Origin of the sequence: Streptomyces sp. BV286 (assembly GCF_019090165.1) — a bacterium.
Taxonomy (GTDB): Bacteria; Actinomycetota; Actinomycetes; order Streptomycetales; family Streptomycetaceae; genus Streptomyces.
Genome location: NZ_JAHRIB010000143.1, coordinates 114,666 through 171,543 on the forward strand (window position 1 = coordinate 114,666; position 56,878 = coordinate 171,543).

Annotated in this window: 52 protein-coding genes, 1 tRNA gene and 2 pseudogenes (2 of these 55 only partly in view); 20 read left to right on the plus strand and 35 right to left on the minus strand. The window is 71.0% G+C overall.

Features of this window, described 5'->3' with window-relative positions:
• From KUF83_RS22940 to KUF83_RS22995, 12 genes and pseudogenes are all read right to left on the minus strand, one after another.
• A protein-coding gene (locus KUF83_RS22940) for a sensor histidine kinase (RefSeq protein WP_217456663.1) crosses the window boundary here: on the minus strand, positions 1-466 show its 5' portion. The gene continues 461 nt to the left of window position 1, outside the view; only the first 466 of its 927 coding nucleotides appear in the window; it begins with the start codon at positions 464-466; its stop codon lies off the left edge, out of view.
• A complete protein-coding gene (locus tag KUF83_RS22945) occupies positions 463-825 on the minus strand; it encodes an STAS domain-containing protein (protein WP_308403101.1) in 363 nt (120 codons plus the stop codon). Before KUF83_RS22945 ends, KUF83_RS22940 begins: the two co-directional genes overlap by 4 nt.
• A gap of 349 nt (positions 826-1,174) precedes the next feature.
• Positions 1,175-1,546 carry a hypothetical protein gene (locus KUF83_RS22950; protein ID WP_217456664.1) on the minus strand — a complete coding sequence of 124 codons (372 nt, stop codon included), beginning with the start codon at positions 1,544-1,546 and terminating at the stop codon, positions 1,175-1,177.
• 11 nt (positions 1,547-1,557) lie between these two features.
• Positions 1,558-1,782: pseudogene (locus tag KUF83_RS22955) on the minus strand (hypothetical protein); the annotation flags it as partial.
• Between the two features lie 178 nt (positions 1,783-1,960).
• Positions 1,961-3,034 carry a glycoside hydrolase family 5 protein gene (locus KUF83_RS22960; RefSeq protein WP_217456665.1) on the minus strand — a complete coding sequence of 358 codons (1,074 nt, stop codon included), beginning with the start codon at positions 3,032-3,034 and terminating at the stop codon, positions 1,961-1,963.
• Positions 3,035-3,482: 448 nt separating this feature from the next.
• Entirely contained in the window at positions 3,483-3,953 is a 471-nt protein-coding gene (locus KUF83_RS22965) for a hypothetical protein (protein ID WP_217456666.1), read from the minus strand.
• An 84-nt stretch (positions 3,954-4,037) separates the two neighbouring features.
• Complete coding sequence (locus KUF83_RS22970) at positions 4,038-4,319, minus strand: zinc-ribbon domain-containing protein (RefSeq protein ID WP_217456667.1); 282 nt, start codon at positions 4,317-4,319, stop codon at positions 4,038-4,040.
• A gap of 225 nt (positions 4,320-4,544) precedes the next feature.
• Entirely contained in the window at positions 4,545-5,444 is a 900-nt protein-coding gene (locus tag KUF83_RS22975) for an STM4011 family radical SAM protein (protein WP_217456668.1), read from the minus strand.
• Positions 5,445-5,451: 7 nt separating this feature from the next.
• Positions 5,452-6,807 carry an STM4012 family radical SAM protein gene (locus tag KUF83_RS22980; RefSeq protein ID WP_217456670.1) on the minus strand — a complete coding sequence of 452 codons (1,356 nt, stop codon included), beginning with the start codon at positions 6,805-6,807 and terminating at the stop codon, positions 5,452-5,454.
• Positions 6,804-7,610, minus strand: a complete 807-nt coding sequence (locus KUF83_RS22985; protein WP_217456750.1) for an STM4013/SEN3800 family hydrolase — start codon at positions 7,608-7,610, stop codon at positions 6,804-6,806. Before KUF83_RS22985 ends, KUF83_RS22980 begins: the two co-directional genes overlap by 4 nt.
• An 85-nt stretch (positions 7,611-7,695) precedes the next feature.
• Positions 7,696-8,883 (minus strand): STM4014 family protein, encoded by a 1,188-nt coding sequence (locus tag KUF83_RS22990; protein WP_217456671.1) that lies wholly within the window; start codon positions 8,881-8,883, stop codon positions 7,696-7,698.
• Positions 8,884-8,916: 33 nt separating this feature from the next.
• Positions 8,917-9,885: an STM4015 family protein gene (locus KUF83_RS22995; RefSeq protein ID WP_217456672.1), complete on the minus strand. Its 969-nt coding sequence runs from the start codon at positions 9,883-9,885 to the stop codon at positions 8,917-8,919.
• A 279-nt stretch (positions 9,886-10,164) separates the two neighbouring features.
• On the opposite strand from KUF83_RS22995, the gene KUF83_RS23000 reads away from it, so the two are divergent.
• Together KUF83_RS23000 and KUF83_RS23005 are read left to right on the plus strand one after the other, a co-directional pair.
• Positions 10,165-10,491, plus strand: a complete 327-nt coding sequence (locus tag KUF83_RS23000) for a hypothetical protein (protein WP_217456673.1) — start codon at positions 10,165-10,167, stop codon at positions 10,489-10,491.
• 158 nt (positions 10,492-10,649) lie between these two features.
• Complete coding sequence (locus KUF83_RS23005; RefSeq protein WP_217456674.1) at positions 10,650-11,675, plus strand: DUF6745 domain-containing protein; 1,026 nt, start codon at positions 10,650-10,652, stop codon at positions 11,673-11,675.
• A gap of 73 nt (positions 11,676-11,748) precedes the next feature.
• On the opposite strand, the gene KUF83_RS23010 is transcribed toward KUF83_RS23005, so the two are convergent.
• Positions 11,749-12,753 (minus strand): endonuclease/exonuclease/phosphatase family protein, encoded by a 1,005-nt coding sequence (locus KUF83_RS23010; protein ID WP_374106138.1) that lies wholly within the window; start codon positions 12,751-12,753, stop codon positions 11,749-11,751.
• 354 nt (positions 12,754-13,107) lie between these two features.
• Entirely contained in the window at positions 13,108-13,548 is a 441-nt protein-coding gene (locus tag KUF83_RS23015) for a hypothetical protein (RefSeq protein WP_217456676.1), read from the minus strand.
• Between the two features lie 349 nt (positions 13,549-13,897).
• Here KUF83_RS23015 and KUF83_RS23020 point away from each other — a divergent pair, with 349 nt between their 5' ends.
• Positions 13,898-14,533, plus strand: a complete 636-nt coding sequence (locus KUF83_RS23020; RefSeq protein ID WP_217456677.1) for a maleylpyruvate isomerase family mycothiol-dependent enzyme — start codon at positions 13,898-13,900, stop codon at positions 14,531-14,533.
• A 315-nt stretch (positions 14,534-14,848) separates the two neighbouring features.
• Here the strand turns inward: KUF83_RS23020 and KUF83_RS23025 are convergent, their stop codons facing one another.
• The 6 genes from KUF83_RS23025 to KUF83_RS23050 all read right to left on the minus strand — a co-directional run bounded on the left by KUF83_RS23025 (position 14,849) and on the right by KUF83_RS23050 (position 20,485).
• Positions 14,849-14,995, minus strand: coding sequence for a hypothetical protein (locus tag KUF83_RS23025; protein WP_217456678.1), 147 nt, complete (start codon positions 14,993-14,995; stop codon positions 14,849-14,851).
• Positions 14,996-15,128: 133 nt separating this feature from the next.
• Positions 15,129-15,701, minus strand: coding sequence for a hypothetical protein (locus KUF83_RS23030; protein WP_217456679.1), 573 nt, complete (start codon positions 15,699-15,701; stop codon positions 15,129-15,131).
• Positions 15,702-16,216: 515 nt separating this feature from the next.
• Positions 16,217-16,789, minus strand: coding sequence for a dihydrofolate reductase family protein (locus tag KUF83_RS23035; protein ID WP_217456680.1), 573 nt, complete (start codon positions 16,787-16,789; stop codon positions 16,217-16,219).
• 179 nt (positions 16,790-16,968) lie between these two features.
• The gene (gene ligA, locus KUF83_RS23040; protein WP_217456681.1) at positions 16,969-19,077 is read right to left on the minus strand and encodes an NAD-dependent DNA ligase LigA; all 2,109 of its coding nucleotides are present in this window, start codon (positions 19,075-19,077) and stop codon (positions 16,969-16,971) included.
• Positions 19,078-19,241: 164 nt separating this feature from the next.
• On the minus strand, positions 19,242-20,276 hold the full coding sequence (locus KUF83_RS23045; RefSeq protein WP_217456682.1) for a zinc-binding dehydrogenase: 1,035 nt from the start codon (positions 20,274-20,276) through the stop codon (positions 19,242-19,244).
• A gap of 11 nt (positions 20,277-20,287) precedes the next feature.
• Entirely contained in the window at positions 20,288-20,485 is a 198-nt protein-coding gene (locus KUF83_RS23050; protein ID WP_217456683.1) for a hypothetical protein, read from the minus strand.
• A gap of 49 nt (positions 20,486-20,534) precedes the next feature.
• Between KUF83_RS23050 and KUF83_RS23055 the strand changes: the two genes are divergently transcribed.
• A complete protein-coding gene (locus KUF83_RS23055) occupies positions 20,535-22,247 on the plus strand; it encodes an IlvD/Edd family dehydratase (RefSeq protein WP_217456685.1) in 1,713 nt (570 codons plus the stop codon).
• Positions 22,248-22,337: 90 nt separating this feature from the next.
• Here the strand turns inward: KUF83_RS23055 and KUF83_RS23060 are convergent, their stop codons facing one another.
• Entirely contained in the window at positions 22,338-22,940 is a 603-nt protein-coding gene (locus KUF83_RS23060) for a helix-turn-helix domain-containing protein (protein ID WP_217456686.1), read from the minus strand.
• Positions 22,941-23,018: 78 nt separating this feature from the next.
• Between KUF83_RS23060 and KUF83_RS23065 the strand changes: the two genes are divergently transcribed.
• Positions 23,019-23,843 (plus strand): alpha/beta fold hydrolase, encoded by an 825-nt coding sequence (locus KUF83_RS23065; RefSeq protein WP_217456751.1) that lies wholly within the window; start codon positions 23,019-23,021, stop codon positions 23,841-23,843.
• Between the two features lie 129 nt (positions 23,844-23,972).
• Here the strand turns inward: KUF83_RS23065 and KUF83_RS23070 are convergent, their stop codons facing one another.
• On the minus strand, positions 23,973-24,872 hold the full coding sequence (locus KUF83_RS23070) for a virginiamycin B lyase (protein ID WP_217456687.1): 900 nt from the start codon (positions 24,870-24,872) through the stop codon (positions 23,973-23,975).
• 149 nt (positions 24,873-25,021) lie between these two features.
• On the opposite strand from KUF83_RS23070, the gene KUF83_RS23075 reads away from it, so the two are divergent.
• On the plus strand, positions 25,022-25,579 hold the full coding sequence (locus KUF83_RS23075) for a GNAT family N-acetyltransferase (protein WP_217456688.1): 558 nt from the start codon (positions 25,022-25,024) through the stop codon (positions 25,577-25,579).
• 224 nt (positions 25,580-25,803) lie between these two features.
• Here the strand turns inward: KUF83_RS23075 and KUF83_RS23080 are convergent, their stop codons facing one another.
• From KUF83_RS23080 to KUF83_RS23090, 3 genes are all read right to left on the minus strand, one after another.
• On the minus strand, positions 25,804-26,424 hold the full coding sequence (locus tag KUF83_RS23080) for a hypothetical protein (RefSeq protein ID WP_217456689.1): 621 nt from the start codon (positions 26,422-26,424) through the stop codon (positions 25,804-25,806).
• Between the two features lie 268 nt (positions 26,425-26,692).
• Positions 26,693-27,811, minus strand: a complete 1,119-nt coding sequence (locus KUF83_RS23085; protein WP_217456690.1) for a hypothetical protein — start codon at positions 27,809-27,811, stop codon at positions 26,693-26,695.
• 256 nt (positions 27,812-28,067) lie between these two features.
• A complete protein-coding gene (locus tag KUF83_RS23090; protein WP_217456691.1) occupies positions 28,068-29,420 on the minus strand; it encodes an MFS transporter in 1,353 nt (450 codons plus the stop codon).
• Between the two features lie 550 nt (positions 29,421-29,970).
• Here KUF83_RS23090 and KUF83_RS23095 point away from each other — a divergent pair.
• From KUF83_RS23095 to KUF83_RS23150, 12 genes are all read left to right on the plus strand, one after another.
• The gene (locus KUF83_RS23095; protein ID WP_217456692.1) at positions 29,971-30,807 is read left to right on the plus strand and encodes a 2-amino-3,7-dideoxy-D-threo-hept-6-ulosonate synthase; all 837 of its coding nucleotides are present in this window, start codon (positions 29,971-29,973) and stop codon (positions 30,805-30,807) included.
• The gene (locus KUF83_RS23100) at positions 30,804-32,054 is read left to right on the plus strand and encodes a 3-dehydroquinate synthase II family protein (RefSeq protein WP_217456693.1); all 1,251 of its coding nucleotides are present in this window, start codon (positions 30,804-30,806) and stop codon (positions 32,052-32,054) included. Before KUF83_RS23095 ends, KUF83_RS23100 begins: the two co-directional genes overlap by 4 nt.
• 77 nt (positions 32,055-32,131) lie before the next feature.
• Entirely contained in the window at positions 32,132-33,514 is a 1,383-nt protein-coding gene (locus KUF83_RS23105; RefSeq protein ID WP_374106139.1) for a class I adenylate-forming enzyme family protein, read from the plus strand.
• 109 nt (positions 33,515-33,623) lie between these two features.
• Entirely contained in the window at positions 33,624-33,899 is a 276-nt protein-coding gene (locus KUF83_RS23110; protein WP_217456695.1) for an acyl carrier protein, read from the plus strand.
• Complete coding sequence (locus KUF83_RS23115) at positions 33,896-34,210, plus strand: acyl carrier protein (protein ID WP_217456696.1); 315 nt, start codon at positions 33,896-33,898, stop codon at positions 34,208-34,210. Before KUF83_RS23110 ends, KUF83_RS23115 begins: the two co-directional genes overlap by 4 nt.
• Positions 34,200-35,522, plus strand: coding sequence for a beta-ketoacyl synthase (locus tag KUF83_RS23120; RefSeq protein WP_217456697.1), 1,323 nt, complete (start codon positions 34,200-34,202; stop codon positions 35,520-35,522). The genes KUF83_RS23115 and KUF83_RS23120 overlap by 11 nt, the downstream gene beginning before the upstream one ends.
• Positions 35,519-36,421: a hypothetical protein gene (locus KUF83_RS23125; RefSeq protein WP_254644240.1), complete on the plus strand. Its 903-nt coding sequence runs from the start codon at positions 35,519-35,521 to the stop codon at positions 36,419-36,421. The genes KUF83_RS23120 and KUF83_RS23125 overlap by 4 nt, the downstream gene beginning before the upstream one ends.
• The gene (locus KUF83_RS23130; protein WP_217456698.1) at positions 36,408-38,078 is read left to right on the plus strand and encodes a class I adenylate-forming enzyme family protein; all 1,671 of its coding nucleotides are present in this window, start codon (positions 36,408-36,410) and stop codon (positions 38,076-38,078) included. Before KUF83_RS23125 ends, KUF83_RS23130 begins: the two co-directional genes overlap by 14 nt.
• Complete coding sequence (locus KUF83_RS23135) at positions 38,075-38,656, plus strand: hypothetical protein (protein ID WP_217456699.1); 582 nt, start codon at positions 38,075-38,077, stop codon at positions 38,654-38,656. The genes KUF83_RS23130 and KUF83_RS23135 overlap by 4 nt, the downstream gene beginning before the upstream one ends.
• Before the next feature lie 3 nt (positions 38,657-38,659).
• The gene (locus KUF83_RS23140; RefSeq protein WP_217456700.1) at positions 38,660-39,583 is read left to right on the plus strand and encodes an NAD(P)-dependent oxidoreductase; all 924 of its coding nucleotides are present in this window, start codon (positions 38,660-38,662) and stop codon (positions 39,581-39,583) included.
• Between the two features lie 187 nt (positions 39,584-39,770).
• Complete coding sequence (locus KUF83_RS23145) at positions 39,771-41,393, plus strand: MFS transporter (protein WP_217456701.1); 1,623 nt, start codon at positions 39,771-39,773, stop codon at positions 41,391-41,393.
• Positions 41,394-41,424: 31 nt separating this feature from the next.
• The gene (locus KUF83_RS23150) at positions 41,425-42,141 is read left to right on the plus strand and encodes an SDR family oxidoreductase (RefSeq protein WP_217456702.1); all 717 of its coding nucleotides are present in this window, start codon (positions 41,425-41,427) and stop codon (positions 42,139-42,141) included.
• A 70-nt stretch (positions 42,142-42,211) separates the two neighbouring features.
• On the opposite strand, the pseudogene KUF83_RS23155 reads toward KUF83_RS23150, so the two are convergent.
• Positions 42,212-43,420 (minus strand): annotated as a pseudogene (locus KUF83_RS23155) (FAD-dependent oxidoreductase); the annotation flags it as partial.
• 260 nt (positions 43,421-43,680) lie between these two features.
• On the opposite strand from KUF83_RS23155, the gene KUF83_RS23160 reads away from it, so the two are divergent.
• Positions 43,681-45,495, plus strand: a complete 1,815-nt coding sequence (locus KUF83_RS23160) for an ABC transporter ATP-binding protein (protein ID WP_217456704.1) — start codon at positions 43,681-43,683, stop codon at positions 45,493-45,495.
• Between the two features lie 34 nt (positions 45,496-45,529).
• Here the strand turns inward: KUF83_RS23160 and KUF83_RS23165 are convergent.
• The 9 genes from KUF83_RS23165 to KUF83_RS23205 all read right to left on the minus strand — a co-directional run bounded on the left by KUF83_RS23165 (position 45,530) and on the right by KUF83_RS23205 (position 55,592).
• Positions 45,530-45,604, minus strand: a tRNA-Ser gene (locus tag KUF83_RS23165).
• Between the two features lie 110 nt (positions 45,605-45,714).
• Positions 45,715-46,803 (minus strand): glutamate--cysteine ligase, encoded by a 1,089-nt coding sequence (locus KUF83_RS23170; protein WP_217456705.1) that lies wholly within the window; start codon positions 46,801-46,803, stop codon positions 45,715-45,717.
• Between the two features lie 344 nt (positions 46,804-47,147).
• Positions 47,148-47,852, minus strand: coding sequence for a hypothetical protein (locus KUF83_RS23175; protein ID WP_217456706.1), 705 nt, complete (start codon positions 47,850-47,852; stop codon positions 47,148-47,150).
• Positions 47,849-49,495, minus strand: a complete 1,647-nt coding sequence (locus KUF83_RS23180) for a serine/threonine-protein kinase (protein ID WP_217456707.1) — start codon at positions 49,493-49,495, stop codon at positions 47,849-47,851. Before KUF83_RS23180 ends, KUF83_RS23175 begins: the two co-directional genes overlap by 4 nt.
• 325 nt (positions 49,496-49,820) lie before the next feature.
• Entirely contained in the window at positions 49,821-50,852 is a 1,032-nt protein-coding gene (locus KUF83_RS23185; protein WP_217456708.1) for an ABC transporter permease, read from the minus strand.
• Complete coding sequence (locus KUF83_RS23190; RefSeq protein WP_217456709.1) at positions 50,849-51,811, minus strand: ABC transporter permease; 963 nt, start codon at positions 51,809-51,811, stop codon at positions 50,849-50,851. The genes KUF83_RS23185 and KUF83_RS23190 overlap by 4 nt, the downstream gene beginning before the upstream one ends.
• Positions 51,804-53,321: a sugar ABC transporter ATP-binding protein gene (locus tag KUF83_RS23195; protein WP_217456710.1), complete on the minus strand. Its 1,518-nt coding sequence runs from the start codon at positions 53,319-53,321 to the stop codon at positions 51,804-51,806. Before KUF83_RS23195 ends, KUF83_RS23190 begins: the two co-directional genes overlap by 8 nt.
• Position 53,322: 1 nt before the next feature.
• A complete protein-coding gene (locus tag KUF83_RS23200) occupies positions 53,323-54,414 on the minus strand; it encodes an ABC transporter substrate-binding protein (protein WP_217456711.1) in 1,092 nt (363 codons plus the stop codon).
• A 164-nt stretch (positions 54,415-54,578) separates the two neighbouring features.
• Positions 54,579-55,592, minus strand: a complete 1,014-nt coding sequence (locus tag KUF83_RS23205) for a LacI family DNA-binding transcriptional regulator (protein WP_217456712.1) — start codon at positions 55,590-55,592, stop codon at positions 54,579-54,581.
• Between the two features lie 156 nt (positions 55,593-55,748).
• Here KUF83_RS23205 and KUF83_RS23210 point away from each other — a divergent pair, with 156 nt between their 5' ends.
• Positions 55,749-56,878, plus strand: partial view of a PA14 domain-containing protein gene (locus tag KUF83_RS23210; RefSeq protein WP_217456713.1) — the start only. 1,474 nt of this gene lie beyond the right edge of the window; 1,130 of the gene's 2,604 nt are visible here — the first part of the coding sequence; its start codon is at positions 55,749-55,751; its stop codon lies off the right edge, out of view.

Genomic DNA, 56,878 nt, shown 5'->3' on the forward strand with positions numbered 1-56,878 from the left:
CGACGGGATGGGTCGCGTACGCGTCGGTCAGCACCTGCTCGCTGAGCCCCTCGGCGTCGTACGGGCAGAGGATCGTCGCGTCCCTGCCCTGGAACGCGGAGTTGATCAGCGCCTCGTGCTGAGCGCAGGCCGGGTACTCCAGGCCGGAGCGGTCGGGCCAGATCGGCTCGCCGATGATCCGCACCCGCGTCCGCGGATGGGCGTCGGCGAAGACGCGCAGCACCCGGGGGATGATCCGCCCCGGATTGCGGCCCGCCTGGGTCATGTCGATGAACTGCACGTCCGTCGCGGCCTCGCCCAGGGCCGTTCGGAGGACTGTGAGGTTCGGGCCGGGCACGGCGACCGCCACCGGTTCGCCGGCCTCAAGGCCGTCCCGGATGAACGACACGGTGCCGTCCACGTACTCCTCTTCGCCGCGGTAGAACAGCGCGGGATGTACGAAGGGCTCGGTGACCGGGGCCGTCATCGCGACACCACCTCGACGCCAGGCAGGTCGGGCCAGAACATGTCGAGCACTCGCCCGACGGCGGCGGGCGGCTGTTCGAGCATGATGCGACGTCCCTCGGGAAGCCCTTGTGCGGCGACCGCGAGTGCGGAAACCCCGGCGACGTCGACGAAGGTGACCGCGGAGAGCTCCAAGTGGCACACCTCCACGTCCTCCAGGGCCAACCGGTCCAGTGCCTGTTCCCAGGCCGGGCGCGTGGCCAGACTGATCTCGCCGGCCGCCTGCCAGCCCGTACGATCCGCCAGCGGGCGCACCTGCAGGGTGCCCGCGGACTGTGCCGGGAACTCGTCCGGCGGATCCGCCTCCCACGCTCTGTCCACACTGACCACCCCTGGAATGCCGCCGGTTCCCGGTCAGTATCCCCCGTCCGGAGCCCGGCGAGGGCCACAGGAGCATTTCGATGATCTGATCGATCGCAAACCTTCGGCAACGGCCGACGACGGTCACGGAGCGACCGGGCGGGCCCGTGGACCGGAGGGCCTGGTGGTCGCCCGGGCCCGCGTCTTCGGGCCCGTGTCCTCGACCCCCGCGCGCCGGAGGGCACCACACCAGCAGGGCCGCGGAGAGACCGGGCGTCTCTCCGCGGCCCTGGACGGAGCCGGCGGGCGCCCGGCCGCGTCGGGCGAAGCATGCCGCGGCCGGGCTGTCGGAGGTCCTGGTCCCTCCCGGTCATCCGTACTTTCCCGTGGCCTTGCGGATGGCGTCCCTGGTGCGGTCGACCAGGGCGGCGACCGGCCCGAGAGCGAGGTTCTTCGCCGCGGACTCGGTCCCCGGGTGCGGGCGGGTCGGCGCCATGGCCTCGGCGGCTTCGACACCACTGGCCAAGGACGTGAGCCGCGCGGCGTCCGCGGTACGGCGGATGTGGATGAACTCGTACCGTTCCTCCGCCCGTGCGTGCGCCATCACATCGGTGCGCAGAGCGGCGAGCTCGGACAGGAACTTCGGGTCGTCGGTGTCGGAGTCGTCCAGGCGGGCCAGTGTCTCCTTCGCCTCCCTCTCCTCGGCCAGCCGTTCCTCGACCGCGGCTTCACCGCCTGTCACCGACATCCGCGTTCAGGGATGTACGGGTCCGGCTCCATGCGGGCCACCCAGCCGGTGAGGTCGACCGCCACCTGTTCGTACGCGATGGTGGTCTCCAGGACCGAAACGAGGCCCGGGAGCAGCCAGTTGACCACTTTCTGCTGCTGTTGCTCGATGTAGCGGACCTCGGCCAGCTGCCGTTTGACCTCCGGGTCCGGACAGTGCCGGGCGAACTGGTGACTGAACATCACCGCTTCGAGCGGCCGGGTACCGCTGCTTCCTCGTCCCGAACAGCCCGTGCGCGGCACAGTGCGGACGCGTTCGCACGGGGCACCGGAGGCGCCGACATCCCCCGCCGGGAGGGTGCGGCGGGAGGCTCCGCTCCCGATACGAGGGGAGCGGAGCCTTTGGGTCCTGCGGGTGCCGAGGGTCCGGTCAGGGGCGGACGGGCTTGCCGCGTCCCCAGGCCCAGGCCAGGCGGTCGGCGCCGGACTGGTTGGTGGTCACCAGGCGGGGCCGGGCGGGGTCGCCGACCAGGGTCTGCAGCGAATAGGTGTCGTCGGTGCGCAGGCCGGGCCAGTAGACGGAGCCCATCTTGAGCTCACGGAAGGTGTCGGTGACGGCCTGCAGGTAGTTGATGAAGTTGTTGTCCGGGGTCGGCTTGTTGTAGTCGAAGCCGGTGGTCATCGGGGAGCCGAACTCGTCCGCGACGGTCCGGTTGGCGCAGTCACCGATGCGCACCTTGAGGTCGGCCACCCACTGGTCGTAGGTGGCGTACTCCTTCCAGAACCCGTAGTGGTGCAGCGTCAGGTAGGTGCCCTTCAGGCGCGGGTCGGCGCAGACGGACGTGACGTGGTCGTTGTAGCCGGCACCACTGACGAAGACGCGGTTGCGGGGGACGTGCCGGTAGGTGTTCAGCCACTTCGCGGCTATGTCCGCCCACTCGGTGTCGGTGTAGCCGTGCGGTTCGTTCATCGGCTCGAAGTAGACGCGCTTGTCGTTCTTGTAGGCCTTGACGACGGTGTTCCACATGGGCCAGTAGGTGGTGGTGTCGTCGATGAAGCCGTCCTTGCGCGGGCCGGTGCCCTCCCAGTAGGACAGGATGACCTTGAAGCCCTTGTCCGAGGCCGCGTCGATGACCCCGCGGTAGGACTTCCAGTAGGAGCCGTTCACGGTGTACGGGTTGATGGGCAGCCGGACGGTGTTGGCGCCGAGGTTCGCGCGGAAGCCGGAGATCACCCGACTCGCCTTGGCGTAGGTCTTGGCGTAGCTGTCGGTGGTGGAGAGGCCGGAGAGCACGACGGGGTCGTCGGCGAAGTTGTCACGGGGGTCGGCCCAGTTCACGCCCTTGAACTGGGTCGTGTCCTTGGTGAGCCCGGTCGTGTCCTTGCCCGGCACGGCCTGGGCGGGGCCGGCGGCGGCGACGGTCGTGCCGCTCGTCGCGGCGATCGCCAGGGCCACGACTGCGGCGCGCAGCCGGCGGCTGAAGCGGGTGGGGGTTCTGCGCATCGTCTTGCCTTTCAGGAGAGGCGGCTCGGCACAGTGGTGGAGCCTGTGCGCTGCCGAGCAGCCGTCGAAAATGTGCCGGGCGGACGGGCGTCGTCGTCGGCTCGCCGTCGACAGGCCTCGTTGAGCTCCTCCCTGCATCACGATCCCTACGCGATGTTTACGTAAACATTGCCGTCCGCGAAGCTCCGGCTTCGATCATGGCCGGAGTTGGGTCGGCAGGCATGTTTACGTAAACATGGCGGCGCCGGAATCGTGGCACCGACCACAGTGATCGTCAAGGTTTCTCACGCGTAACATTCGTTGCCCCGTGGAACGGCAGTTGCCCGTGAACGAGTTCGAGCACCGCTGCGGACGATGAGGGCTGGCCCCCGTCCGCGGCGGACCGGCGACTGAGACCGTGTGCCGAGAAGGCAGGTCCCGTCGGCGCCCCGTGCCCTCGGTCGGGCGGTCAGCGCAGCGAGCCCCGCTCGTCCACGCGCCGCGTCGGCACGCCCAGGAAGACCCCGGGCGCCGCGGAGCCCCAAAGGATGTTGAACGTGTCCAGGCGGTAGGACCAGGACCCGTCGCAGCAGCCGGCGAACCGGAAGTTGATCTGCCACTGCAGCCACTGGCCGGGAGCCAGACGAACAGCCGGAGGGCGCCGGACTCGCCGGGGCATCCCGAACAGGCTGATCTCCGGCGGGTCCACGCGCAGCAGTCCGTCGACCCGGCGGACGATCACGCCCGCCGCCGACAGCTCCGCGACCTGAGTTCGGGCTGCGAAGGCGTCGGACTCCCGCATGGTGATCTCGTGGACTGCGGAGCCCAGCCCCGGAGGCAGCGGGAAGACCGTCGGCGCGGCATTCCTCCGGGCGGCTTCAGGGCCGCCGCGCGACTTCTTCGTCCACGACGTGCGCACGCGCTGAACGACGGCATCCATGGGCTCGATCATCGGGCACGACAGTCCGTGGGGGCCATCGAGTTATGGCGCCCGGGGAGCGCGCCGTGCCCCGCACGGCCTCTGTCAGCCCTGGTACGGCTGCTGCTGGGGCTGTCCCTGCGCCGGGCCGCTCGAGGCCTGCACCTGAAGCTGCTCCGCCTGTTCCCTGTCGATCTTGTGCTGCGCGCCGCAGAACGTGCACTGCGTCGCGTACTTCGTCGACACCGGGAACAGCGGGATGAAGAACAGGGTGAACTTCGTGACGCGCTTGCTGAGGGTGTGCGCTGCGGGGTTGCCGCACTGACCGCACAGCAGTGTCAGTATCGCGAGCTGGTAGAGGTAACCCTTGGTGCCAAAGATGATCATGTGGCCGGTTCCTTTCGAGGCGGACGGGGTCCGGCGGAGCGGTGTCGGTGAGCGGAGGGCGGGCTCACGGATCACAGTCTCGTGCACGACGGTGCGCTCGGCCGACCCGCCTCCCATTGTCGCGGACACCGGATCCCGCCTGCCGGGGCGCCCGCGCCACCCGGCGACAAGGGCGCGACCCGGCGACGACGGTGCGGCCCGGCGACGACGGCCCGGCCGTGACCGTCAGCCGTGACGTGTGACAGACGTGAGAGGCAGCAGGGGCAGCGCCGGACGGTCGGGGAGCGCGCGCGGGACGCGTTCCAGTACGCCGCCCGCGAAGACGTCGTACAGCGGCAGGGTCTCCAGGTGGACGTATCCGATGTGACAGTCGCACACCTCCCGGGGGCAGGCGCGCGGGCCGAGAGCGGCACGGTAGGAGCCGTCGTACAGGTTGCCCATGTCGGTGCGGACGAAATGGCAGCGGCGCACCGTGCCGTCACCGTCGACGGAGAGGACCGAATCGCCGGTGCGGCACGGCATGCCCGCCGAGCGGTGCGGGTGCCGGCTGAACGGGAAGAGGGGGTCCAGCGCGGTCCACTCGCCGGCCTGCGCGTCCGTGTAGGAGTGTCCCTCGGCGGCGTTCACCCACAGATAGACGTGCTGCGGCAGTTCGGCCCGCAGCCGCCGTGCGTGCTCCAGGTGGTCCGGCACGCCGACGATCCCGACGCTGAAACGGATGCCGAGACCGGCCAGCGCGTGTGTCTTGGCCAGGAAGCGCTCGTAGGGCGTCTGGCCCGGGTGGTACGTGCACCACAGGGCGACGGTGTCGGGATTCGCGTCCCGCAGCCAGTCGGTGCGGCAGCTCAGATTGGTCTGGATGGCGACCCGCCGGACGTGCGGCCGGTGCGAGAGATCCACGAGTGCCTGGCGGTACCAGGAGCGCACCAGCCCTTCGCCCCAGGGCGTGAAGAGCACGGAGAGACGGTCGTCGCCCTGCTCGTGTGCCCACGCGGTGAACCGCCCCAACGCCGCGCGGTCGGCGCGCAGTTGCGTCGTGGTGTCCCGCCGCTTCGCGAACGGGCAGTAGGGGCAGTCGTAGTCGCAGGAGGCGAGAGGGCCTCGGTACAGCAGCGTCAGGTCCACCGGGCGCTCACTTCGTCTCGTAGGCGGCCATGGCGTCGCGCACGGCCGGTGAGAAGAACTCGGGGCCGATGGCGTCCGAGTGGGCGAGCCCCTCGGCGGAGAGCCGCAGCCGCTCCGGCACGGCGTCGTCGAGCCAGCCGCGGTCGGCGAGGGTGTTCAGCTCCACCGGGAAGTCGCCGTACGCATCCGAACCGAACCGGAGGCGGTAGTCGGCCAGGGGCAGACCCTGCGCCTGGAGCAGCGACTGCAGCAGATGCCGACGGCGAGCCTCGTCCTCGTCGACCCACCTCCCGTGCAGGGCGCGTGAGAAGTCCACGGTGGCGGTGTAGGCGTCGATGATTCCGCGGATCTCCCGCATCGACACGGCGTAGTCGAAGGAGTAGTGCAGCCGGGAGGTGTACGAGCGGGCGCCGCAGCCCAGGCCGATCATGCCGTCGGTCTGGCAGGCGTAGTCGTCCGGGCCCTGCGGTGGTGCGTCCGTCCGCCGGAACATGCGCATCGACACCTGCTCGTAGCCGTGCGAGAGGAGATGGTCGCGGCCCTCCCGGTAGCGGCGCAGGCGCTGCTCGTCCCATTGCCGGTCGGCCGCCCGGGGGTCGCAGTGGCGGCCCAGTCCGGTGAGCGGGCGTATGTAGAGGGGGTAGAGGTAGATCTCCTCGGGGCGCCAGGACAGGGCCGCGTCGAGGGAGTACCGCCAACTGGCGGCCGTCTGGCCGTCGATGCCGTAGATGAGGTCGATGTTCAGGACGGGGACGGCGGCTTCGCGTATGCGGGCCAGGGCCGCCTCGACGTCGTCCCTGCGCTGCGGGCGTACTGCGGCGCGTGACTCCTCCTCGACGAAGCTCTGCACGCCGAGGCTCAGGCGCGTGGTGCCCCGCTCGGCCAGCACGGCCAGCCGGTCGGCCGTGGCCGTGGAGGGCGATGCCTCCACGGACAGCGGGACGGCCCGCAGGTCCACGCCCATCTCCTGTTCGGCGATGTCGCAGAGCCGCTCCAGCTCCGCGGCCTCCAGGTAGGTCGGAGTGCCGCCGCCGAAAGCGGCGTTGGCGAACCGCGAGGGCTCCTCGTCGCCCAGGGCCTCGCGTACGGCGGCGGCCTGGCGCCGCACCGCGTCCAGGTACCGGCTCGTCAGATCGTCCGGGGCGCCGATGCGGGTGAAGAGGTTGCAGAAGCCGCAGCGGATCTCGCAGAACGGGATGTGCAGGTACAGCGACAGCGACTGCCGCGACTCTCCGGCCCACAGGTCCGCGAGCCGGGGCTCCGGGTCGAGGGGCCGGTAGGCGGTCTTGTGCGGGTACGCGTACGTATAACTCTGGTACGGGCGGGGCAGCGTGACGGAGGTGCCCGTGAAAGTGACGGTCATGCGGGCGGCTCCAGGAAGAAGTGGCCGTAGGGAACGGTCCATACGGATTCGTGACCGAGGCGGTGGCCGGTGTAACCGTCGTCCCCGTAGGCGGTGCCGTGGTCGGAGCAGACGATCGCGAAGCATCGGCGACGCGAACTCATCGCGCTGAACAGTCGCCCGACGTGGCGGTCGACGTACTCCAGCGCCGCGGCGTGGGTGAGGCGGCTGTCTCCCGCCTCACGGGTCGCTCCCGGGAGGTGGAACCAGTTGGGCTGGTGCAGCGCGGAGGCATTGAGGAAGAGGAACAGCCGCTGTTCCGGAGGGAGTTCCCTGACCGTCTTCTCGGCGCGTGCGACCTGCGCCTCGAAGGAGGTCGGTGAGGCCACGGAGAACTCCGGCTCCCAGTGGCTCTCCTGGAAGAATCCGGGCAGGACGCCGCCCAGGGCGCCCTGTTTGTTGAAGAAGCCGACACCGCCGACGCACACCGTGCGGTAGCCGCGCGCGGCCAGGGCGGACACGAGATCCGGGGTCTCGAAGACGAACGTGCCGTCCGCGGTCGACTCGCTGCCGGCGAACCGGGCCGCGAACAGTCGCGGATGCGGACCGGGCGCATCGGGGGTCGGGAGGAAACCGGCGAACATCGCCTGGTGGGAGGCGTAGGTGAAGCTCCCGGGGGCGTGCCGCTTCTCCCAGGTGCCGCCTGGGAGGTGGGCGGCCAGGTGGGGCAGGCGGCCGGCGGCGGCGAGTTCCACCGCGACGTCGTATCGGAGGGTGTCCAGGGTGAGCAGCAGCAGGTCGTCCCGCCCCACCACCTCGTTCATGTCCGGGGCGTCGGGCGTGCGAGCCGTACCGGTGGAGTCGGTGGTGGCAGGAGGAGCGTCGGTCGGGGACGGTGCGGGGCCTGGGTCAGGCTGGGGCATGGGCTGTCCTTGGCAGGTCGTGCGGTGACGCGGGCGGGCCGGACTGCCTGCCTGTCGAGGGTCGGTCGGGACGGGGGCCGCGGAGGAAGGCTCCGGCCGCGGCGACCTGTGCGGCGTACGTGTCCAGGCCCTCCGCCCCGCTGCCCGGCAGACCGGTCAGGCGGGGGAGCAGGTCACCGAACGCGTTGACCTCGCCGACGGCGAAGCGGCGCCAGCCGATGGCGGGCAGCAGATCGACGCCGACGCACAGGGTGCCCGGGAAGCAGGCAGCGGCCCGCTCACCGGTCTCCAGGGCCGCGGCCCACCGGTCGCCCGCGAGCGCCCGTACGGCCGCCAGATCACCCCGCGTGCCGCCGAGATGGAGGTTGGTCAGGGGAGAGCGACTGGTGCGGACCACGGCGTGCGTGGCACGGCCGTCGACGACCACGACGCGCAGGTCGGCCGACCTGCCGCCGAGTGACGCCTTCGGCAGCCATCGCTCGACATGCAGCCCGTCGGGCGCCAGGGCGTCGACGATCGAGGCGATGTCCCGCTCCGTCGTGTAGCGGCGCACCCGCAGCGAGTTGTGCAGACGGCCGTCCTCGGCGCGCTCGACCGACGTCGTGGCGCGGATCCTGCCCGAGGCGGTGCTCTCGACGGCCAGGACACCGGAGGCGGACGAACCGTGGGTGAGCTTGACGAAGACACGCCTCATGCCCGCCGCCTCCATGACGTCCCGCACGTCCGACCAGCCCCGGATCGGTGTGAGGCCACCCGAAGTGGGGGACGGCGGCACGGGCACCTCGGCGCGCGCGAGCCGTTCGTGGCAGAGCCGCTTGTCGAACATCACGGCCAGGTCCGCCGGGTCGTCGAGGCGCCTGCCGCCACGCAGCGAGGCGACACAGTCGAGGAAGCGGGCGTACCAGTGTGCGGAACCCTCCACCCGCGTCGGATCGTCCATGCCCCGCAGCAGGGCGTCCACCTCGGCCTTCTCACCCGGGGAGTCGAGGCGGACCACCTCGTCGTCGGCGAAGTCGTGTCCGCCCTCGCGCAGTACGTCATGCCACTCGACGACCCGGGGCGTGCCGTGCCCGGCGGCTTCGGCGGCCGCGGTGAACAGGCCCACCCTTCGGTTGTCCCCGTTGGCGACGACCACCCACTTCGGCGGTGCGTCCGCCGTTCCACTGCGGCCCATGCCGTTTCCCTCCCCTCGTCCGGACTTCGCGCGCTACTCGCCCACGGCGACGAAACGCCAGACCTCGCCGTCTGAGTCCTCGTCCGACTCGGCGTCGTCCTGGTCGGCGTCGACCTGCACACCTGCGGGCTCCAGGGTCTCCAGAAGCCGTGTGCGCAGGGCCGCACTGAGGTAGTTGTGGTGCAGGTCGAGCTTCTTGAGGTGGGTCAACGGCTGACCGGTCAGCAGCGCGGTCGCGCCGTCGTCGGTGAGCACTCCCATGGAGACGTCGAGCTCCTCCAGGCGTGCCACCACGGGCGCGGACGCGAGTGCGGTGCAGATGGCGTCCTGGATCTCGCTGTTGCGCAGGGCGAGCCGGGTGAGGCGGGGCAGCCGGGTCCCCGCGAGGACGGGCTCGAGGTCGGCCACGTCGGCGTCGCCCCCGTACTCGGACGTGCCCAGCCACAGATCGAGTTCGACGAGGGCGGGGAGGTCACTGGCGGCGACGCCGCGCACCGCCTCGGCGGGCATCCCGCCGGTCTCGACGGTCAGCTTCCGCAGCCGCTCGTGGCGGACGGCCGGGAACACCAGTTGGTTGCCGCCGCGGACCCCGAACTCCTCGAGGCCGGGGAAGGCTTCGAGGACCGGGCCCATGTCGCCCTGGACGATCCAGGAGATCTCGCACTCCTCCATCACGATGTCGGCGAAGAACAGGCCGCGCAGCGCGGGCAGCCGGTCCCGGGCCGCCACCAGCGCCTTGATCAGTTCGTCGGGGGCCGTTTCGTACGCCTCGCTCCACGCGCCCACGATCAGCGCGCGCACCCGCTCGGTGTCGACGGAGTCCAGAAAGCGCGCGAAGGCCTCCTCCCACTCCTCCTCGGCGTCGTAGGCGTCCACCCCGATGCGCCAGGCCACGGACTCGGGCGAGGGAAGCGAGGGCGCCTCGGGCGACGTGTCACCGACTCCCGGGAAGGTGAAGGCCGGCAGGCCGTGGAACTCCTTGAGGTGGCTACCGATGGTCATGCGCGCCCGCTCCTTCGTGCTGAGGTCGGTGGATCGGCGGTCGAGGCCCTGATCCCGGTGCGCGCCGACCGCATCCAGGTAACGGAGTTCTACCAAGCGCCACTGACAGCGCTGTGGACAGGGGGCCCTCTCGTCGCCCAACTGCCCCGCCGCACAAGGCCGGGTCGACACGTCACGTACGGCGCCGGGCGCGGTGACCCTGCCGGCGAAGGCGATTGTCAGTGCCCGCCTCTACGGTCCTTCTCATGGCACACGGTGTGCCACATCGGGAGGAGACCCATGTACCGGCAAGGAGACGTCCTGATCGTGGCGCTGGCCGAGAGCGCGGTGCCCGAGCACGCGGCCGGAGCGGTGTCCGAACCGCGCGACGGCCGCGGCAGACTCGTCCTGGCACTGGGCGAAGTCACCGGCCACGCCCATGCCGTGGTCGGTCCGGGACGGCTGATCCGGGAGGCCGGCCTGTTCGGGCCGATGCTGCTGCATGTGCCCGACGGAGCCCGTGTCGTACACGAGGAGCACGCGGCGATCTCGCTCCCGAAAGGCTGGTACCGGGTGATCCGGCAACGGGAGTACGTGCCGGGTTCGGTGCGCATCGTCGCCGACTGACGAGGACGCAACCCCGCCGCCCCGGCCGCAGCGCGGACGTGGGCCGACGCGGAGAGGGCACCAGGGCTCAGGGTCCCGGAGCGGACAGGCGAAGCGCAGGACCGGGCGACGGCACGCGGGTGCGGCCCGGCACAGGATTCGGGAGAGGAACGGGATCGATGGACCAGGGCAGTTGGCGGACGGCGGCAGCGGCGACAGGACCGGGTGACCGGGCGGCGGCCGAGGAGGGCGTACGACTCGCCTACCGGCAGGCCGGACTGGCCGCGCCCGGCCTCATCGTGTGGACGAGCTCGCCCCGCGAGGCGGTGCGGACACTCATGACGGCGGAGCGGTCGGCCGGTTCGCAGGCGGACCCGTTCGGTGCGAGCGTCCGCGACGCCGTGCTGAGGGCGCCCTGGGCCGCCGCGCGGGCGCGGCTGCACGAGGAGCTGGGACCGACGGGATGGAGTGGCCACTGGCGCGCCACGGGAGCGGGCCTGTGGGAGTCGACCCGCACCCTGGTCGACCGGGTACGGGCGGGGATCGTGGACGAACTCGCCGACGACCGCCGGGAGGAGACCCAGGTCCGCCTGCTTCTCCTGGACGCGGCCCTGGGCCAGCACGACGCGGCCTGGCTGTGCGCGTTCGACTCCGGGGACGACAGTCCCCTGGGGGGCCTGGCCGCGGTGGCACGCGAGGCGGGCTGGTGGTGGCCCTACGAGAAGGCGGCGGTCGTCAGCGAACGCCCCCTGACCCTGCACCGTGACGAAGCCGGAAGGCTGGACCGAGGCGACGGCCCGGCGCTCGCCTACGGGGACGGATTCGAGCTGTACGCCTGGCGGGGCATGCCCGTTCCGCGGGACTTCCTCGACGAACTGACCCATCTGACCCCCGAGCGCATCCGCGGCGAGGAGAACGCCGAACTGCGCCGGGTGATGCTGGAGCACTACGGCTACGACCGGTATCTGGACGAGTCCGGCGCGGTTCCAGTCCACCGCGACGAGACGGGGGTGCTGTGGCGGGTCGAACTCGTCGGCGACGAGGATGTCGTGATGGTCGAGGTCGTCAACTCCACGCCGGAACCGGACGGTACGAGCCGCACCTACTGGCTGAGGGTGCCGCCGACGACCCGCACGGCCCGTGAGGGCGTGGCCTGGACGTTCGGCGTCGGTGCGGAGGCGTACGAGCCGTTGCGGCAGACCTGAGGGCCTGGCGGCCCGGCGCACGACCGTCGTTGCCACCCTGGGCGTCACCGCCTTGGGCGTCAGCGCCCTGGGCTCATCGTCCGCGGTCCCTGCCGGAGGCGCGGTCGAGGCCGATGTCCACGGCGACCGGCAGATGGTCACTGCCGGTGGCGGGCAGGGTCCGTACGTTCGTGACGGTCCCGGAGCGGGCCATGACGTGGTCGATCCGGGACACGGGGAACGACGCGGGCCAGCTGAAGGCGAAGGCCCGCCCTGTCGAGTCCATCCGGGAGGTGACCGGGTCCAGACCCCGGTCGTCCACCGTGCTGTTGAGGTCGCCCAACAGGATCACCCTGTCGAGCCTCTCGTCCGCGAGGGCCGCCCCCAGCAGCCCGGCGCTCTCGTCGCGCCGACCGGAATCGAGGCCCTTCCACCCGAGCCGGACCGAGGGAAGGTGGGCCACGTACACCGCGATGTCGCCCCATGGGGTGCGTGCGGTGGCCCGCAGCCCGCGGTTCCAACTCTCGTCGATGCCCTCAGGCCTGATGTCCACCGGCCGGGCGGCCGACAGGGGATGCTTCGACCACAGCCCGACCGTCCCCTCGACCGCGTGATAGGGGTGGGTGGTTGCCAGCGCCTTCTCGTAGGCCGGCAAGGCGGAAGGTGTCAGCTCCTCCAGCGCGACCAAATCCGGCGAACCCTCGAGCAGGGTGCCGACGGTGCCCGCCGGGTCGGTGTTCTCGTCGCTGACGTTGTGCTGGACCGCGGTGAGATCGTGTGCGCCCCGGCCCTCGGCCAGGAACCGTCCGCCGAACAGGTGCCCCCACACAGCTGCGGGCAGCAGCAGGGCCACCAGCGCGGTCACCGAGCGGCGCAGTAGCGCCCATACGAGCAGCAGGGGCACGGCCAGACCGAGCCAGGGCAGAAACGTCTCCAGCAGGCTGCCCAAGCGGCCGACCGTGTTGGGCACCGCGGAGTGGAACGCCAGCAGCGCAGCGGTCAGGACGGCCGACACCGCGAGCACCCGCCCACGGGCCCAGCGCGAAGAACCTCCCGTGTCCGGCCTCGGACGACGCCGGAGGACGGGCCGCCACCGCAGGAGCGTCCCGGTCCTCGGCCCCGTCGTCCCACTGCCGCTCACTCGCTCCACCAAGCCCTGACCGTCCGTCCCGGATGCGTCCTCGCTCCAGGTCCTGAGCGCACGACGTGCCCGTAACGACGCACAGCAGGGAGATCAGGTTCCGGACCGCGTGACCGTCGTCCCGACGCACAGGTAACCGTCGCCCCGATACACGGGGTGGACGCCGGGCACGAGGCTCGGCGCGCGGTGCCCGTGGAACCATGTGGAACCGAGCCCCTCCGTACCCGGGAGAGTGCGGCCGCGCGCGAACAGGCCCGCCGGAGCCGAGGGCTCCGACGGGCCTGCGAGCAGGTGCCCAGAGGGCGTCGTCTCTCAGAGACGGCCACCGCTGAGGCGGGAGAGTGGACCGCGCTGCCGCAGACCGGCACGACGGCCCACCGTGTAGGAGCACACGACCACGGTGGCGGCCCCCGCGCCGGCGGCGGCTGCCACGACCTTCCTGGCCTTCAGAAGCGTCCAGGCGAGGCCGGCCTTCCCGACCGTCTGCTGGGCGGCCGTCGAGACGGTGCCCTGCACCACCTTGGCCGTTTCCCTGGCCTTCTGCGATGCGGCTCCGCTGAGGTTCACCAGGGCTTCCTTGCTGCCGCGGCCGGCGGCCCCGGCAGCATCCCCGGCGCTCTTCACCGCCTCGGTGGCAGCCTCCTGTGACTCCTTCGCCGGTGCCGCGGCACCTTCGGTCACGGTCTTCTTCGCCGCTCGCGCATGCGCGGTGGGCGACTGTCCGTTCGTCGTTTTATTGTTCGATCCAGCCATGAGGTCCGGGTATCCGCCTCCGCCGTCGGCAAACGGGCCATTGTTCTGAGCGGTCTTGCGTCGGCTCCGGGTCGAACGACTACCCGTGTACGCACTGGTGACGAGCCGTAGGCATGAAGCGGGGCGGACGGGAGTGCTTGTGGCAGCGCGGACGGGAGCGCTCGCGGCGGAGATGGCCCGCGAGCCGCGTTGCCCCTGCCGTCCGTTCGGAAGTGGCGTGGGTCACAGTGGCCGGGTCGATCAGTTTGCCCGCGGACCCGGGTCGTTACAGCGTTACCGCCGCAATCGGATGGCGGTGGGAGGGTGCGGCCCCTGCTTCGGTCCGCACGCCACGTGAGGAGAATCGGGCATGGACCGTGAGCGAGTTCTCTCCTGGACGAGGGACGAGCGGCTGAGCGTCGCCGACTTCCTCGAGGGTCTCGAGGACGACGACTGGAAGTCGGCCTCGCTCTGCGCCGGCTGGACGGTGCACGACGTGGCGGCCCATCTGACCCTGTCCACGCGCACCGGATGGCCGGACATGATCAAGGGTGTCGTCCGGGCACGCGGCAACTGGGACCGGATGGAGTTCGACCTCGCCCGGGAGCGGGCAGGCCGATTCGGCGCGGCGGAACTCATCGGGCAGATCCGTGAAACGGCGGGTTCGGACCGCCGTGCTCCCATGGCCGCGCCGTTGGATCCGCTCGTCGACTTCCTGGTCCACGGGCAGGACATCGCGCGTCCCCTCGGAAAGGAGCGCGCGATGCCCGAGGAACAGGTGGTCGCGGCGATCGGGCACGTGGTGGCGAGCCCGTTCTACGGGGCCCGCAAGCGGCTGCAGGGGGTTCGGCTGGTGGCGACGGACGCGGACTGGTCGGCGGGCAAGGGCCCGGACGAGGCCCGGGGCCCCGTGGGGGACCTGCTGCTCGTGACGACCGGGCGGCCCGCCGGGCTGAAGAACGTGTCCGGGCCGGGCGCCGAGCGTCTCGCCGTGGTCCTGTCCTAGGTGATTCTGACCGCCCGTCACGGTGCGGTTCGAGGGCCGTCAGAGGCTGCTACACTTGATCTTGAGCACACGGCCAGTCGGCTGATGCGTCTCGCGTCGGTGGTCCAAGGAAAGACGCCCCGCTTCCTGCGGGGAAATGCAGGTGCAAGGCCTGCCCGGCGCTCCACAAAACCCCATCCGCGTTCTGCGGATGGGGTTTTTGCGTGGGGAGAACCGTGTACGAGGTCGCTCGGCGGCCCCCGGCTGCTCCGATCGGAGTGGCTACCGACGAGCAGCCGGGTGACGTCGGCGGCCGAGGGCGGGCCGCGGCCGGGGTCAGCGTCGTCCGCGCAGCTTTCCCAGGAGCCGCTGGGCCTGTGCGCGGCGGCGCGGATCGGCGGAGGCGCGGCGCGCCTGTTCGATGGTGCGCCGGCCCTGCGGGCTCCTGGCGAACTGCTTGATCTTGTTCAAAATGCCAGCCATGGCTCTTCTCCTGTGGCGGGAGCGGTGATGCGGTCCGTGCACAGCTCCGTATACCCCGCTGCGGCGGGACGACAACGGCAATCGGCGTTCGCCCTTGTGTGAGGTCGCCCGGTCGCCTGCGCGGTACGCCTGGTCAAGGGGTGAAGGTGTCGGTGAGGTGGATGGTGTAGCCGTCGTCCTCCATCAGGAGGACGGTGACGCCGAAGGGCGAGGGGTGGTCGAGTTCCAGCGGGGTGAAGGAGTAGGTGAGGGCGGCCTGGATCGGCGGGGCGAGTTCAGCGTCCGGGTGCGGCCCGAGAGCGGGGAGCCACAGAGGCCCGGCCGGGGCCGGACCGCCGAGTGAGGGATCCAGGGGCTGGTGCGTGTAGGGGAGCTGGTGCAGTACGTGGCCGTCCTTGGTGGCGTGTACCAGGTTCAGGCAGGGAGTCGGGCCGGTGGCCGGAAGCCGGCACGCGGTGGCGACCTCGTTGGTCTCCCAGGCGAGGACGACCTCGTCGGCTTCGGCGGCAGCGGCGACGTTGGAGAGCTCGACGATCCCGGTCATGGCGTCCTCGCCGGGCTCTGTGGCGCGTAGCCAGACGAGTCCGACCAGTTCGCCGCGCACCAGCGGCATGATGACCGGGCGGGGCACCGTCCCCTGGGCCAGATCCGCGGTGTACGCCTTCTTCATCGATGCGACCAGCGCGTCCCACGTCTGCGTGTCCACGGAGTTCCCCTCACCCACGGCCTGTTCACGAGCGACGCAGAGCCTGTCATGGCGGCCCCGTCCCGCGCCAGCGGCACCGTCCCCGCGCCAGCGGCCCCGTGCCGCGCCAGCGGCTCCGGGGCGAGGCCTGCGGGAAGCTGCCCGTTCCGCCCGCCGCAGCCCCGGCGGACGCTGGCAGGGTGAAAGAAACCGGCCTTGCACAGAAGAAAGCCCCGACTGGACGGGGGAGACCAGCCGGGGCCGTGTGCGGTGGACTGCGGAGGGGCGGTCGCCTCTCGGCGGAGGGCTCCATGGGGCTTCAGCCGAACGATCGTCCCCATGGGCTATGGGTGAGGCCCGGGGACACTGTCCCCTCCGCAGCCACATAAGGATGAACGGTCAACCAGCCCGGCTTGTTCCGCCCCCGGCGCCGCCCGACGTGTGAACTGGGGCACTCTCCCCAAGGCGTCCGTCCCGAGGCTTCCGTGCCAAGGCGTTCGTCCCGAGGCAGCCGGTTCTGCGGGCGTTGGGCATCGTCAGCGGACGACGTCGAACACGTTCATCTGCAGGCCGTTGGCGTACGCCTCGTGCTCGACGAGCCGCAGCTTCTGGGTGTCCTTGTCCGTGTCGCTGAACAGACGCTTGCCCGCGCCGAGCAGGAGCGGGAAGACGAGCAGGTGGTAACGGTCGATCAGGCCGGCGTCCGAGAGGCCGCGGTTGAGGGTGGCGCTGCCGTGGATGATGATCGGGCCGCCCTCGGTCTCCTTCAGCGCGGCGACGTCGTCGAGCGAGCGCAGGATCGTGGTCCGGCCCCAGTTCGGCACCAGGTCGTCGTCGGTGAGGCTGGTGGAGACGACGTACTTCGGCATCGCCTTGTAGTCGGAGAAGTCCTCCATGTCCGGCCAGACAGGACTGAACGCCTCGTAGCTGGTCCGGCCCAGCAGCATCGCGGTGGCTTCCTGCTGCTCCCGGCCCTTGATGGCGAACGCGTCCGGGAGGAACTCCACGTCCTTGAAGGTCCATCCCGCGTTCCGGTAGCCGGCCTCGCCGCCCGGGGCTTCCACGACGCCGTCGAGCGAGACGAAGGCGGTGCTGATCAGGGTGCGCATCGATTCTCCTAAGTGTTTCGTCTTCTGCTTGTGCACAGGCCCGGTCGGCCCCGCGGTTCGCGCTCCCCGAGCTGCTGGTCGAGGTCGAACTCATTGGCCGGGTCCGACGGGCCGACCGGCCGCCGGCCGTACGCCAGTTGAGCCGCGGATCGCGACGTGTCGCCGCCCGGGGACGCGGGTTATTCGAGATGCTCGCTGACCAGGGTGGCGAATTCCTCAGGGGTGGCCAGGCGAATGCCGAGGGACTCGGCCTTGGCGCGCTTGGATCCGGCTCCCTCTCCGGCAACCACCAGGGTGGTCTTCTTGGAGACGCTGGAGGAGGAGCGGCCGCCGGCGCGTTCGACGAGTTCGTTCATCTGGTTGCGGCTGAGCTTCTCCAGCGCCCCGGTCATCGCGCCGGTCACGACCACCGTCATGCCGGCCAGTGGCCCGCCCGTCGGTTCGGAGTCTTCCGAGCCCTGCGCCGTCTGCGTGTCGTCCGTGGCGTCATCGGTGGCCGCCGGACTCGGCGGAGTGGCACCGGGCTCTGTCATGTTCACCCCGGCGGCGACGAGTTTGTCGATGAGCGGGGCGAGTTCGGTGAGCTCGGCGACGATGGACGGGGCCTTCTCGGTGCCGATGCCCTCGACCTGCTGCATCGACGTGACGTCGGCTGCGCGGAGGTGGTCCATCGTGGCGAAGTGACGGGCGATGCGGCGGGACATCGAGCGGCCCGTGCCGCGCACACCCAGTGCGCACAGGACCCTCGACAGCGGTCTTCCCTTGGCGGTCCCGATCGCCGCGAGGAGGTTGTCGGTGCTCGTCTCACCCATCCGTTCCAGACTCAGGAGCTGGTCGCGTGTGACGGTGAACAGATCCGCGAGATCCGTGACGAGTCCGGCTTCGACGAGCTGGATGATGCGGGTGTGGCCGAGACCTTCGATGTCGAGCTGGTCGCGGCCGGCAGCGTACGAGAGGGAGGCGACCAGATGGCAGTTGCGGCCGTTCTCGCAGCGCCAGCGCTGCTCACTGGTGTCGATGCCGGCGCCGCACCGCGGGCACACTTCGGGGAAGGCGATGGGTTGTTCGGAGCCGGTGCGCAGGTGGGCGACGGGTGCCTCGATACGGGGGATGACGTCACCGGCGCGGTGGACCATGACGTGGTCGCCCAGGCGCAGGTCGCGCCGGGTGATGTCGGCAGGGTTGTGGAGGGTGGCGTAGGTGATGGTGGCCCCGTCGATGACGACCGGTTCGAGCACGGCGCGGGGGGCGATGATGCCCGTGCGGCCGACGTTCCACTCCACCTCCAGCAGCCGAGTGATCTTCTCCACCGCCGGCAGCTTGTAGGCGATCGCCCATCGTGGAGCGCGCGTGCCGGATCCGGCGGCCTGCTGGTCGGCGGCCAGGTCCGCCTTGATGACGATCCCGTCGATACCGAACGGCAGGCTCGCGCGCAACGCCGCGATCTCCTGCACCCGGGCCAGGACCTGCTCCGCGGTGTCCGCGGTGGTACTGGGAACGGCGGTGCCCGCGGTGGTGTTCACCCCGAGCTCGGCGGCGCGGGCCATCAGTTCACTGTGGGGCAGCTCGCGCAGCCGCCCGGCGAGTTCGGTGTCCGTGTCGGCCAGGGGCAGCAGGCCGTACCCGAAGAACGTCATCGGCACGGTGTAGGCGCGCTCCCTGGCCCGCAGGGTGCCCGCCGAGGCGCCGCGTGGATTCGCGAAGGGCTGTCCGCCGTGCGCGGTGCGCACTTCGTTGGCATGCTCGAACTGGGCTGTGGTCATCAGTACTTCACCGCGGACCTCCATCGTGACGGGCTCGGTCAGGGCTTCGGGCAGACCCTCGACGGTGCCGATCGCGTGCGAGACGTCCTCCCCGGCCGTCCCGTCCCCGCGGGTGATCAGTCGGTCCAGGCGGCCGTGGGTGTAGCGGGCGGCGATCGCCAGGCCGTCGAGCTTCGGCTCGACACTGAACCGCTCCACGTCGTGGCCGATGCGCCGGGCCAGCGACGCCGTCCAGGCGGTGAACTCGTCGGGCGAGAACACGTTGTCCAGGCTGAGCATGGCCACCGTGTGCGGCACATCGCCTTCCACCGCACCACCGGCGACCTTGCCGCTCGGGGAGTCGGGCAGCACCTGGTCGGGGTGCCCCGTCTCCCAGGTGGTGATGGCGCGCACCAGCCGGTCGTAGGTGTCGTCGTCCATGGGCGATGTGCCGCCCGTGTAGTACGCGGCGGAGGCCTTCACCGCGTTTTCGACCGCCTGCGCGTAGGCGGCGGCATCCACGATCACTGCAGCTGGTGTGGTCATGGGGTCATCCTGCCTGCCACCACTGACAATGCACCCGGTCACGGGCTGAGGGCCCCGCGTTCCCGCGTGTCGCCACTTCCGGCGAGTCGCCGACCTCTCCGACGCCCGTGGTGTCCGTCAGACGGCGAGCGAGTCCGGCAGGTCGATGAGGGCGGCGAGATCGCTCATGTAGCCGTCGGCGCCGCACCAGTCCGTGGGTCGACATGGATCTTGGGGCCGGGTCCCGCGGTCGCGGGGCGTTCTCCCGAAAGGACGGGGCCGACGTCGTCGAGACCTACGGTGGCGGCGACGAGCGGTCTGGGGTCGACACGGCCGTCCGCGTATGCGCGGATGGTTTCGTCCAGGCCGGGGGAGGCGGACAGGACACCGACCGCGGTCACGTCCTTCAGGACGAGGGTGCGGGTGTCGACGCGGCTGGGTGTGGCGGCCAGCCCGATGCAGACGAGGCGGCCGCCCGGCTCGACGACTTCCAGTGCCCGCGCGGGCAGATGGACGGCGTTCGTGGCGTCCACGACCGCCTCGAAGGGCAGATCCGGCAGGGAGTCCTCCGTCCACACATGGTCGAAGCCCAGACCGCGGGCGAAGGCGAGCGACTCGTCGGTGGTGCCCATGAGGTGCACTTCCTCGCCGGCGGCCCGCAGGAACAGCGCGACCAGCAGACCGATGGTCCCCGGTCCGAGGACCAGGGCGCGGTCCCCGGGGCGGGGCACGGCTGCCCGGGCGGCGCGCAGGGCGTTGCCGCCCGGTTCCACGAGCGCGCCCAGGACGGCGTCGACGGAGTCGGGCAGGGCGTGCAACGAGGAGGCCGGTACGGCCAGTTGCTCCGCCAGAGCCCCGGGTCGTGCTCCACGGATGCCGACCTCGCTCCGCTTCTCGCACACGTGCTGCCGGCTGCGCAGGCAACGCCGGCAGTTGCCGCACCCGAGCATGGTGTCGCCCATGACGCGGCGCCCCAGCCAGTCGCGGTCGACGCCCTCGCCGACGGCGGTGACGCGGCCGGCCCACTCGTGGCCCGGCCGTACGGGGTAGGAGGAGTGGCCTTGGTGGAGGTAGGCCATCTCTCCGGTGAAGAACTCCATGTCGGTGCCGCACACCCCGGCCCGTTCGACGTCGACGACGACCTCGCCGTGCCGGGCCACCGGCGCGGGTACCTCCCGGACTTCGTAGGTGCCCGGCGCGGTCAGTACGAAGGCGCGCATGTGCCGACCGCTCACCGGGGAACCAGGACGTGCCGGCGCTGCATACCGAGCTGCCCGACGCCCAGTTCCGTGACGTCTCCGGGCTTGAGGTGGGCGGGCGGAGTGAAGGCCGCGCCGCCGCCGGGCGGGGTGCCTGTGCCGACGTGTTCGCCGAGGACGCCGATGCGGGCGACAGGCTTCTCGGACGGGTCCGTCTGCGTATGCTTCATGGCGTTCCAGACTCTAGACCGTCGTACCGACTGTTGAAAGAGGTTCCAGGTGGAGCTCCGGAGCGACCAGTGGTACGCAGGTCAGGACCGCAACGCCTACATCCACCGGGCCTGGATGCGCAGAGGTGTTCCGGGGGACGCCTTCACCGGCCGGCCGCAGATCGCCATCGCCAACACCGCCTCGGACCTGACCCCTTGCAACGCGCACCTGAACGAGGTCGCGGCCTCGGTGCGCAACGGTGTGTACGAGGCGGGCGGGATCCCGTTGGACCTGCCTGTCGTGTCGCTCGGTGAGACACAGGTGCGGCCCACCGCGATGCTGTGGCGCAACATGGCTGCGATGGCCACCGAGGAGATGCTGCGCGCCAACCCCATCGACGGTGTCGTCCTGCTCGGCGGCTGCGACAAGACGATCCCCTCACTGCTCATGGCCGCCGCCTCGGTGGACCTCCCCGCGGTCGTGGTTCCGGGCGGGCCGATGCTCAACGGCAGCTTCCGAGGCGGTCTGCTGGGCTGTGGCACCGGGGTGTGGCAGTTGTCGGAGGAGGTCCGGGCGGGCACGCTCTCGCAGGAGCAGTTCGTACGTTCCGAGTCGTCGATGATCCGCAGCCGCGGGCACTGCAACACCATGGGCACCGCCTCGACGATGGCGCTGGTGGCGGAGGCGCTGGGCACGGTCGTCCCCGGCGTGGCCGGCACGCCCGCCCCCGACAGCAGGCTGCTGGAGGCCGCGCACCACACCGGCCGGCTGGCGGTGGACATGGTGGGCGCGGACCGGCGACCCGCGACGTTCCTGACCAAGGCGTCCTTCCGCAACGCGATCGTCGCGCTGGCCGCCATCGGCGGTTCGACCAACGCGGTCGTCCACCTCCTGGCGATCGCGGGACGGCTGGGCATCGAGTTGTCGCTCGACGACTTCGACCGCATCGGCTCCCGCGTGCCGGTCCTGGTCGACCTCCAGCCTGCCGGCCGTTTCCTCATGGAGGACTTCCACCGTGCCGGGGGCCTGCTCGCCGTCCTGCGCGAGGTACGCGACCTGCTCGACCCGGACGCGCTGACCGTCACCGGAAAGCCTCTGGTGGAGGGCCTCGACGACGCCCCGATCTGGGACAGCGAGGTCATCCGCACCCGCGCCGAGCCGCTGGTCGCCGAGGGAGGCATCGCAGTCCTGCGCGGCAACCTCGCTCCCGACGGAGCCCTCATCAAGCCGGCCGCCGCCTCCCCGCACCTGCTGCGCCATCGAGGCCGGGCGGTCGTCTTCGACAGCGTCGAGGACTTCCACGCCCGCATCGACGACCCCGGCCTCGACGTGGACGCCGACTCCGTCCTCGTCCTGCGGGGCTGCGGTCCCAAGGGCTACCCGGGCATGCCCGAGGTGTCGAACATGCCTCTGCCGAAGAAGCTCCTCGAACAGGGAGTCCGTGACATGGTCCGGGTCTGCGACGGCCGGATGAGCGGCACCGCCTACGGCACCGTCGTCCTGCACGTGGCCCCGGAAGCCGCGGCAGGCGGGCCCCTCGCCCTCGTGCGTACCGGGGACTTCATCGCTCTCGACGTCGCGGCGCGCCGGATCGAGGTCGACGTACCGGCCGACGAACTCGCCCGCAGGACGCCCACCGAGGCGACCGTCGCCGGGTTCGCGAGGCCCCGCCGCGGCTGGGAACGCCTCTACGTCGACCATGTCCTCCAGGCCGACACCGGCGCCGACCTCGACTTCCTCATCGGCTCCAGCGGCTCCGAGGTGAGCCGTGAGTCGCACTGACGGGCTTCTCCGGACGTCCTGGTGACGTAGCCTCCGGGGCGTTCGCGGTCCTGTGAACCGAGCCGTACGTGCCGTTGGCCCGACCGGCGTTCAGGCGTCGTCCCTCAGCCGGTCGCGCTGGATGCGGTGGGCGAGCGTGCGGCGCACGGAGGGCGACCCCGTGGTGGTGGTCTTCGTGGGGACGTCGAGTCCGCGGCTGATCTCGTCGTAGGCGTCCCGGTAGCCGCGCGGCATCCGTGCCGCGTGCCGTCTCAGGTCCTCTTCGACGAGGCGCCGCAGTTCGTCGACGGTCTGAGGGGTGAAGTGTTTCCTTCCCCGGGCCAGGGCGTGGACGTGACGGGTGCAGCGGGCGGTCTCCCCACAGGTTTCGGAGATCTCCTCGGCGAGGCCCCACAGTCGTCCTTCGAGCCAGGGAACGTCGTGCTGGTCGAGGGAGAGCCGGGTCGGTGGCAGCGGCTCGCCCGACCTGTACTTCGTCACCTGCTTGGACACGGCGGGCTGACTCATGTCGGTGAGGCGGGCGATCCTGTCCTGGGTCCAGCCGAAGTCGGCGAACAGCTTGATCATTTCGGTGCGCAGGCGTCGCATCTCCTCGCCCGCGCGGATGACCTCGTTCATGTCGGCGAGCATCCGCTCCGCCTGTTCGTCGGTGAGCGTGTCGGGGGTGTGTCGCGCCCTGTCCGTCCCTGCCATGGCTCGGTTATATACCAGGACCCCCACTCGGTCATAACCGAGTTGTACAACCTGGTTATGACTGACAGGATGCGGCCCATGCCCACCTTCCACGCCCCTGACGGAACCAGGCTCGCCTACCGGGTGACCGGGGACGGCCATCCGCTCGTCTGCGTCCCGGGCGGCCCCGCGGACTCGCTCTACCTCGGAGACCTCGGCGGACTGTCCGCCCACCGGCAGCTGATCGTTCTGGACCTCCGCGGCACCGGGCGGTCCGCGATTCCCGACGACACCTCCTCCTACCGCTGCGACCGCATGGTCGACGACATCGAGGCGCTGCGCGAACACCTCGGGCTTCCCCGGCTGGACCTGCTGGGTCATTCCGCGGGCACGAGCATCGTGACGCAGTACGTGGCGAGGTACCCGAAGCGCGTCGGCAAGCTCGCCCTGATCGGCCCCGGTCCGCGAGCGGTGGGCGTCGAAGTCACCGCGCGCACGCGCCGCGACCTCGCGCAGCGGCGGCGGGACGAACCGTGGTTCCCGGAGGCGTTCGCCGCGCTGGAGGCGATCACCGCGGGCACGGGCAGCGACTGGGAAGCCATCGCCCCCTTCTACTACGGTCGGTGGGATGCCGCGGCCCGACAGCACCATCGGGCAGGGCGGCCCGCCAACCCGGAGGCCGTCGCGCTCTTCGGGGCCGAGGGAGCCTTCAGCCCGGAGGCAACTCGTGCGGCGCTCCGCGACCGCGAGGCGCCTGTCCTGCTGCTCACCGGAGAGTTCGACGTCAACAGTCCTCCCGAGTCGGCGGCCGAGTTCGCGGCACTGTTCCCCGACGCCACGCTCGTGGTGCAGCCGGGAGCGGGCCACTACCCCTGGCTCGACGACGCCGAACGGTTCGTGGCGGTCACCTCGGCCTTCCTGTGACCTCCGCACGCCCCACCGCCCGGACAGGCTCCGCGCCCGGACCGGAACGGGGGCGTGCCCACGTCGCCGTCCGGGACGCCCCCTCGACGGCACGTCGCAGCGCCCATGGGCCTGCGGGGAACTGCTGGTTCACCCAGTCGTGAGGCGGGCGAGCGCACCGGTTTCGAGGGCGACCCACACCGCGCCGTCGGCCCCCTGTGCGATGCCGTGGGGCTCCGAGGACGCACTGGGCAGGTCGTACTCGTCGACGTGGCCGTCAGCGGTGATCCGGCCGACGCGGTTGGCTCCCCACTCGGTGAACCAGCAACTGCCGTCGGCTCCCGCGACGATGGCGTGCGGGCGGGAAGCATGGTCGGGCAGGGCGAACTCGTCGATCTGCCCCTCCGTCGTGATCCTCCCGATCCGCCCGGCGCCGATCTCCACGAACCACAGGGCGCCGTCGGTACCGGCGGTGATGCCGACCGGAGCGCTGTCGGGTGTGGGCAGTGGGTGGACGACGACGTCTCCCGTGGCTCCCACGGCGCCTATCGCGTTCCCTTGGTTCATGGTGAACCACATACGGCCGTCCGCTCCGGCGGCGATGGCGGACGGGAAGGCACCCGAGAGCGGGATGGGGAACTCGGTGACGTGTCCCTCGGTGGTGATGCGGCCGATGCGGTCGGCGTTGGCCTCGGTGAACCACAACGCGCCGTCCGGGCCCGCGGCGATCCCGAACGGCCCGGCGTCCGGCGTCGGCAACCGGAACGAGGTGATGTCCCCGGCGGTGGTGATGCGGCCGACGCGGTGCCCGCGGAACTCGGTGAACCACAGTGCGTCGTCAGGACCCGTCGTGATGAGTGAGGGCCCGCCGGACGCCGGTTCCAGTTGGTGGGTGGTGGTGCCGCCGTCGAGTGTGAAGCGGCCGATCTGCCCGTGGTGAACCAGGGTGAACCACAAGGCACCGTCCGGCCCGCAGGTGATGCCGTAGGGCCCGGCCTCCCCGTCGGCGACGGAGAACTCCGAGATCGAAACGGTGGGGCGATGTGGCATCGGTGGTTTCCTCGGTCGTTGGGACAGTGGGTGCTCGATTGTCGTGCATGGGGGTGCCCACGAGGACACAGGGGCCCATGCACACGGAGTACGAGAAGGGCCCGACCGGCTGGTGAAACAACCTTGGACACCGCGTGATCAAATGAGGGATGGGATCGTACTGGAGCGGTGAACGCATACGCCTGCGGGGTGTTGAGCCCGACGACTGGACCTCGCTCATGCGCTTCGCCGCGGACGAGGAGCGGTTGGGGGACCTGTTGCAGCCGCCGCGTTCCGCTGAGAGCCATCGGGACCGGGCGAGGGAGCAGTCGGTCGCCAAGTCCGACGGTGACTGCTTCACCCTGGCGATCGAAACCGTCGACTCGGCCGAGCTGGTCGGCGTCGTCGCTTCGCACCAGGCCGACACCTGTGCGGGGTGGTTCGAGTACGGCATCACGATGGGCGCGGACCATCGGCGCAAGGGGTATGCGACAGAGGCCGCTGTGATGCTGCTGCGCTTCATGTTCGCCGAGCGGCGTTTCCACAAGTGCGAAGCGCGCGTCTTCGCGCACAACGAGGCGTCCCTGGCACTGCAACGCCGGCTCGGTTTCACCGAGGAGGGGCGCCTTCGTGACCATGTGTTCTTCGACGGACGGCACCACGACCTGATCCTGATGGGCATGCTCGCGGACGAGTTCGCCCGCCTGCACCCGCCGAGTGGACAGTGAGCCCTGTGGACAGTGAGCCCTACGGGATCGGCATGGTTGGTTCCTCGTGTCGACCGGCGAGGAAGGGGCCGTGTGCGGATGCGTCCGGCCCGCTCCTTCGCGGCGTCGGTCTGCGTCGGCAGGCTGAGATCCTGCCTGCGGCGGCCCCGGCACACACAACGGTGTGTGTGGACGGAACTCACGCAGGTTTCGGCACCTCGGAGGAGTGGCGCCGACGCAGGTGATCAGTCGGTCGTCGCGGCGGCCTGGGGCGCGGCGGCGGGCTCGGTGGTGGCGGTGTAGAAGACCGAGCTGCCCTGCTTGTTGCGGTGCGCGCTGCTCCTGGCGACCAGGTTCTCAAGGGTGGTGCGCACCACGGTCGTCTTGATGTTGCGGTCGGGGTGGGCCTCGGAGAGCACAGTGGTGATCTCGGCGGCCGACCGCGGCTCGCTCTGCTTTTCCAGGTGTCCGCGGATGAGGTCGACAAGGCTGGGCTGGGCGGCCGACTTGGGTGCCTTCGCGGCAGGCTTCTTGGCAGGGGTCTTCTTGTCCGCGGTCTTCTTCACGCCCGTGGCAGCCGCCTTCTTCGGCTTGGCCTGCCCGGTCTGCTTCGTCGGGGCGGAAGCCTGGTTCGGGACGGAGGGCGCGGCCGGGGTGGTGTCCGCGGCGGGACGCGGGCCGCCGAGGGCCTCCTGCATCTGCACCAGGACGGTGTGGTCGTGCTGCAGGGCGAGCAACTGCTCCTTCAGGGTTGAGATGTCTCCCGCGATACGGTCCTGCTCCTTGGTGTTGCGCTCGAGGTCGTTCGTCACCTGCGCGATGTACTGCGAGGTGAGTTCTGTGGTGGAGGTCTGGTTCTCAGCCATGACTGGGGGCCTTTCTCGGTGCGCCGGCACGGGGTGCAAACAGAGGGGCGTGTGCGTGCGCGAGCGGGGATCGGTGTGGGGTCCGGCAGGACGGGTCCGTCCCTGGGACACAACTGCGTGCTTTGCGCCAGTGTAGAGATAGTACGCACGAGTGGAATGGCCTGTTCCTTGTGTGTGCCTTGTTGACTGCGATTGCCGTGTCCTGATGCCTGACCCGTCCCCGAACTCTTGCTGCTGCAACCTTGTTGGTTGGTCGGTGCCGGCGGTGTCACGGGCCGAAGTGCTCCATGTGCGCCTGGGCGGGCGGGTAGGGCGCGGAGGAGTTCGTACCGACGGACCAGTACTCGCCGGTGCCGGGTACCCGGGCCAGGGAGTTGAGGAGGACCGGGGTGGTGGCCAGCGGTCCGCGCTCGCTCACCCAGGCCGTGCCGTCCCACCGCAGGTAGTGGGCCCGTGTCTGGTCCCAGAAGTCCCAGCCGGCGATGCGGTCGGGGTGTCCCTGTTCGTCGCCGGTGATGCCGCTGAGGCGTCCGACGGTGAAGGGTGGAGTGACGTTGTTCCAGGAGGTGCCGTCCCAGTGCCGCAGGACGCAGCCGGGAGGCTTGCCGGGCGGTCCGCCCACCCCGTAGTCGTAGCCGGTGAGCCAGACGTCGTCGTGGGCGCGGGGGAGGAGTCCCGTGACACCGAAACGGAGTCCGGTGGGCGGCGCCAGTTCGGTCCATGTGCCGTCCCAGCGGGCGGCGATGCCGACGCCGTACACCCAGATCTCGTCACCAGGTGTGCGGTGCACGCCCGACGGGACCTCGGTCACCGTGCTCGGCAGCGGTGCGCACCAGCGCCAGCGCTGTCCGTTCCAGTGCAGCAGCGAGAGGTTGTCGCTGCTGCGGCCCGACACCCAGGCGCGTCCGTCGGGGGCGGCCGTCACGGAGGTGATCACCGTGCCGGTGTCGCCCTTACCGGGATACGGCACCTGTTGCCATGTTCCGCCGTCCCAGGCCAGAAGATGCCCGGTGCCGGAGGTGTCGGTGCCGACGGCCCACGCGGTGTCGGGGGACGCGGCGGCGACGGAGTGCAGTTGTCCGGAGAGGCCGAGGTGGTCCAGGGCGGTGCGGGACCATGCCGTCCCGTCCCACGTCATCGCCAGGGGCTTGCCGCGGGTGGCGCCGTTGCGTCCCTCCTCGCCGACGGCCCACGCGGCGTCCGGTCCGCCGGCCGCAACGCCGAGGAGTTGGGCGGCCGTCCGGCCCTCGGGTACGGAGACCGGCTGCCAGCCGGGGAGGAAGGCGGTGGCCGTGCTGTGGGCGGTCGCGGCCGGACCGGTCGCCGTGGTGAGACCGAGTCCTGCCGCGGTGCCGGCCAGCCCACTGATGAAGTGCCGTCTGCGCATGGGAACTTCCCTTCTCACGTGGTCGGGGAGGTTCCACCGTTGGGCACGACGGCGAAGAGGTCAATGTACGGGTGTGAGCATCTGGTGACCCGGCCGGAATCGGCCGAAACGCCTCTGTGGCGGACGGCCGACCATGATGCCGTGCTGCCCCGCCCACTACGACGGGTGGTCCAACTGTGCTCACCTGTACGTCAGTTGGTGATGAGTCGGCGGGCGGAGGTGACGTGCGCGCAAGTGTGCCGAAGGACGCGGGCCGTCAGGTGTCGAAGTCGCAGTCCCGGGTCTCCGGGAGCGCCAGCAGGCACATGAGGCTCACCAGGCAGAGTCCGCCGGTGTAGAAACCGAGGACGAGTGGTGAGTCCCAGTGACTGTTGAGCCAGGTCGCGACGAGTGGGGCGAAGCCGCCGCCGAAGGTGTTGGCGAGGATGAAGGCCGTGGAGGCGCCGGTGTAGCGCAGCCGGGCGGGGAACAGCTCCGGGAGGAAGGCCGCCACCGGGGAGAACATCAGCGCGAGCAGCACGAGACCGACCGTGTAGGCACCGGTGATCACCACGCCGTCGCGCGAACTGAGCGAGGCGTACATGGGCACCGCCCACAGGACACAGCCGACGGCGCCGGTGAGCATCACCGGTCGGCGGCCGATCCGGTCGGCGAGTCTCGCGGCCGGCAGGGTGACGGCGATTCCGGCCGCCGCGCCGATGCTCGCCGCGGTCAGCATCGTGTTCTGCGGGATGCCCAGTGACTTCGGACCGTACGAGAGGCTGTAGACGATCGTCAGGTAGTAGACGGCCGAGCCGCCGACCGCCGCGCCGATGCCCAGGAGCAGGCGGCCGGGGTGTTGCGCGAGGAGTGTGCCGAGCGGAAAGCGGGACACGGGCGCCTGTGCCGGACGGCGGGCCGTGGAGGTGAAGACGGGTGACTCGGAGACCGTCGTGCGCACCCACAGGCCGATCACCACGAGCACGGTGCTGAGCAGGAACGGGATCCGCCAGGCGCCGTCGGCGAAGCCGTCGCGGCCCGCGATGTGGAGGGTGGGCAGGATGACCGCGCTGGACAGCAGGAAACCGAGCGAGGGTCCGGCCTGCGGGATGGAGGCGTACAGGGCGCGGCGGCCGGGCGGCGCGTGCTCCGCCGCGAGCAGTACCGCTCCGCCCCACTCGCCGCCCATGCTCACGCCCTGCAGCAGGCGGAGTGTCACCAGGAGGACGGGGGCGAGGAGTCCGGCGGTCTCGTAGGTCGGCAGCAGTCCGACGCCGACGGTCGCCACGCCCATCAGCAGGAGGGAGGCGACCAGGGCCCGTCGGCGGCCCAGCAGGTCACCGATCGTGCCGAACAGCACGACGCCGAGGGGGCGGGCCAGGAAGGCGGCGGCGAAGGTGAGGAACGCGGCCAGGGTCGAGACGGTGGAGTTGCCGGAGGGGAAGAACGCGGGTCCCAGGACGAGCGCGGCGGCGGTGCCGTACACCGCGAAGTCGTAGTACTCGATCGTGGTGCCGATCAGGCTCGCGACGGCGGTTCGCGACGGCCTGCTCTTCGCTTCCGGCGCCGATAACTCGGCGGAACCGGGATCCACGGTCGCGGGCACGGTCTTGGACGGCGAATCGGGCATGGGGGAGTCACTTCCGGTACGCCCGGTCCGAAAGACGGCCGGGTTCAAGTGGGGGACGGCCTCGCATGAAACAGGAACCGGAGTGCGCCTGTCACCCTAAGCCCGGAAATTCGATTTCGACAAGTAAGCCGAGTCGTCCGAATAACCGAACGGGCCCGTATGACCGGTCGGAAGAATGTGGGTCTCTTTGCGCCGGTGCGAGACGTAAAACTCCTCATAAGGATGTCGCCGTGACGCACTTCCTCAATGCGGATAGAGCGCACTGTCCCGCCACCTCGCCATGTGCCGCATCAATCAGCCACAAACCAGTACTCGTGGCCGCCGTCAACCCTGGAATTCCTGTCAAAATGCTGTCAATAGTCATGCGCTTGGCCGTATAAAAATTTGTGATGATGTCGCCTTGTCAACGGGCGATCACGCAGGGAAAGCTGACGGGTGAGCGGAACTTGAAAGTTCTACAGCCATCGTTTTTCGGACATAGGAGACCGCAACGGGTTGCTGCGGTTCGGCTTTCTGAAATGCGGCCTCACGACTGGGAGGCGCAATACCCGTGCTGAAAACAGGCAAGTTATTACGCTTGAGAAGACTTTCGCTGGCGGGTGACGGCCGGCACCTGCTCATCCCGCTCGACCACACCGTTTCGGACGGACCGATCGTCCCCGCAGGAAAGTGGGACGACCTGCTGCGGGCGCTGGTGGCCGGCGGGGCCGACGGCGTCATCGTCCACAAAGGACGTGCCCGCGCCTTCACTCCCGACGTCCTGCGAAGCTGCGCCCTGGTCATGCACCTGAGTGCCAGCACCGCCTGCTCCGCCGATGTCGATGCCAAGGTGCTCGTCGCCGATGTCGAAGAGGCGCTGTGGATCGGTGCGGACGCGGTGAGTGTCCACGTGAACATCGGATCGGACACCGAGGCCCGGCAGCTCGCCGATCTGGGTGCGGTGGCCCGTTCCTGCGACGCGTGGGGCATGCCCCTGATCGCGATGGTCTACCCCCGGGGCCCCCGGATCGAGAACCCGCGCGACCCCGCCCTCCTCGCCCATCTGGTCAACGTCGCCGCGGACCTGGGCGCGGACATGGTCAAGACCTCGGTGGCCCTGCCGATCGACCGGATGGCCGAAGTGGTGGCGAACAGCCCCATCCCCGTCCTGGCGGCGGGCGGCCCGCAGGACGGCTCCGACCTCGTCGAGTACGCCACCGCCGTGATGGCCTCCGGCTGCCACGGCCTGGCCATCGGCCGCCGGGTGTTCTCGGCTCCTTCGCCCGCCGCGCTGGTGTCACGGCTGTCCGCCGTGGTGCACGGCACCCGTCCGGAGCCGCCTCCCGACGGCGTGCCGAACGACATGAACATGGCCGAATACTCGACGATCGTGGCAGGTGTCGCATGAGGTTCGCATGGATCGATCTCCGTGAAGTCCCCCAGCAGCAGCTCCAGGCGGTGGTGGACGCGGCCGTCCACACCCGGATGGCCGGGGTGCTGACCACCGACGCCGGACTGCTCGGCACGCTGCCGCCGACCGTCACCCGGGTGCTGGACCCCGGGAGCCCGGTGACCCCCGGGACGAAGAAGCCCGTCGACAAGCAGGCCAAGGCGAACGAGGCGACGACGAAGGACGCCGACGACAGCAAGGACGCCGGCGACAGCAGAGACGCCGGCAGCGCGAAGAAGCCGCCCGTGGGCGGGGCCGACACCCGGCCCGGCTCCGGAATCGACGTCCTCATGCGGAAGTTCACCACCCAGGACGAGCTGGACGCCCTCGCCGCGGAGAACCGCGCCGACGGAGGCACGCCCGCGGCCGGATTCATCGACGTACGGGACGACCGCACCCTTCAGCTGTCGTGTGCGGGCGCCCTGGCGCTGCCGTACACCGTCATCCACTTCGCCGACCCGACGAAGATCCCGCTGGAGATCGTGCTCGCCGCGGCCGAGCCCGCCGACGGCCAGCTCGTGACCGTCGTCGACGACCTGGAGGAGGCGGCCATCGTCTTCGACGTCCTCGAACGCGGCTCGGACGGCATCCTGTACGCGCCCCGCAGCGCCGACGACGTGTTCGCGCTGGCCAGACTGCTGCAAGCGACCACGCCCCAGCTCGAGTTGTCCACCCTCACCGTCGAGAGCATCCGGCATGTCGGGCTCGGTGACCGGGTCTGCGTGGACACCTGCTCGCACTTCGAGGAGGACGAGGGCATCCTCGTCGGCTCGTACTCCTCGGGGTTCGTCCTCTGCTGCAGCGAGACCCACCCGCTGCCCTACATGCCGACCCGGCCGTTCCGCGTCAACGCCGGTGCCCTGCACTCCTACACGCTGGGGCCCGACAACCGCACCAACTACCTGAGCGAGGTGGGCTCCGGCAGCGCCCTGCTGGCGGTCGGGGCCGACGGCCGCACCCGGCGGGTCGTCGTCGGCCGGGCGAAACTGGAGTCCCGGCCCCTTCTTGAGATCCGTACCCACGCCGAGGACGGCCGGCTGGTCAGCCTGACCGTGCAGGACGACTGGCACGTACGGGTGCTCGGCCCGGGCGGAAAGGTCCTCAACGTCACCGAGCTGCGGTCCGGCGACGAGCTGCTCGGCTATCTCGCCGCGGACCAGCGCCATGTGGGCCTGCCCATCGGCGAGTTCTGCAAGGAGGTCTGATGGGCGACCTCGTCGACGGACCGCCCCGCACGGACCACCGGCCGGACGGTGTGTCCAGCGGCTCGGCGGACGGCGCGATGGACACTCTCGTCCAGGTGCTGTTCGACGGGCACGACGACGGTCTTCCCTATCTGACGCATCAACAGGAGACGGTCACCCGAGGAGAGTTACGCAGCCGGGTGGCCGAACAGGCCCGGGTGTTCGCGGGCTTCGGGATCGGTCCGGGCAGCACCGTGGGCCTGCGGACCCCGCCCAGCTTCACCCAGGTCGAGGTGCTGCTCGCGCTGTGGCGGCTCGGGGCCCAGGTGCTGCTCTTCGACTTCCGGCTGAAGCCGGCCGAGGTGTCGGCGCTCGGCGCCACCTGCCGACCGCAGTTCATGGTCCGGGCCGGTTCCAACGTCCGGGCGGCGTTCGGCTTCCGCTCCGAGTACGAGGTCGTCACCGAGTGCCACGGAACGGGCAGGCCGGCCACCACCGGACACCGGCTGGTGCAGTTCAGTTCGGGCTCCACGGGGCGGCCGAAAGTGATCGGCAGGACCGTCGGCTCCCTCGCCGCCGAGGTGGAGCGGTTCGCCGCGGTCCCCGGCATGCCGGGCCGGGGCGACAGGCTGCTGCTGCTCAGCTCGACGGCACACAGCTTCGGGCTGATCGGCGGCCTGCTGCACGCACTGGCGGCAGGAGTGTCCGTCGTCTTCGCGCCCCGTGTCTCCGCCCGCGACATCCTGAGGACCGCGGTCGACCATCGCGTCACCGCCCTGTTCGGAGTGCCGATGCACTACGAACTGCTCGCCGCCGCCATCGATCCCCCCGCCCTGCCCGACCTGCGGGTCGCGGTGTCGGGCGGTGAACTGATGCCGCCGCAGGTCGCGGCTCGCTTCGCCGGCCTGTACGGCGTACCGGTCGGTGAGTCCTACGGAACCACCGAGTCGGGTGTGGTCGCCATGGACGCCCTCGGCGCGCTGCGGCCATCGGTCGGCCGGGCCGCGGCGGGCGTGGTGATACGGGAGCACAACGGCGAACTGGACGTCGCACTGGACCAGTCGCCCTACCTCTTCGACTCGGGCGGTACGCAGTACGCGGACGGCTGGCTGCACACGCGGGACCGGGCCACGGTGGACGCCGCGGGAGCGGTCCGGGTGCGCGGCCGCGCGGACTCCCTGGTCGTGATCGGCGGCCTCAAGGTGGACCTCACCGAGGTCGAGAACGTGCTCCTCCAGCATCCGGCGGTCGAGCAGGCCGTCCTGGTCCACGAGGGCATGACCGAGGCGTACGTGTCGCTGGCCGCAGGGGACGACCGGCCGTCGGCCGAGGAACTGCTGCGCTGGTGCCGCGAACGGCTGGCCGACTACAAGCTGCCGCGCGTGGTGCGACTGCTGGAGGCGCTGCCCCGCACGTCCAACGGGAAGCTCGTGCGCCAGGCGGCGACCCTTCAGGCGGCGGCGACCGGCGGCGGTACGTAACCCGGCCTCGGCCACGAGCCCTCCTGGCGCGACTTCTGTCCCACACCTCGCACAACTCCTTTCGTACGCCTCGTACGACCTTTCACCGGAGCACGGGAGACGAGTAGGCATGACTACATCAACGCTGGAAGGCGAGATCCGCGAGTTCGTCCTGAGCGCGGTCATCGACGAGATGAACATCCTGACGAGCCGCGACGGCATCACCGACGAGAGCCCCCTGACCGTCGGCGGACTGGACGTGGACTCGCTGAGCCTCATCGAGCTCACCCTGCGGCTGGAGTCGCGGTTCGGTGTGGAGATCCCCGACACCGACATCGAGTCCCTGGCCTCGCTGACCCTCGGCGGACTCGTCACCGAGGTCGTCCGACGCGGTGCGAAGGCATGAGCACGAAAGCCACGCGGAGCGACACGGACGCGGTGCTGTCACCGCTGACCACCGACGCCGTCCGGGAGCTGCTGGCGGACCGCAAGATCTTCCCCGGAGTGCCCGAGACCCTCGGTGAGGACACCGAACTGGTACTGGACTCCCTCGGGTTGGTGTGGCTGCTGCACGTGGTGGAGGAGCGCTACGGCCTCGTCGTGGAGCCCAGCGACGAGGACATCGCCGGGCTCACCTCGCTGCGGCGGCTCACCGCCTTTCTCGGCGCCGCAGCCCAGGACGACCGCGCGGAGAGGGGAGCGCGTGATGAGCGGTGAGGCGACGGTGACCGGGTTCGGGGTGCGCACCGCCTTCGGCACCGGCGCCGACGCCCTGCGGCGCGGGGTCTTCACGGGCACCCCGTCGTTCGCCCCCACCACGAGGTTCGACACCGGCCCGTACCGCACGCCGATGGCCGCCGCCGCTCCCGACGGGCCCGACGCGGTCGAGGAGTGGGCCCTGCGCCACGCACTCAATCGGTGCGGGGCGGAGGCCCTCGACATGGCCGGCCTCCCACCGGGCACGGAGGCGGTCGTGCTGCTCGGCGTCGCCGGTGACCACACCAGCGTCACCCGTCACTGGCGCACCGCCGCCGACTCCCCGTCCGACAAGCCCGTCCCGAACGGCTCGAACGGCTCGAACGGCGCGGACAGCGATGGCAGCGGGGGCAGTGGTGGCGGCCGGGAGGCGAGCGGCGCGGACGCCGCACCAGGAGCCCGCGCCCACGGGGAGACGGTCCGGCACGCCACGAGCGGATCGGGGGAGCGGGCAGCCGACGCGGTGCCCGCGCACCTCGCCGAGCTGCTGGCACGACAACTCGGGCTGAACGGGCCGCGACTCGCTTTCACCAACGCCTGCGTCGCCTCCTCCGCCGCGATCATCCACGCCTGCCGGCTGATCTCCTCCGGCCGGATCCACACGGCGCTGTGCGCCGGCGGATACCTCGTGGAGGAGGAGACCTTCGGCAAGTTCGACTCCGGCCGGGCACTGTCCCGCGACGGCATGGTGCGCCCCTTCAGCCTCGATCGCAGCGGACTGCTCCTCGGTGACGGCGTGGCAGCCGTCGTCCTGGAGTCCGCCGAGCACGCCCGGCGCCGCGGCGCCCGGCCGCTCGCGACCGTCGCGGGCTGGGGAGCGGCCACCGACGCGCACCACATCGCCCAGCCGCACCCGCAGGGCGCCGGCCTGGCCCGCGCCACGCGGCAGGCGATGCGCCTCGCCGGAGATCCGGAAGGGGCCGCTCTCGGCTACGTCAACGCCCACGGCACCGGCACGCGGTACAACGACGGTGCGGAGACCCGAGGGCTGCGGGCCGCCTTCCCCGGGCGGGCCGAGGCGATACCGGTCAGCTCCACCAAGAGCACCACCGGCCATCTCCTGGAGGCGGCGGGCATCGTGGAGTTCGTGATCACGATGCTGGCCCTGACGGACGGTCTGCTGCCGCCGACCGCCGGATACGGCCGGCCGGATCCGGAGTGCGACCTGGACTACGTCCCCAACCAGCCCCGCAAGGCCGACCTGCGCCGGGCCCTCACGGTCAACGCCGCCTTCGGGGGCGCCAACACCGCCATCGTCCTGGAGCGCCCATGACGACCCACCGGACCCGAATGCCGTCCGAGGCGACCGGAACGCCCCGGAAACCGGTGCTGCGGACGGCCCTCGGCATCCTCGCGAGCGCCACCGCGACCCACGGCACCGGACGGGACGACGACATCCCGCTGCCGCGACTGCCCGGTTTCGTGGAGTCGGCCTTCAGCCCGCTGGCGTACGACGCCGCCCGGCAGTGCCTGACCGGACGCCCCGGCGACGGCACGCGTACCGCCGTGGCCCTGGCGAGCCTGACGGGGGACACCACCACCGCGGATCTCGCCAGCCGGCGCATGGTGTCCGGGCGCGTCCACAACCCGCTGCTGTTCATGCAGGCCACCCCCAACTCCGTACTCGGGCACATCAGCAAGGAGTTCGGGATCACCGGGCAGATGCTCAGCCTCTCCGGCATCGAGGACCCGGTGGCCGAACTGCTGGCCATGGCCGGCCTCCTGCTGGAGGACCCGGAACTGGACCGTGTCCTGGCGCTGGGCGTCGAGCTGGGCGGGAGCGAGCGCCTGGCCCGGGTCCACCGCGAGCTGACCGCCGACGACGGACGCCCGGTCCCGGCCCTCCCGCCCACCGCGGGCCTGGCGGCGGCCGTCCTGCTGGGCCGTCCCGGAACCGGGGCACCGGTGCGGGTCCGGTCGGCAGAAGACCGTACGGACGTCGCGAGCGGCACCGGCACCCCCGGGGCGGCGAGGCACCACGGAAGCATCCAGGGCCTGTTCGACCTGGCCGCCGCCCACCGCCTGCTGCTGCGAGACGGCGGCAGCCACCTCCTGCCCGCGGAACCCCCGGCCGGGCACGAACCCGCCGCCTTCGTCCTCACCACCCACCCCGACGCTCCAGGCCATGCGCTCCCCGGAAGCAACGAGACGGAGATTCATGCTCATCAGTAGACAGGAGCGGGCACGGATCTGCTCCGACACCGAACTCGGCGCAGGCAACGTCCTGCAGCGCCTCAGGGCGTACGGCCGCCCGCCGGACGAACCCGTACTGCGGACCGACGGCAGCTGGCGCGCACCGGACGGCAGCCGGCCCGAGGTGCTGACCCTGGGACAACTGCACGAGGTCGTCGAGACGTACGCGGGCTGGTACGCGGCCCATGGCGTGCGCCCCCGTGACCCGGTCGCGGTCCACGCGCACTCCAGTACGGAATTCGCGGTGAACTTCCTTGCTCTGACGGCCCTCGGCGCCATCGCGTCCTTCGTCAACGGCGACCTGCCGCCGCGGATCGCCCAGCAGTACGTACGCGGACAGGGCGCGGTCGGCGCCTTCACCGACCGGGAACACCGCGACGTGCTGGCGGGGCCCGGGTCCGGACTGCGCTTCTGCGTGACCGCCGCCGACATTCGGCCCGAACACCGCGCCGCGCTGCCACCGTCGTACCCCTACCGGCACGACCCCACCGACCCGGTGCTCATCTCGCACTCCTCCGGCACGACCGGCATGCCCAAGGGCGTGCCGCACACCCACCGGACACTGATGTACGCGCAACTGCACCGGCTGCGCTACTCCACGGGCACCGACATGGAGCGCACCCTGGTGGGGCTGCCCGGCGCCCACAACGCCATGGTGGCGACGCTGCTGTACTGCCTGCTGCTGCGTACCGACATCAAGCTGCTCTCCAGCCGCCGCGGCGTCGATGTGCTGGACGCCGTCGAGGACTTCCGGCCGACGACGGTGCTGGCCTTCGCCGGGACCTTCGGCGAGATGGCCGCCCAGGATCTGTCGGGCCGTGACCTGTCCAGCGTGCAGGTGTGGTTCAACACCGGGGACGCGGCGCACGAGGCACACATCCGGGCCCTGGTGCGGCACGGCAACCACGTGGAGATCGGCCGGGACCTGATCCGCAGACGGGTCGATGGCTCGGTCTTCGTGGACGGGCTCGGTTCGTCGGAGGCCGGCTACTCCGTGTTCCACAACCGGCACACCAAGGACACCTCGGCCTACTCGCGCTGTGTGGGCAGACCCATCAGCTTCGCCGAGGCCGCCGTACTCGCCGAGGACGGCACCCCGCTGCCGCCCGGGCGGATCGGCCGCCTCGGCCTGAAGTCGCCGACGCTCACCCCCGGTTACTGGAACGACTCCCTCACCTGGAACCGGATGCGCCTGGGCGGCTACTGGCTCACCGGGGACCTCGCCCAGCGGGACGAGGAGGGCAACTTCTACCACCTCGACCGGGCGCCCGACGCCGTCCGCACCCGCGAGGGGATCCTGTTCAGCACCCGCACCGAGGAGCTGCTGCTGAGGGAGCTGCCCGAAGTGGCCGACTGCACCGTCGTCGGGGTCGCCCCCGAGGGCGTACGGGCCGACTGGGACGGCGACGGACTGGCCGAGGCGTACGCGCTGCTCCACCTCGCGGACGAGAACGACACCGGCCGTGACAGCGACGAGGCATGGACCGGCCGGGTCAACGCGGTCCTCTCCGGCGCCGGATTTCCCCCGGTGGCCCGCGCGCTGCGGATGAAGCCCGACGACGTGGCCAAGGGTGCGACCGGAAAGGTCCTCAAGCGAGTGATGCGCGAGCGGTTCGCGGCCAAGGAGCAGGCATGAGCACGGGCACGGGTCCCGACCAGGTCAACCACCGAGCGCAGACGGTGGAGGCCTACCGCCTGTGGTGGCAGCACGACGCGCACTGGTACCAGGGCGTGGCCGCGCGCTTCGGACAACAGGCCGCGAACGACATCAACGCCGAGGCGCTGCGCAAGGTCGCCCTGCACGTCGGACAGCGGATCGCCAGACGGTCCGGCCCCCTGACCGGCAGCGGCGACAGCGGCAAGGACCTGGAGGAGCTGCGCCGCCGGTACGACGAGTGCGGAGACCGGATGTTCCCGCCGGAACTGCGCAACGCCTCCACCGAGGTGGTGGGCGACGACCTGATCGTGCTCACTCTGCGGCGCAGCTTCGCCGTCACCATGGTGAAGATGGCCGGTTCGCTGGAGGGCTACCGGTGCCCGTGCACCGACATCCATGCGGGCTGGTCCGAAGGGCTGGGTGTGACCCTCGCGGAGAACCGTGCCGAGAGCTGTCTGCGGGACGGTGACCCGGCGTGCCGCCTGCTGATGCGGGTCGCCGCTCCGGCCGGCCCCGGCGGTGCCGCGAGCGCCGTCGTTCCCGGTGGGGAGGGCTGAGGCGTGCGGGTACTGGTCGCCGGAGCCACCGGAGTGGTCGGACAACCGCTGGTGGGCGCGTTGCGGGAGCGCGGTCACCGGGTGAGCGCGCTGGTACGTGAGGGCTCCCGGGACCGGGCCCCGGAGGCCGACGAGGTCGTGGTCGCCGACGCACTCGACCGCGAGGCCCTGTGTGCGGCGGTGGCGGCGGCCCGGCCGGAGGTGGTCGTCCACCAGCTGACGGCGCTGCGGCTTCTGCGCGACGACCCGGCCGGGGCGTTCGCGCAGACCGCGCGACTGCGCACCGAGGGCACCGCACATCTCGTCGAGGCGGCCCGCGCGGCCGGCGCGCGGCGGCTGGTCGCGCAGTCCATCGCCTTCGCCGCCGCCCCCGCCGGAGGGCCCGTCCTCGACGAGGACGCACCGCTGTACACGGACGCGCCGGACCCGGGCTGGGCCGCCACCGTACGGGCCGTCGCCGAGCTGGAGCGGCTCGTCCTGGGCGCCCAGGATCTCGCGGGTGTGGTGCTGCGGTACGGCACGCTGTACGGCGCCGGGACCGCGTACGCCCGTGCCGGCGGGACCGCGCAGCGGGTACGGGCAGGCCGCTTCCCCCTTCCCGAAGGCGGTGCCGGTGTCACCTCGTTCCTGCACGTGGACGACGCCGTGGCGGCCGCTGTTCCGGCGGTCGAGTCGCACGCCACGGGGGTGTTCCATGTGACGGACGACGAACCCGCCCCGGCCGCCCAGTGGCTGCCGCACTACGCACGGACGCTGGGCGGGCCCCCTCCGCGGACGGTCCCGGCGGACCTCGCGCCGCGGCTGCTCGGCTGGTTCACGGCCCATCAGCTCACCGCGGCACGGGGCGCGGCCAACGACCGGGCCCGCACGGTGCTGGGCTGGAAGCCGTCTAGGCCGACCTGGCGCGACGGGCTGGGCGCCGAATGACGGTGTCGAGCCTGACCGTGACATGGACCGGCTCGGGCACCGGGGCCGCGGGCAGAACCGTCCTCGCCCACGCCTTGCCGGACTCCGGGGCGAGATCCGCCGTCAGGCCCTCGCCGGCGAGGGCGGACAGCGTCACCGGGGAGCCGGCCGGGCGCCTCGCCGCCATTCCGGGCAACGGAGGCCCCCGATGAGCAGGCCGAGCGAACCAGCGGGGAAGGTCGCGGGCTCCGCCGGGGGCCCGTCCCGGCCGCGAGCGATCCTCGTGGTCGTGGTCTGTGCCCAGATGCTGATCTGGCTGGACACCTCGGTCCTCAACGTCGCCGTCATCACCCTGGCCGACCCGGACAGGGGCCTCGGGGCGACTCCGGCCGAACTGGAGTGGGTGGCGAGCGCCTACACGCTGATGTTCGCCGGGACGCTCTTCGCGGGCGGCGCGCTGGCCGACCGGTTCGGCCCCCGGGCCACCCTTCTCGCGGGGCTCACGCTCTTCGGTGTGGCCTCCGCCGCCGGTGCGTTCGCGACGGGCCCGGCCTGGCTCGTCGTGGCCCGTGCCTTCATGGGCGTGGGCAGCGCCCTGCTGATGCCCGCCACCCTCTCGGTCGTCGTGCAGAGCACACCGCCGGACAGGCGCACCCGGGCGATCGCGATCTGGAGCGCGTCCAGCGGTCTGGGCGTGGCCGTCGGGCCGGTGGCCGGCGGGGCACTGCTCAGCCACTTCTGGTGGGGTTCGGTGTTCCTGGTCAACGTGCCGATCGTGGCCCTGTGCCTGGCCGCAGTGGTGGCCGTCGTCCCCGAACTCAAGGGCCCCGGGCGGCAGGTGCTCGACCTCCGGGGACTCGCCCTGTCGGTACTCGGACTGGGCGGCGTGGTCTACGGGATCATCGAGTTCGGCAACGGACAGGCCTGGAACGGGCCGCACGTACTGCTGCCCCTCCTCCTGGGAGGCGCGCTGCTCGCCGTGTTCGTGGCCGGCCAGCGCAGCTCACCGGCGCCCAGCCTGGACCTGCGGCTGTTCGCACAGCCGGGGTTCGCGGCGGGGAGCGTGGTGCTCCTGATCGTGTTCATGGCTTTGGCGGGGCACCTGTTCTACGCGGCCTTCTATCTCCAAGGGCCGCGCGGCCTTTCCCCCGCGGACGCCGGAACCGTGATGATCGCCGCCGCGGTCGGCATCGTCCTGGGCAGTCAGGCCTCCCCTGCGTCGAGCCGGCTGCTGTCGGCCCGCTGGACGGTCGCCGCCGGAATCCTGGCCACCGCGGCCACGTACGTCGGCTATCTGTGGTTCGACGGGCGGACTCCGATCCTGGTCGTCGCCGCGTTGCTGTGGGTTCAGGGCTTCGGCATGGGCCTGGTCGGCACGCCGGTCACCGCGCTGATGATGAGCGCGGTGCCATCCCGTCTCGCGGGCGCCGGATCGGCCGTCAACAGCGTGACCCGGCAGGTGGGAGGGACGCTCGGGGTGGCACTGTCCGGATCGATCCTGTCCGGCGTGTACCGGGAGCGCATGGCGGACGCCCCGCTGCCCGGAGGGCCGAAAGGGCTGCCGCCCGACGCCGAGGAACAGGCGCGGACCTCGGCCGAGGCGGCACGCTCGCTGGCCGACTCGCTCAGGCTGCCGGAACTGGCCGCCACCGCCGACCGTGCCTACCTCGACGCGATGTACGCGGCCACCTTCTGGACCGCCGTGCTGGCCTTCGTCGGGCTGGGGGTGTGCGTGGTGGGGCTGAGGGAGCGAGCGGCGCGACCGCAGGGCCTCCCGGAAGGGCGACAGGAACCGCGGGAGGCGCGGGACGACCATGCGGAGACCGCGTGAGAACCGCGGCGTCGGAGAAGGAGAACACACGATGACGCAGGGGACGGCCCGTTCGGTGCTCGTGACCGGGGGCAACAGGGGGATCGGGCTGGCCATAGCGCGCCGCCTCACGGCGGCGGGGCACCGGGTCGCCGTCACCCACCGCCGTGACGAGCCGCCCGCGGCCGAGGGATTCCTCGCCCTACGGTGCGATGTGACGGACAGTCAACAGGTCGACCGGGCCTTCAGGGAGGCCGAGGCGGCCCACGGTCCGGTCACCGTCCTGGTCGCCAACGCGGGCGCCGCCCACGACCGACTGCTGGTACGGATGAGCGAGGCGGACTTCACCGGCGTCGTCGACACCAACCTCACCGGGGCCTTCCGGGTCGCCCAGCGCGCCATACGCGGAATGCTCCGCGAGGGCCACGGCCGTATCGTGCTGATCTCCTCCACGTCGGCGCTGCACGGCGCACCCGGGCAGACCAACTACGCGGCGGCGAAGGCCGGCCTGGTCGGGTTCGCCCGGTCGCTGACCCACGAACTCGGCCCGCGCGACATCACCTGCAACGTCGTGGCCCCCGGCCTGACCGAGACGGACATGAACCGGGCGCTCACCGACGGACAGCGCCGGGACCTCCTCCACCGGACCCCCGCCGGCCGCCCGGCCCACCCCGAGGAGGTCGCCGACGCGGTGGCGTTCCTGACCACCGCCGGACATGTGCGCGGCGCGGTCATCCCGGTCGACGGAGGCGCGGGGCTGGGGCACTGAGGGACGCCGCCTCGACCGGACTGACGCCTGCAACGGCGCCTGCGCCGCGGCCGGTGCCACCGGCTTGCCGCTATCGAGGCGACGATCCCGGCGAATCGCTGCCGGCCTCGGTCCACAGGTCGGTCTGCCAGTCCAGGTGCCGCGTGAGTTCGTCGTCGCCGGGGCGGGGCGCGGGCGCTGCCTGCCCCGGTCGGGCCGGCGGGCGCACACCGCGGGAGATGTTGCCGCTGGTGGTGACGTTGTCCTCCACCCGCGGGCGGCGGAGTGTCTCGTACAGGGCGAGCGCGGTCTCGGTGTCGGGTGCGTCGCGCAGGGACTTCGCGAGGACGACGGCGTCCTCCAGCGCCATCGAGGCCCCCTGCCCGGTCGCGGGGGAAGCCGCGTGGGCCGCGTCCCCGATGGTCAGCGTGCGGCCGGAGCGCCAGGGTGTGCCGGTGGGGATCTCGGTGGCGTTGGTGACCATGATGCGGTCGGTGGTGGCCGCGACGATGTCCGCGGCAGGGGTGGCGTCCTTGCGCAGCAGCTGCAGGAGCAGATCACGCCAGTGGGCGGGGGTGGCACGGGCGACCTCGTCGCCGGCGAGAGGCTCACCGGCCACACGCGCGAACCAGTACGTCTGGCCGTCCGGCGACACCGCGTAACCGAAAGCGGCGGCGCTGCCCCGCACCATGGTGATGCGCTCGCTCTCCTCGGCGTTCTCCTCGGCCAGGAGCACGTCGTCGGTGTAGCCGTAGAAGACACGCTGTCCCGCGTAGCGGGGCTGTACGGCGGGAGCGAACTGCTGTCGTGCGACGGAGTTCAGGCCGTCCGCTCCGACGAGCAGGTCACCTGTCGCGCTGCTGCCGTCGGTGAAACGGGCGGTGACACGGTCCGGGGCGCCCTGGACGGACGCGAGGCGGGCGCCGTGCCGGATGTCGATGCCGCGATGGGCGGCCTCCGCCTGCAGGGCGGTGGCGAGGTCACCGCGGTGCAGACAGCGGTACCGCAGGAGCGGGTCCCCGGCCTCACCGAGCGGGACCTGGGCCACGGTTGCTCCCGTGTCGTCGAGGACGCGCATCGAGCGCAGCGGGAAGCCGATGGCCGTGACCGCGGCGGAGGCGTCGATCTGGGCGAGGGCCCGCATGCCGTTGCTCGCGAGGGTGAGGAACGCGCCGATGTCCTCGGCCGACTCGGGGTGCGCCTCGTACACGGTGACGTCCGACCCCGCCTTGTGCAGGGCCAGCGCGGCCGCCGTACCGGCGATCCCGCCACCGATGACAAGAATGTGCGCCACGTCGTGTCCCCCGCTCGTGTGTGTACGGCCCCGCGGCCGCCCAAGTACCCGGGAAACGCCGCGACGACCGCCTGGGTTCCGGGCCACGCGTCCGGGGCTCCCAGGAGGCGGAAAAACGCTTGGACTCTGCACGCGTCGTCGCGGGACACTGCGATTCCTGGCCCCCGTCCCCGCCACCCGAAGCGGAGTTCCGCACGGGTTTCGACGCGACGGCATCTTCCCGAGGAAGCGGGTGACGGGCTGCCGTACGACGACACGGGGTGGGGATGGGATCACCTGAATCGCGTGAGGTTCCGCCGGGCAGGGGCGCGGTGTTCCTCGCGCTTCGTCACTACGGGCGGGAGTTGCGCCGGCTCCGGCAGTTCTCGGTGCCCGCGATGCTGCTGCCCGCGCTCGGCAACATCGGCATCGGCTACATCGCGCCGCTGATCGTCGCGAAACTCGTCGGCCGGATCGCCACCGAGGGCGGCATCGGCGTCGGTGCGGCGCTGCCGTACGTCCTCGGCTTCGCGGGCGTCCTGCTCCTCTCTGAGACACTGTGGCGCCTGGGACTGCACTGTCTGAACCGGCTCGACGCACGCGGCATCGAGAACCTGTACGTGATCGGCATGGGCGAACTGTTCGCCAAGGACGCGGCGTTCTTCCACGACAACTTCGCCGGGTCGCTGACCAAGCGCGTACTGAGTTTCGCCTCCCGGTTCGAGGAACTGGTCGACACACTGACGTTCCAGGTCGTCGGCAGCCTGGTGCCGCTGGTCTTCGGGTCGGTGGTGCTCTGGCGGTACGAACCGCTGCTCGTCGTCGCCCTGTTGGGGATGCTCGCACTGACGGCACTGTGCGTGGTGCCCCTCATCCGCCGCCGGCAGGCGCTGGTCGCCAAGCGCGAGGAGGCCATCGCCCGGGTGTCGGGCCATGTCGCCGACAGCCTGATGAACATGGACACGGTCCAGGCGTTCGCGGCCGAGGAACGCGAGGCGGCGGAGCACCGCTCCCGCGTCGCGGAGTCGCGGCGGCTCATGCTGCGGTCGTGGGACTACGGCAACCTGCGCATCGACACACTGGTCGCGCCGATGTCCGTACTCACCAACGCGCTGGGCCTGCTGCTCGCGGTCGCGCTCGGCGGAAGCGGACACGGCGTGGAGGCGGTCGTGGTCGCCTTCACGTACTACACGAACGCGACGCGGATCATGTTCGAGTTCAACCAGATCTACCGCCGTATGGAGAGCTCGATGACGGAGGCCGCGCAGTTCACCGAACTGCTGCTGATGCCGCCGACCGTGCTCGACCCGGCATCGCCGGAGCCCTTGCTCTCCAGGCCCGCCGACGTCCGCTTCGAGGACGTGACCTTCGCCCACGCGGGGGCGGGACCCCTCTTCGAAGGGCTCGACCTGACCGTGCCCAGCGGGACGAAGATCGGCCTCGTCGGACGGTCCGGCGGAGGCAAGACCACGCTCAGCCGGCTGCTGCTGCGGATGACGGACATCGACGCCGGCCGGATCCTCATCGGGGGACAGGACATCAGCAGGCTGCGCCAGGCCGACCTGCGCAGCCTCATCGCCTACGTGCCGCAGGACCCGGCGATGTTCCACCGGACCCTGCGGGACAACATCGCGTTCGCCCGGCCGGACGCCTCCGACGCCGACATCCGCCGCGCGGCCGAGACCGCACACGTCACCGAGTTCGCCGACGCGCTCCCGGACGGGTTCGACACCATGGTGGGCGAGCGCGGGGTGAAGCTGTCGGGCGGCCAGCGTCAGCGGGTCGCGCTCGCCAGGGCGATCCTGCGTGACGCTCCGATCCTGTTGCTCGACGAGGCCACCAGCGCACTCGACTCCGAGAGCGAGGTCCTCGTCCAGGAGGCGCTGTGGCGGCTCATGGAGGGACGGACGGCGCTCGTGGTGGCGCACCGGCTGAGCACGGTCGCCACGATGGACCGGCTCGTCGTCCTCGACCGGGGCCGGATCGTCGAACAGGGCTCGCACCAGGAGCTGCTGGCGGCGGACGGCGCCTACGCGAAGCTGTGGCAGCACCAGTCCGGTGGATTCCTCGACGACAGTCCCGCCGGGGCCGACCTGCGCTGACGCTTGGACGCACCACGGAGGAAGGCCGTGAGGGGGCGGGGCGGTCGGATTCGAACCGACGTCCTCCGAGATGTCGTCGCGGCGCACTACCTCTGTGCTACGACCCCGCCTTGCCGGTGATCGTAGGCCCCGCGTGCCCCGGCCTGCCACCCGGTTTCGGTACACAGGACGGCAGGCACCACGTGGGCCGGGCCGACACGGCCCGGCCCACGTCCGCGCTCACGTCTGGGTGCGGCGTACGCACTCCGTGACCATGTCGCCCAGGCTGCCGGTGCGTTCCAGGATCTGGCGCTGGATGCGGGCGCCGTTGCCGTGGCGCAGCAGCGCGTCGGCGGCCGTGTGCACCTGGTGCGAGTCGTCGCTGTCGTCCAGTGCCTGGCCGACGTGTTCGAGCAGTGCGCGAACGACGTCCTCGGCGGGGGCCGGCTTCATGGTCAGGGGGTGCAGCAGGTCCTCTTCCAGCCCGGACCGGGCGGCGCGCCAGGCGGCCAGGCGCAGCAGGTCGACGGTGTGCTCGGCCGGCGGCTGTCCGGCACGCCACTCGCGTGCCGCCGTCTCGACGAGTCCACGGGTGAGGGTCGCGATCAGGGTGGCGGTACTGGCCTCGAGACAGACGTCCGAGACGCGGATCTCCACGGTGGGGTACCGCTCGGAGAGCCGTGCGTCGAAATAGATCATGCCCTTGTCCCGCAGCACGCCGGTGGCCACCATGTCGGTCACCCGCCGGTGGTAGTTGTCGGCCGAACCGAAGAGCTCGGTGGGGCCTGCCATGGGCCAGCGGACCCACACCCGGCTGCGGTAGCTGCTGTAGAGGCTGTCGCGGCCCTGCCAGAACGGGGAGTTCGCACTGATGGCCGTCAGCACGGACAGCCACGGGCGGATCCGGTCGAGCACCGCGGCGCCCTCGTCGTCGGATTCGACCGACACATGGATGTGGCAGCCGCAGACGAGCTGCTCCTGGGTCGGCAGGCCGAACTCGCGCGCCATCCACTGGTATCTGCTGTTCATGCTGACCGACGGCCTGACCGGCAGCGGTGACGTGGCGAGTGCCACGACGGCCGTCCCGATGTCGCCGGCGACGCGCGCGGCCTCCTTCCGGCAGCGGACGATCTCCGCGCCCAGGTCGCCCATGTCCGACTGCGGATGGGTGGCGAACTCGAGCTGCTGGTTGTGCAGCTCCTTCTCGAACGTCTCCTCCGCCGGAGAGTCCCTGGCGGCACGGGCGAGTACGGCAGCGGACAGGGCCTGCGGGTCCCCGGTCTCAGGATCGACCAGGAGGAGTTCTTCCTCCACACCGACGGTACGCACGTGATACAGCCTCTCTGACAGGTCGCTACGGACAACGACGAGGAAGCCGGGGAAGCGATGGCCGGCCCACCTCCGTGAACTGCATGGTCCGGCCGTGACGCCTTCTCGCCCGCACGAAGGGGTCGGCGTGCGCGAAGTGTGCCCCGGCAGGGGCGGTCAGGGTGCCGGTGGCTCGCTCCCGTTTCTCTCTTCCTCGACGTCGTGGCGGTGACGGCCTGTGCTCCCGGCGTCCGAGTGCCCAAAATCGGAGGTCGGACACCAGGAATTCCCTGGTCGACGCTCCTTCTGGTGAGCATGGCCGTGGCTTTGAAGCCGACGCGGCGGTGTCCGGCGCTCGTCCGCCGTCAGGAGCAGTCGTAGAGGAAGCGGATCGTGGATGTGTGCCGGCCGGGGGAGAGGACGTGCAGTTCGGCCTGGGCCCGGTAGCGGCCCTCGCCCTGGAACGACCACAGCAGGTGCACCCGTGCCTTCTTCCGGCCCGCGGGCATCACCTCACGCAGGACGGCCGAGGTCGTGCCGTCGCTGCGGACCCATCGGTAGGACAGGGTGCCCGGCCTGCCGTTCGTGGTGATCACTCCGACGATGTCCGCGGTGCTGTCGCAGGACACGGTCGCCCGGGACGTGGTGACGGCCACCTCGTCCGTCGTGATGCCGGCGCCGGAGCGCTGCCAGGCGAGGAACGCGATGACCAGGAGCAGCACCAGTCCCGGCAGGACGTGGCGGCGCAGCCCTCCCCGGGGAGACCGCGTGGGCGCCGTCACGACCGTGGGCGGTGACATGTCCGGACGGTGTGCGAGAGCGGCGGTCACACCGGGGCCGAAGCGCAGCACCGTGCCTTCGACCCGGTCGGGCGGTGTCTCCGGCGTGGCCGGTGCCTCGGCGGCTGGCTCCCGGGCCGGCGTGGTGTCCGGCTCGGGTCTCTGGAACCAGTGGCTCCCCAGGACGGTTGCGCTGTACTCCGCGTCCGCGTCGGTGTCGGGGGAATGGTCAGGCGGTACGGGCCAGGAGACGCTGCCGGACGGGGTGGTGGAATCGTCTGCCGAAGTCAACGGATGTCACACCGCCTCGTCAGGATCTGCTGAGAGGCGCCGCCGTCGGCGGACGCGGGAGTGGTCGTGGCCTGCACGGCCCAGTAGCAGCCCTTGCCCTGGAACGTGTGGTCGACGGTGAACGTGTACTGCGTGGCGCCACTGCGGTCGAACGTCTGGGGCGTCGCGTCCGGCGTGCCCAGCTGACCGCTGGTGTCGCCCGTGTACCAGACAAGGGTCACGGAGATCGGGCCGGTGCCGTCCGTGGAGACGGAGACGGTGGTCGTACCCGTGGTGGTGCCCGTCTGGCGGAGGCCGGACACGGCGACGTCCTTGACCGCGGGCGCGACGGGTGCGGTGGGGGAGGCGGTGGTCGGGGTCGGCGCGGCCGTCGTTCCGCCGGTGGGTGTGGCCTCATGCGCCGGCCCCGAGGAGGACGCCGTGGGGTCTCCGGAGGCCGAGCCCTGCGAACCGGACGGGGAGGCGCCGGACGGCCCGGCGGGCGCCGAGGACTCGGCCGGACCGCTGGACGAGGCCGGTGAGGCGGTCGAGGTGGGCCCCGACTCCACTCCGGGCCGTGCGCTGGTCGTGGCGAACGCTTCGGCCGCCTGGTCGGCCGCCGCGTTGTCGCTGCGCGGCATGCCGTAGGCCAGCACGATCGCCAGGAGCGCGGCCGCGGCCGACACGAGCAGGCCCGGACGGGTGGGCCGCCACGCGTGGCCCCACCCGCCGCCCCCGCCGCCTCCCGAACGCAGCACGGTGCGAGCGGTGTCGGTGGTCGTCTCCGCCCGGGGGCGGAGAGGGGGCCGCAGCAGTACCAGCAGGGCCGCGAGTGCGGCGAGCCTCCCGCGGCCGCGTTCCTCCCACTGGGGCCCGTATCCGGCGACGGCCGCCGCTTCCAGGTCCGCGACGAAGGCCTCGGCGTGCGCGGGGCGTTCCGTCGGCGACTTGGCCAGGCCGCGGCGGACCAGCGACCGCACCGGCTCGGGAACCTCCTCGGCGGGGACCGGCGAGTCGATGTGCCGCAGCGCGAGTTCTGCGAGGTTGTCGGCCGGATACGGCTTGTGACCGGTCAGGCACTCGAAGAACGTGGCCGTCGCCGCGTACACGTCGCTCGCGGGTGAGGCGGGCGCGCCGGTCCACTGCTCCGGCGCCATGTAGGAGGGTGTGCCTGCCACCCCGGCGCTCTCACCCGTGGACACCGCGATGCCGAAGTCGACGAGCTTCGACCCGCCGTCGGGCCGGACCAGCACGTTCTCCGGCTTGTAGTCGCGGTGGACCACCCCGAGCCGGTGCGCGTCGGCCAGGCCGAGCAGTGAGCCCTTGAGGATCACGAGTGCGGCTTCGGGGTCCAGCGGACTCTGCCTGGTCAGCAGGGAGCGCAGGGACACACCGTCCACCAGCTCCATCACGATGGCCGCGCCGTCCGGGCTCTCGACGTACTCGTACAGCCCCGTCACGTACGGACTGTCGAGCCCCGCGAGCAGTCGCGCCTCCGCGCGGAAGTCGTGGACGAAGCCCGGCCGGGTGTGCAGCGACTCGCTGAGGTACTTCACCGCGACCGGGATGCCGGTCTCCCGGTGCACGGCCAGGACGACCCGGCCGCTCGCCCCGGAGCCCAGCTCCAGCGATTCGGTGTAACCAGGTACTGCCCACGTGTTCATCCGCATCCCCTCAGGGCCGTCGTGGTCCCGGCGCCTCCGTGGACATCGGAGTCTTCGGCCACGCGATGGGAGACACATTTTCGGCCATGTCGGTTGCGGAAGGGTAGCCCCGATCGCCATGCCGCAGGAGGCCTTATGGCGGCGCCGGAATTTCCCGCGCCGCGGACTCTCCCCGCCGATCGGCCCGGTTCTTGGACCGGCCTTCCAGGCCGGGGCCGCGACACGGCCTTGTCCGGGGCGGCTCCGCGCAGCTCCGGACAAGCCCGTTCGTGAGCCGCTAGGAAGGGCCGCCCGGTACGTGTCCGGCGCGGGGGCCACCGTCCGGTCACAGCACGCGCCGCCTGCGTCCCAGCCAGGTCTGGGCCACGACCACGACGGCGAGGAAGGCACCGCTGACGACCTGCTGGTAGGCGGAGTCCAGGGAGCCGATCTGGTTGATGACGTTCTGGATCACCTTCAGCAGGAGCACGCCGACCAGCGCGCCGCTGACGAAGCCGAAGCCGCCGGAGAGCAGGGTGCCTCCGATGACGACCGCCGAGATGGCCTCCAGTTCCATGCCCGACCCGAGGATCGTCACGCCCGACACCAGCCAGGCCGCGTTGAGCGCCCCCGCAAAGCCCGCGCACAGGCCCGACAGGGCGTACACGGCGATCTTCGTACGCGCCACCGGGGCACCAATCAGGGCGGCCGCGTCCTCGTTGCCGCCCACGGCGTACACGTACTGCCCGAACCTGGTGCGCCGCAGGACGACGGCGCCCATCACGAACAGCGCCACCGTGATCCACACCGGTACACCGATGCCGAGCAGTGAGCCCTGTCCGAGCGTCGCGAAGGACGAGTCCCTGTCCACGAGATACGTCCGAGAGCCCTCGTCGGTGATCGCCAGCAGGATGCCGCGCGCACCGAGCATCGAGGCGAGCGTGACGATGAAGGGGGCCAGCCCCGACCGGGCGATGAGCAGTCCGTTGACCACGCCGATCAGGCCGCACACGGCGAGGGGGAGCAGGAGGGCCACCGCCGTGCCGTACTGCGAGCCCCAGGCCGCCAGTACTCCACCGAGGGCGAAGAGCGAGCCGACCGACAGGTCGATGCCACCGGTGACGATGACGAACGTCATGCCGAGCGCCACCACGGCCAGGAAGGCCGAGGACAGCGCCATGTTCTCGAGGTTGTCACCGGTCAGGAAGGTGTCGAAGGCCAGCGACGCCACCGCCATGGCCACCAGGAGGGTGACCAGGGCCCCGTGCTGCTGGGCGAGGGCACTGAAGCGCTCCGCGCGGCCCGGACCGCCGGCCTCGCCGTTGACCGGGTGGTTGGCGCCGGCCCGCAGGTCGGCTTCCGTGGCCTCGGTGGTCATCGCTTCCCCCGTTCACGGGCCGCGTACACCGCGGCGACGATCACCACGGCCTGTGCCATCTGCGTCCACGACGGCGGCAGGTCGTGCTTGACGAGCGTGGTGGTCAGCAACTGGATCAGGACGGCGCCGGCGACCGTTCCGCCGATCCGTATCCGGCCCCCGGACAGGGGCGTGCCGCCGACGACCACGGCGGTGATCGCCGACAGCTCCATGAGGGTGCCCAGCGAGGTGGGGTCACTGGCTGTCAGCCGTGCCGTGGCGAGGATGCCCGCCACGGCGGCCAAAGCGCCGGAACACGCGTACACCACGATGAGGACCCGGCGTACGGGCAGGCCGGCGAGGCGGGCCGCGGGCCTGCTGTCGCCCACGGCGAGCAGTTGCCGCCCGAAGGTGGTGCGGCGCACCACGAAAGCCACCAGCAGGGCCAGGGCCGCGGCGATGAGGACGAGACGGGGCACGCCCAGTACGTCGCCGGAGCCCAGAGCCGCCATGCCCGGATCGCGTACGTCCTCGAGCTGGGGGAGCAGTACCAGGGCGAGCCCGCGGGCGGCGACCATGAGGGCGAGCGTGGCGACGATGGGCTGGACGCCGAGGAAGGCGATCAGTGTCCCGTTCGCCAGTCCGACCGCGATACCGCCCGCCACCGCCATGAGCGCGGCGACCCACGGCCCGTAGCCGAGGTAGAGGGACAGCAGCGAGGTGGACAGGGCCATCACCGAGCCCACCGCCAGGTCGACGCCCTCGGTTCCGATCGCCAGCGCCATGCCCAGGGCGACGATGAGCACCGGTGCGACCTGGACGGCCTGGGTGCGGAAGTTTTCCGCCGAGACGAAGTGCGGGGTGAAGGCGAAGTTGAAGAGCGCGAGCGCGACCACGCCCGCGTAGACGCCGTACTCCTGCAGCAGGCCCAGCAGTTTGGCGCGGTCCACCGGGCCGCGCGTGAGCGTCAGTTCAGTCATGGCCGGCCCCGGCGGGTTCGGCGGCGATGGCTCGCATCAGCGCTTCCTCGGTGACCGCGTCGCCGGTCAGCTCGCCGACGACCGTGCCGTCCTTGAGCACGACGATCCGGTCGCTTCCCTCGATCAGCTCCTCGGTGTCGGAGGAGATCAGCAGCACGGCGAGTCCGTCGTCGGCGAGTTCGTCGATGAGGGCCTGCACCTCGGCCTTGGCGCCGACGTCGATTCCCCGGGTGGGCTCGTCCAGCAGCAGCACCTTCGGGTGCAGGGCGAGCCAGCGGGCCAGCAGAACCTTCTGCTGGTTGCCGCCGGAGAGTTCGCCGACCTTCTGGTGCGGGCCGGCGGACTTGATGTGCAGCCGCTTCACGAAGGTGTCGACGATCCGGTCGACGCGGGCGTTGTCCACCAGGCCGAACCGCGAGAGGCCGGGGAGTGCGGCGAGCGCGATGTTCTCCCGTACCGACAGTCCGGGGGCGATGCCTTCGGCCTTGCGGTCCTCCGGCAGGAGGCTGATGCCGGCGCGGATCGCGGCCGGAGTCGAGCCGGTTCGCACGGGCACACCATCGACCGAGACCCGGCCCGAGTCCGCCGGCAGCGCTCCGGCGATGACCTTGGCGGTCTCGCTGCGGCCCGAGCCGAGGAGCCCTCCCAGACCCACCACCTCGCCCGGACGAATGGAGAGCGACACGTTCCGCAACTGATGACGAACCGTCAGGCCTTCGGCGTGCAGGACCGGTTCGGATGCCGCCCGGTGGGAGCCGGTGAACTTGGTCAGGCCCTCGCTGCGCACCTCGCCGATCTCCCGGCCCAGCATGAGCGAGACCAGCCGCAGGCGCTCGAGACCGGCGAGCCGACCGGTGTGCACCACCCGTCCGTCCCGCAGCACGGTGACGGCGTCGCAGATCTCGTACAGCTCGTCCATGCGGTGGCTCACGTAGACCACGGCGATACCGCGCTCACGCAGCATGCGGATCACGTCGAACAGCGTGCTCACCTCGCGCGGTTCGAGCGACGAGGTGGGTTCGTCCATGATCACCACCCGGGCGTCGAGGGCGACGGCACGCGCGAGGGCCACCATCTGCTGGGCCCCGACGCCGAGTTCGCGCAGCGGTCGGCGCACGTCGACCCGGATGCCGAGGCCGAGCAGCGCTTCCCCGGCCTCCCGGTGCATGCGGCGGAAGTCGATCAGACCGAGCCGGCCGCGGGGTTCGCGGCCGAGGAGGAGATTGCGGGCCACGCTCATCAGCGGGACGAGGTTGACCTCCTGGTAGATGGTGGAGATGCCTGCCTGCTGGGCCTGCAGCGGGGTGGTGAAGCGGACCGGTGTGCCGTCGTGGACGATCTGGCCCGCGTCCGGACGGTGGACGCCGGTGAGTACCTTGATCAGGGTCGACTTGCCCGCGCCGTTCTCGCCGACGAGGGCGTGCACCTCCCCGATGCGGGCGGTGAAGTCCACGTCGGACAGTGCCTTCACGCCGGGGAAGTGCTTGGACACGCCGGTGACGGAAAGCATGTCAGTAGGCCTTGCCGAGGTCCGACTGTGCGTTGGACCTGGTGTACGAGCTGTCCTTGATAACGATGTCCTGAGCCACTTCGTCGCCCCGGGTGAAGGTGTCGAGGGTCTGGAAGGCGAGTGGTCCGAAGCGGGGGTTGGACTCGATGACGCCGTGGATCCAGCCGTCGACGATGCCCCTGACGGCCTTGCGGGTGCCGTCGATCGTGACGATCTTGACGTCGCCCGGCTTCTTGCCCGCGCTCTTGAGGGCGTTGACCGCGCCGAGTCCCATCTCGTCGTTCTCGGCGTAGATGCCCTTGATTCCCGGCTTGGACTGGATGAGGTTCTCGGTGACCGACTGGCCCTTCTCGCGGGCGAACTCGCCGGTCTGCTGGAACACCACGTCGAGGCCTGGAGCCTTGGCCTTGATCCGGTCCACGAAGCCCTTGGTGCGTTCCGTCGTGACGTTGTTGCCCGCGGAGCCGAGCAGGATGGCGATGTCGCCCTTGCCGCCGGTCGCCTCGATCATCTGGTCGGCGGCCCGTCTGCCCTGCTCCACGAAGTCCGATCCGATGAAACTCACGTAGTCCTTGCACGCGGTGGCGTTGATCTTGCGGTCCACCGTGACGATCGGGATGTGCCGGGCCGCCGCGGTGCGCAGCACGGGCTCCCAGCCGTCCGAGTTGAGGGGGGCGACGACCAGTACGTCGGCGCCCTTGGCGATGAGGTCCTGGACGTCGCTGATCTGCTTGGAGAACTGCGACTGGGCGTTGGCGGTGAGGAGCTTGAGGCCGCGCTTCTTCGCCTCCGCCCTGATCGAAGCGGTCTCGGCGATCCGGAAGGGGTTGGCCTCCTTCTCGGACTGGGAGAAGCCGACGGTGGCGTTCGCGAGGTCGAGCTTCTCGCCCCCGTACGTGTCGAGGGTGCAGCCCGGGCCGGAGCCGGTGTCCGGCGAGGCGACCTGCTGGCCGGAGTCGCCCTGCTGGGTGGAGGCCTTGTCGTCGGAGGAGTCCTCGGACTTGGTGCATCCGGTCAGGGCCAGGCCGGTGATGAGGCCGGTGGCGAGGAGGGTGCGTGCGGTGGTGCGTCGAGGAGGTGCGATCGGCTTCATGGAGTCCCCAAACGGCGCGGCCCCGGAGTGGAGAGCGCTCCCGGGGCGTTCGGCACTTGACGGTCAACACGGCGTGCACGTCGTTCAGGGGAGGTTTTTACATCGTTGGAAGGGGCCTGTAAACCCCTCCGTCCGAAATCTCGATCCAATGGTCCGGACCGCCGTCAGCGGCGCCCGAGGGTGCTTTCCCGCTCCACCAGCCGGTATTCCGCGGTGAGTTCACGCCCGCCCGTCTCCTGACGGCCCGACAGACTGCGCAGCAGAGAGGCCACCGCGAGGCGTGCGATGGCTTGTTTGTCCGGCGCGATGGTGGTCAGCGACACAGCTCCGAAACGGCTCTCGGCGATGTCGTCGAAACCCACCACGGCGATGTCCCACGGCACCCTCAGCCCGCGCTCGTGCAACACCCGCATGGCGCCGATCGCGATCAGGTCGTTGTAGGCGAAAACGGCGTCTGGCCGCACACCCGCGTCCAGCAGCCGGGCCATGGCCCGGGCGCCGTCGTCCCGGTCCCAGCCGCCGACGGGCACGACCAGGTCGTCCCCGGCCGGCAGGCCCGCCGCCGTCAACTCCGCCCGCCAGCCGTCGAGTCGCAGATGGGCGGGGCGGTTCGCGGAGTCCGTACGGGCGCCGAGGTACGCGATCCGGGTCCGGCCGCGGTCGAGCAGGTGGCGCACCGCCGTCCGCGCGGCGGCCACGTTGTCGATCGCGATGTGGTCGAAGGGCAGGCCGTACTCGCGTTCGCCGAGCAGCACCAGCGGGACGTCGTCGGCCCGGCTCCGCAGGTCCTCGGCCTCCAGTTCCAGCGGGCTGAGGATCAGTCCGTCGATCACCCGGGCCCGGAATCCCTGGCTGACCAGCAGCTCCTGTTCGCGCTCGCCCCGCGTGTGGTCGAGCAGGACCGTGAACTCGTGCTCGGCGGCCGCGTCGATCACCGCGCCCGCCAGCTCGGCGAAGTAGGGATTGCCGAGCTCGGGAACGGCGAGCGCGATGATGCCCGTACGGCCCTTGCGCAGATGCCGCGCGGTGAGGTTCGGCCGGTATCCGAGCTCGTCGATGGCCTGTTGGACCCGGGCGCGCATCGCCGGTGTGATGTGCGGATAGTTGTTCACGACGTTGGAAACGGTCTTGATCGAGACGCCGGCCCGCTCGGCCACGTCCTTCAGGCTGACCCGCAAGGGATCTCCTCGGCATCGACGGAACTCCACGACCGGAGCTTTGTCATGAACCTGGACAGCGGCCGCCGGTCGTGCTCTCATGCCAACTGCCTCTGCTTCCAACGTTGTACAGACTGAAGCACCGAGCCGCCACCCTTCCTCACCCTAGGAGGATTCGTGCGCATCAGACCATTCAGAGACCGCCTCGCCCTGCTCGTCGCAGCAGTGCTGGGTGCCGCGGGACTGGCCGCCGCACCTGCCGCGACGGCCGTGGAGGATCCCCCCGAGATCCACGGCCTCAAGGGCGAGTACTACACCCAGTCCGCACCCGGCGCCTTCGACTTCCACGAGCTCAAGGCCACCGGATTCGACTCGCAACTCGACTTCGACAACCTGGAGTCGCGCCTGCGCTCCGCGACCGGCCGGTCGGACGACGTCAGCGTCCGCTGGACCGGCAGGGTCGTGCCGGAGAAATCCGGTCCCACCACCTTCTCGGTCATCGGTGACAACGGTTTCCGTCTCTTCGTGGACGGCAAACCCGTCATCGACCACTGGGTCGACGACTGGGACCGCGAACAGACCGGGCAGCCGGTGGAACTGGTCGCCGGCAAGGCCTACGACATCAAGGTCGAGTACTTCGAGCATTTCGGAGGCTCCAACCTCCATGTGCGCTGGACACCGCCCGGCGGCACCAAGACAGCGATCCCGCAGTCGGCCTTCCTGCTGCCCGAGGGCTATGACTACGACGGAGCCATCGCCGCCACGGTCCTCAAGGACGGCCGCACACTCCGGCTCGACTTCGCCCAGACACTCGCGGCGCCCCCGGCCGCACTCACCGAGCACCTGGACGCCGTGATCGGCGGCGCCACCTGGCCGCTCGGCCGGGTCCGCCTCGACCCGGCCGACCCCAGGTCGCTGCTGGTCGGGCTCAAGGAGCCCGTGGTCGGCAACAAGACCGGCACCGCGCGCGGCTCCGCCGATGTGCGCTACGACGGATCAGGGGGCCTCTCCGGCAAGGACGGCAACGTTGTCAACGCCTTCTGGAGCAGCGGCGCCAACAAGTCGACCTACCAGCTGAGCACCCCGTGGGGCGACAAGGTCACCGCGGGCAACGCCCACCGTGAGTACCCGCGGCCCCAGCTCACCCGACAGGACTGGAAGAACCTCAACGGCAGCTGGCAGTTCGCCGCGGCACAGGAGGGCGAACAGCCGCCGGTCGGCCGTGACCTGGCCGAGAAGATCCTCGTCCCGTACCCCGTCGAGTCCCAGCTGTCGGGCATCGAACGGCACGAGGACCGGATGTGGTA

Coding starts and splice junctions, on each gene's coding strand:
- KUF83_RS23065 (WP_217456751.1), top strand. CDS start 23,019: ATGCCCACCTTCCACGCCCCTGACGGAACCAGGCTCGCCTACCGGGTG.
- KUF83_RS23200 (WP_217456711.1), bottom strand. CDS start 54,414: ATGAAGCCGATCGCACCTCCTCGACGCACCACCGCACGCACCCTCCTC.
- KUF83_RS23130 (WP_217456698.1), top strand. CDS start 36,408: ATGCTCATCAGTAGACAGGAGCGGGCACGGATCTGCTCCGACACCGAA.
- KUF83_RS23190 (WP_217456709.1), bottom strand. CDS start 51,811: ATGACTGAACTGACGCTCACGCGCGGCCCGGTGGACCGCGCCAAACTG.
- KUF83_RS23035 (WP_217456680.1), bottom strand. CDS start 16,789: ATGCGCACCCTGATCAGCACCGCCTTCGTCTCGCTCGACGGCGTCGTG.
- KUF83_RS23110 (WP_217456695.1), top strand. CDS start 33,624: ATGACTACATCAACGCTGGAAGGCGAGATCCGCGAGTTCGTCCTGAGC.
- KUF83_RS23085 (WP_217456690.1), bottom strand. CDS start 27,811: ATGCGCAGACGGCACTTCATCAGTGGGCTGGCCGGCACCGCGGCAGGA.
- KUF83_RS23080 (WP_217456689.1), bottom strand. CDS start 26,424: ATGGCTGAGAACCAGACCTCCACCACAGAACTCACCTCGCAGTACATC.
- KUF83_RS23090 (WP_217456691.1), bottom strand. CDS start 29,420: ATGCCCGATTCGCCGTCCAAGACCGTGCCCGCGACCGTGGATCCCGGT.
- KUF83_RS23185 (WP_217456708.1), bottom strand. CDS start 50,852: ATGACCACCGAGGCCACGGAAGCCGACCTGCGGGCCGGCGCCAACCAC.
- KUF83_RS23135 (WP_217456699.1), top strand. CDS start 38,075: ATGAGCACGGGCACGGGTCCCGACCAGGTCAACCACCGAGCGCAGACG.
- KUF83_RS23105 (WP_374106139.1), top strand. CDS start 32,132: ATGGACACTCTCGTCCAGGTGCTGTTCGACGGGCACGACGACGGTCTT.
- KUF83_RS23045 (WP_217456682.1), bottom strand. CDS start 20,276: ATGCGCGCCTTCGTACTGACCGCGCCGGGCACCTACGAAGTCCGGGAG.
- KUF83_RS22995 (WP_217456672.1), bottom strand. CDS start 9,885: ATGACCATCGGTAGCCACCTCAAGGAGTTCCACGGCCTGCCGGCCTTC.
- KUF83_RS23120 (WP_217456697.1), top strand. CDS start 34,200: ATGAGCGGTGAGGCGACGGTGACCGGGTTCGGGGTGCGCACCGCCTTC.
- KUF83_RS22985 (WP_217456750.1), bottom strand. CDS start 7,610: ATGAACGAGGTGGTGGGGCGGGACGACCTGCTGCTGCTCACCCTGGAC.
- KUF83_RS22960 (WP_217456665.1), bottom strand. CDS start 3,034: ATGCGCAGAACCCCCACCCGCTTCAGCCGCCGGCTGCGCGCCGCAGTC.
- KUF83_RS23000 (WP_217456673.1), top strand. CDS start 10,165: ATGTACCGGCAAGGAGACGTCCTGATCGTGGCGCTGGCCGAGAGCGCG.
- KUF83_RS22980 (WP_217456670.1), bottom strand. CDS start 6,807: ATGACCGTCACTTTCACGGGCACCTCCGTCACGCTGCCCCGCCCGTAC.
- KUF83_RS23180 (WP_217456707.1), bottom strand. CDS start 49,495: ATGAACACGTGGGCAGTACCTGGTTACACCGAATCGCTGGAGCTGGGC.
- KUF83_RS23195 (WP_217456710.1), bottom strand. CDS start 53,321: ATGCTTTCCGTCACCGGCGTGTCCAAGCACTTCCCCGGCGTGAAGGCA.
- KUF83_RS23125 (WP_254644240.1), top strand. CDS start 35,519: ATGACGACCCACCGGACCCGAATGCCGTCCGAGGCGACCGGAACGCCC.
- KUF83_RS23100 (WP_217456693.1), top strand. CDS start 30,804: ATGAGGTTCGCATGGATCGATCTCCGTGAAGTCCCCCAGCAGCAGCTC.
- KUF83_RS23150 (WP_217456702.1), top strand. CDS start 41,425: ATGACGCAGGGGACGGCCCGTTCGGTGCTCGTGACCGGGGGCAACAGG.
- KUF83_RS23020 (WP_217456677.1), top strand. CDS start 13,898: ATGGACCGTGAGCGAGTTCTCTCCTGGACGAGGGACGAGCGGCTGAGC.
- KUF83_RS23005 (WP_217456674.1), top strand. CDS start 10,650: ATGGACCAGGGCAGTTGGCGGACGGCGGCAGCGGCGACAGGACCGGGT.
- KUF83_RS23025 (WP_217456678.1), bottom strand. CDS start 14,995: ATGGCTGGCATTTTGAACAAGATCAAGCAGTTCGCCAGGAGCCCGCAG.
- KUF83_RS23015 (WP_217456676.1), bottom strand. CDS start 13,548: ATGGCTGGATCGAACAATAAAACGACGAACGGACAGTCGCCCACCGCG.
- KUF83_RS23060 (WP_217456686.1), bottom strand. CDS start 22,940: ATGGCAGGGACGGACAGGGCGCGACACACCCCCGACACGCTCACCGAC.
- KUF83_RS22990 (WP_217456671.1), bottom strand. CDS start 8,883: ATGGGCCGCAGTGGAACGGCGGACGCACCGCCGAAGTGGGTGGTCGTC.
- KUF83_RS22965 (WP_217456666.1), bottom strand. CDS start 3,953: ATGGATGCCGTCGTTCAGCGCGTGCGCACGTCGTGGACGAAGAAGTCG.
- KUF83_RS22970 (WP_217456667.1), bottom strand. CDS start 4,319: ATGATCATCTTTGGCACCAAGGGTTACCTCTACCAGCTCGCGATACTG.
- KUF83_RS23160 (WP_217456704.1), top strand. CDS start 43,681: ATGGGATCACCTGAATCGCGTGAGGTTCCGCCGGGCAGGGGCGCGGTG.
- ligA (WP_217456681.1), bottom strand. CDS start 19,077: ATGACCACACCAGCTGCAGTGATCGTGGATGCCGCCGCCTACGCGCAG.
- KUF83_RS23145 (WP_217456701.1), top strand. CDS start 39,771: ATGAGCAGGCCGAGCGAACCAGCGGGGAAGGTCGCGGGCTCCGCCGGG.
- KUF83_RS23115 (WP_217456696.1), top strand. CDS start 33,896: ATGAGCACGAAAGCCACGCGGAGCGACACGGACGCGGTGCTGTCACCG.
- KUF83_RS23070 (WP_217456687.1), bottom strand. CDS start 24,872: ATGCCACATCGCCCCACCGTTTCGATCTCGGAGTTCTCCGTCGCCGAC.
- KUF83_RS23050 (WP_217456683.1), bottom strand. CDS start 20,485: ATGAAGCATACGCAGACGGACCCGTCCGAGAAGCCTGTCGCCCGCATC.
- KUF83_RS23075 (WP_217456688.1), top strand. CDS start 25,022: ATGGGATCGTACTGGAGCGGTGAACGCATACGCCTGCGGGGTGTTGAG.